This is a genomic window from Variovorax sp. Soil_C_17 (genome assembly GCF_057657265.1).
The window spans coordinates 55790-112338 of record NZ_JBDGIT010000011.1 but is presented as its reverse complement, the minus strand read 5'-3'; the positions used below and the strand labels follow the sequence as shown (position 1 = coordinate 112338).

Below are 56549 nucleotides of genomic sequence, written 5' to 3'. Positions count from 1 at the left end.
GCGAACTCGCCATCAGGCGGCAACGCCTGGTCGGCACCGTCGCCGGCGGGCGCGGCCGCCGGCGCCACGGTGCGCGCGGGGGCGCGCTGGCGTGTCCGCTTGTGCTGCTCGTCGCGCACCTGGTCCAGCAGGTCCTGGCGGCGCACCTCGTCGGAGGTGCTGCTGAACTCCTGCCACCACTCGGCGATTGCCTCGCTCACCTCGCCGACGTCGGCGCGCAGGCGCATGAAGTCGAAGGCCGCGCGGAAGCGCGCCTGCTCGACCAGGCTATAGGGCGTGGCGCCGCTGCGTTTGTCGAAGCGCGGCTGCATCATCCAGATCTCGCGCATGTCGGCTGCCAGCTTGCCGCGCCCGGAGACATCGCCGATGCGCGCGTTGAAGACGTCGTCGATGGCGTCCTGCAAGGCCGGGAAAGAAGCCTGTGGGCGCTGGCCGTGGCGCCCCTCGCTGCGCTGCGCCCAGCCGTCGCGCACGTCGGCCCACAGCACGCAGGCCAGCAGGAAGCTCGGCGCCACCGGCTTGCCTTCGCCGACGCGGCGGTCGGTGTCCTGCAGCGCGGCCTTGACGAAGGGCTGGTCGGCCCGTTCGACGATCACGTCGAGCAGCGGGTAGATGCCGGTCGACAGGCCCAGCTTTCGCAACTGCGCGACGGTGGCCACCGCGTGGCCGGTCTGCAGCAGCTTGAGCATCTCGTCGAAGAGGCGGCTCTGCGGCACGTCGGCCAGCAGCTTGCTGCAATCGACCAGCGGCGCCAGCGTCTTGGGCTCCATCGAGAAGCCCAGCGCCGCGAGCTTGGCCGAGAAGCGGATCGCACGGATGATGCGCACCGGGTCCTCGCGGTAGCGCGTGCTTGGGTCGCCGATCATGCGCAGCGTGAGCTTCTTGGCGTCCTTGATGCCGTTGTGGTAGTCGACCACGATCTGGCTCGCCGGGTCGTAGTACATCGCGTTGATGGTGAAGTCGCGCCGCGCGGCATCTTCTTCCTGCGGGCCCCAGACGTTGTCGCGCAGCACGCGGCCGCTCGCGTCCACCGCATGCTTCATGCCGGCGAGCTCGCCCTTGCTGGTGCGCTCGTTGCCGGCCACCTGCTCGGCACCGGTGCTGTCCATGTAGGCGCGGAAGGTCGAGACCTCGATCACCTCGTGCTCGCGCCCGCGGCCGTAGACCACGTGAACGATGCGAAAGCGCCGGCCGATGATGAAGGCGCGCCGGAACAGGCTCTTGACCTGCTCGGGCGTGGCGTTGGTGGCCACGTCGAAGTCCTTGGGGCGCAGGCCCAGCAGCAGATCGCGCACCGCGCCGCCGACCACGTAGGCTTCGAAGCCGGCGCCCTGCAGCGTGGTGACCACGTTCCTGGCGCGCTCGTCCACCAGCTGGGGATCGATGCCGTGCACCGTGGCCTGCACCTCCTGGCGCTTGCCGAAGCGGTTCTTGCCGCCGGGGCCTGTGACGCCGGACTTGCCCAGGAGTTTGTCGATGAATTTCTTGATCATTGGAAAGCTTCGGCGCGGGACGCGCCCTCATTCATTTTCAAGCATGGACCGGATCAGCGGGATCGTGATCGCACGCTGGGTCTGCAAGGCATAGCCGTCGAGCTGCACGAGCAACTCCATCAGGCTGCCCAGATCGCGGCTGAAGCGGTGCAGCATGTAGTCGAGCACCTCGTCGGTCAGCATCACGCCGCGGCTGTCCGCGGCTTGCCGCAGCACCGCGCGCCGTTCCGATTCGCTCAACACCTGCAAGTGGAACACATGGCCCCAGCCCAGGCGCGTGCGCAGGTCCTCGCGCAGCGGCAGGTCGGCCGGCGGCACTGCGCCGGCCGCCACCACGCCGCGCTGCAGGCTCTGCGCATTGACGAACCAGTTGAAGGCCGCGTGCTGCTGGACCGCGGTGTAGAGATGAACGTCGTCGAGCAGTACGGCGCCCCAGCGCTCGTCGAAGTCGGGCGGGTCCGAGAGCCCCGCGTGCAGCCAGCCCACGCCCGCCCCCTGCTCGCGCAGCGCGCTTCGCACCGCCTCCAGCAGATGCGTCTTGCCGCTGGCGCTCTCGCCCCACAGGTAGGTCGGCACCGGCGAATGCAGCGTGCTGGAACGCGCATCGCCGACCCACAGCCGCAGATGGCGCAACGCCGGCTCGTTGGGCCCGGCGAAGAAGCCGGCCAGCGTCGGACCGGAGGCGAGGCCGATATCGAGCGCGAGCTGCTTCATGCCAGGGCCGCGAGAGGCGGCTGGTAGGGCGCGGATGACGCGGTATGAAGATTCATGGGACAGGCGGGAGCGCCGAACGACGAGCCGAAGGCGCGGGGCAGCGGGGCAATGGGGCCCTTAAAATCGTGCGGAATTCTATCGGCCCGACCGCCTCGGTTGCCGGCGCCATTGTCCTCCTCTCTTCGACTCCTCCCCTTTTTCGTTCGGCCCGCTCATGAACTCCACCCCGCCCACCCCGCTCAGCTACAAGGATGCCGGCGTCGACATCGATGCCGGTGACGCGCTGGTCGACCGCATCAAGCCGCTGGCCAAGAAGACGATGCGCGAGGGCGTGCTGGCCGGCATCGGCGGCTTCGGCGCCCTCTTCGAGGTGCCCAAGCGCTACAAGGAGCCGGTGCTGGTGAGCGGCACCGACGGCGTGGGGACCAAGCTCAAGCTGGCCTTCGAGTGGAACATGCACGACACCGTGGGCATCGACCTGGTGGCCATGAGCGTCAACGACGTGCTGGTGCAGGGTGCCGAGCCGCTCTTCTTCCTCGACTACTTCGCCTGCGGCAAGCTCGACGTGGACACGGCCGCGGCGGTGGTCGGCGGCATCGCCCGCGGCTGCGAGCTGAGCGGCTGCGCGCTGATCGGCGGCGAGACGGCCGAGATGCCCGGCATGTACCCGGCCGGCGAATATGACCTGGCCGGCTTCGCGGTCGGCGCGGTCGAAAAGTCCAAGATCCTCACGGGCCGGGACGTCAAGCCCGGCGACGTGGTACTCGGCCTGGCCTCGGCGGGCGTGCACTCCAACGGCTTCAGCCTGGTGCGCAAGGTGATCGAGCGTGCCGGCGACCAGCTGCCCGCCTCGCTGGACGGCCAGCCCTTCCGCACGGCCGTGATGGCCCCGACCCGGCTCTACGTCAAGCCGGTGCTGTCGGCCCTGGCGAAGCACCCGATCAAGGCGCTGGCCCACATCACCGGCGGCGGGCTGCTGGAGAACATCCCGCGCGTGCTGCCCGAGGGCACGGCGGCCCACTTGAAGAAGGGCAGCTGGCCGCAAAGCGAGCTCTTCGCCTGGCTGCAGAAGGTGGCCGGCATCGACGACCTGGAAATGAACCGCACCTTCAACAACGGCATCGGCATGGTCGTCGTGATCGACGCGGCCGAGGCCGCCGCCTGCGCGGCCACGCTGCGCGCGGAGGGCGAGACGGTGCACGAGATCGGCGTCATCGCGCAGCGCGGCGCCGGCGCGGCCGTGGTCGTGGCCTGAAACGCGGTGAATCGCCGTGAATGAAGCCGCGCCGTGAGCGTTGTCGCTCCTCTTCCGTCGCGCAAGCTGGTCACGGCGAGCTATCTGCTCATCGCCGGCGCCCTGCTGCTGATCATGTGGCAGGGCCTGCTGCCCGGCCTGCTGTGCGTCTGCATCGGGTTTCTCGGCACGCGCTGGTTCGCGCGCCTGTTCGACGCGGGCCTGGTCCGGCTGCTGCCCGCGAGGTCGCGGCCGGACGTCGCCGATCCGCCATCGTCCTGGTCGCGCATCGTCGCCGCGACGCTGGTGTCGCTGGCGCCGATCGGACTGGGCATTCTGGCCTTCTCGGAAGCGCGCGAGTTCGTGCTCAACGCGCCGGAGCAGTACCAGGAGCTGCTCGACTACATCGCCCGCACGGTGCTGGAGCTGCGGCTCAAGCTGCCGCCCGACATCGGCGCCTACCTGCCTGAGGGCACGGCCGAGGTGCAACGCGTCATCGCAGGCTACCTGCGCGCCCAGGCCGGCGCACTCGCGCTGACCGGTCGCGCCTGGCTGGGCGGCCTGCTGTTCGCCTACGTCGGCCTGATCGTCGGCGCCCTGGCCGCCGTGGCCCGGCATGCCTCCGGCGGCCGCCCGCTGGCCGAGTTGCTCAAGCAGCGCATCACCCTGTTCGGCGAGGCCTTCGGCCAGATCGTGGCGGCACAGTTCTGGATCGCGGCCTTCAACACCCTGCTCACCGCGATCTTCCTGCTGTTCGTGCTGCCGCACTGGGAGCTGTACCTGCCCTACACGCCGGCGCTGATCACCCTGACCTTCGTTGCCGGCCTGGTGCCGATCGTGGGCAACCTGCTGTGCAACACGGTGATCACGCTGGTGGGGCTGTCGGTCTCGCCGATCACCGCGCTGGCCTGCCTGGCCTTTCTGATCCTGATCCACAAGGCCGAGTACTTCATCAATGCCAAGGTGGTGGGGGCCCGCACGCAAATGGGCGTCTGGGAGCTGCTGGCCGTGATGTTCGTGGCCGAGGCGGTGTTCGGCCCGGCGGGCCTGGTGGCGGCGCCGCTGTTCTACGCCTACCTCAAGAAGGAGCTGCAGGCAGCCCGGCTGGTGTGAAGCCCGGCATGTCTTGATTTGATCGATTCTTGTCCCGGACGAAGCGGACGGCACGCAAGCAGGTGGCAAAAATAAGGCACAACATCCACCCCGACCCAGGAGATTGCCGCCATGAAATCTTGTCTGATAGTGATCGACGCCCAGGAATCCTTCCGCCATCGCCCCTATTTCACATCGCGCGACCTCGCCCACTACGCGGCGGCGCAGAACGCGTTGATCGAGGGCTGCGCGGCGGCGGGTATCCCGATCGTGCGCATCTTCCACGTCGACGGTCCGGCCCGCGCCGACAACCCCTTCGCCCTGGAGTCCGGCCACGTGCGACCGCTGGCCGAGCTGGCGCCCTTCGAGGCGGCCGCCACCTACACCAAGCGTAGGCACAGCGCCCTGGTCGGCACGGGGCTCGACGTATGGCTGACGGAGAACGGCATCGGCCGACTGATCGTGAGCGGCATCCGCACCGAGCAATGCTGCGAGACCACGACCCGCCATGCTTCCGACCTGGGCTGGTCGGTCGATTTCGTGACCGATGCGACGCTGACTTTCGATATGACCCAGCCCGACGGCCGCCCGCTGCCGGCGTCCGACATCAAGGCCCGAACCGCGACCGTGCTCGAAGGCCGTTTCGCCAAGCTCTGCAGCGTCGAGCAGGCCCTGCAGCGGGCGGGCGCGCTGGCCATGGCCTGAAGGCGCAGGCGGGATGAGCAGCGCGCCGTCCATCCGGGTCGTGTTCGTGCTCCTGCCGAACAGCCTGGTGCTGGACTGGGCCGGCCCGGCCGAAGCGCTGCGCATCGCCAACCAGCAGTTGCGCGCCGCGGGGCAGGCCGAGCGCTTCGCAATCGAATTCGTTTCCCCGAGCCCGGCCTCGACCGGCTCGATCGGCGTGACGCTCAGCGGCCTGGCGCCGCTGCCGCCGCATTGGGACGAGCGCCCTGCCTGGATCGTGCTGGTGGGCATGCCGGGCCACACGGTCTCGACCGACGGCGCGGACACCCAGGCGCTGCTGCAATGGCTGCGCGGCCAACACCTGGAGCGCGGCCGGCTCGAGCTGGTGACCATCTGCGCCGGTGCCCTGCTGGCCGCGCATGCCGGCGTCCTGCCGGGACGGCGCGTCACCACGCACCACCATCACCTCGACGAACTGCGGCGGGTCGAGCCGCGCTGCGAGGTGGTGGCCAATCGCGTGTTCGTGATCGATCCACCGCTCCACAGCAGCGCCGGCGTGACGACGGGCATCGACCTGATGCTGCATCGCATTGCCGACGTCTGCGGCGAAGCGCTGGCGGCCCAGGTCGCGCAGACCATGGTGGTGGCGCTGCGGCGTGGACCGCACGACCCGGAGCTCTCGCCCTTCCTGGCCTACCGCAACCACCTTCATCCCGCGCTCCACCGCGTGCAGGACGCGGTCAGCGAGGCGCCGCAGGGCGACTGGAGCGTCCCGCGCATGGCGCAGGTGGCCCATACCTCTTCGCGCCATCTCACCCGCCTCTTCGTCGAGCATGCGGGCGTGGCACCGCTCGAGTACCTGCGACGCCTGCGCTTGGCGACCGCGCGGCTGGCGCTCGACTCCGGCGCCAACGTCACCCGCGCGGCCGAGCTGGCGGGCTTCGCTTCCGATACCCAACTGCGCCGCGCCTGGCGGCAGTTCGGTGCCGAGGGATCGCCCTCGCGCCGGCGGCTCGGTCCCCGCGCCTGAGCGGGCGGCAGATGCCGCAAACCTCCTTGTGCGATTCGTCCTATCCAAAAATCGCCATCTTCCGGCCCGGCACGTCTGCGCCGGATGCTCTTCTAGCGTTTTTCAAAGCTCGCGCAAAGGGAGCAAGAGGCCATGAAGATCGCCCAGATCGCACCGATGTACGAATCCGTGCCACCCCTTCTCTATGGCGGAACGGAGCGGGTCGTCGCCCACCTTTGCAATGCCTTGGTGAGCCAGGGTCACGACGTCACGTTGTTCGCTTCGGCAGACGCGCGAACGCGGGCGCGCTTGCTTTCCATGCGGGAACGGGCACTGCGGCTGGATCCGGCGCCGCTCAAATCAGACCTGGCCAGCCATATGGTCTTGCTTCAGGAGGTCCGACGGCACGCCGACGACTTCGACGTGCTGCATTTCCACATCGACCTGCTGCACTTTCCCTTTTTTGCGGACATGGCCGAGCGCACGCTCACCACGCTTCATGGCCGGCTCGACCTGAAGGATCTGCCTGAAGCTTATGCCCAGTGGCCGCAGTTTCCGTTGGCTTCCATCTCCAGGCATCAGCGCACCCCGCTGCCCTTCGCCCGCTGGCACGGCACCGTCTACCACGGGCTCGACCCGACGCTCTATCCCTTCCAGCCACAAGCGACCGGCGGCTATCTCGCCTTCCTCGGCCGGATCTCGCCGGAAAAAAGACCCGACCGCGCCATTTCGATCGCCACGCGCGCGGGCGTCCCGCTGAAGATTGCCGCCAAGGTCGATGCCGTGGACAGGGAGTACTTCCGGGAGCACATCCAACCGCTGCTCGATCATCCACTGGTCGAATTCATCGGCGAGATCGGGGATGACGAAAAGCCTGCCTTCCTCGGCGCTGCGCGTGCCCTGCTGTTCCCCATCGATTGGCCGGAACCCTTCGGGCTGGTTTTGATCGAGGCGATGGCCTGCGGAACGCCGGTCATCGCCTGGCGCTGCGGCGCCGTGCCCGAGGTGGTGGATCACGGCGTCAGCGGCCTGATCGTCGACGACGAGGAGGAAGCGATCGCCGCCATCCATGAAATCGGCGCTTTGGACCGCGCCGAGGTCCGCGCCACTTTCGAGCGGCGTTTTTCTGCCGCCACCATGGCCAAGACCTACGTCGAGTTGTATCGTCGGCTTCCTGCGCACGACGAGGACGGCACTTCCTATCCCAAGGCAGCTTGAGCATGAGCCAAGGCATGACAACCGAACCGCCGCTCGCGGAACTCGACGTCGAGGCGGTCCTCGAACGAAATCCGCAGCGGCTCTTCGTCCTGAAGGAGGGCGACACCTTCCTGGTGGCCGATGTCTACGGCGACATCACGGGAGAAGCGGACGGACTGTTCCACAACGACACGCGCATGCTGTCGACCTTCCTCCTGCGGCTGGCCGGCCGAAGGCCTTCGCTGCTGTCGGGGGCCGTGAGCCAGGACAACCTGTTCTTCACGGCCAACATGACCAACCACCCGCTGCCCCTGCTCGGCAATCCGGCCACGGTGGAAGGCGTGATCCACCTGGAGCGCAAGCGCTTCATCTGGAACGACCGCATCTTCGAGCGCATCAGCGTGCTGAACTATGGCGACCAGCGGGTGCAGGCGCCGCTGACGCTGCACTTCGCGGCCGATTTCCACGACATGTTCGAGGTGCGCGGCCAACAGCGGCTGCAGCGTGGCGCCCGCGAGCCGTCGCTGTTGAAGGAGCGCGGCGTGGAGCTGCGCTACCAGGGGCTCGATGGCCTGCTGCGCAGCATGTGCATCGAGTTCTCCGAGAGCCCCGAGCGCGTGGACGAACGGCACGCGGCCTTCATCGTGCAACTCGATCCGCAGCAGTGCTGGACCCTGTATGCAGAGGTCGGCCCCTCTGCTTCCGACCCCGGCTGCTCGCGCTACCGGCAAGCCGCTGCCGCGGCCCGCCGAAGCATGCGCGCACGCCAGCGGCGCGGCGCGCGCGTACTGGCCTCGGGCCGCCTGTTCCAGTCGTGGCTGGACAAATCGCGCGCCGACCTGGCGTTGCTGACCACCGACCTGCCGACCGGGCCGTATCCCTATGCCGGCATTCCCTGGTTCTCGACCCCGTTCGGACGCGATGCCATCGTGACGGCACTCCAGACGCTGTGGCTCGATCCGGGCCTCGCGCACGGCGTGCTGTCCTTCCTGGCGCACAACCAGGCGCAGCAGACTTCGACCTTCCGCGACTCCGAGCCGGGCAAGATCATGCACGAGACGCGCAAGGGCGAGATGGCGGCGGTGAACGAGCTGCCCTTCGCCAAGTACTACGGCGGAGTCGACACGACGCCGCTGTTCGTCATGCTGGCGGGTGCCTACGCGGAGCGGATGGGCGATCCCCATGTGCTGGACGCCTTCTGGCCGGCATTGGAGGCCGCCGCGCGCTGGATCGAACGCAGCGCGGCCAGCCATCCGACGGGCTTCCTGAGCTATGCGCGCGGCGAGGTGACCGGGCTGGCCAATCAGGGCTGGAAAGACAGCAACGACTCGGTGTTCCACGCCGACGGGAGCACGCCGGAAGGGCCGATCGCGTTGATCGAAGTCCAGGGCTACGCCTACCGCGCCTACGCAGCGATGGCCGAGCTGTCGCGCCTGCGCGGCGACGCGGACGCCGCCCGCCACTGGCAGCAGAGCGCCGTGGCGCTGCAGGCCTCGGTGGAACGGCACTTCTGGCTGGGAGACATGCAGTTCTATGCGCTCGCGCTCGACGGCCACGGGCAGCCTTGCCGGGTGCGAGCGTCGAACGTGGGGCATCTGCTTTACACCGGGCTTCCGCGCGGCGAGCGCGGGCGGGCAGCCGCCGAGCAGTTGCTGTCGCGCGCCTTCAACTCCGGCTGGGGCATTCGCACGCTGCCGACCGAGACGCCGCGCTTCAACCCGATGTCCTACCACAACGGCTCGGTCTGGCCGCACGATGTGGTGCTGTGCGGCGCCGGGGTGGCTCGCTATGGCGAGCGCGACGGGCTGGTGCGGCTGCTGAACGGCCTGTTCGAGGCTGCCACGCATTTCGGCATGCGGCTGCCCGAGCTGTTCTGCGGCTTCGAGCGCGCCCCGGGCGAAGCGCCGATCGCCTACCCGGTCGCCTGCCTGCCGCAGGCCTGGGCGGCGGGCTCGGTCTTCATGCTGCTGCAGGCCTGCCTGGGCCTGCACCTCGATGCCCATCGCGGACTGGTGCGCGTCGAAGACCCGCGGCTGCCGGACGGCATCGACCATCTGCAAGTGAAGCACCTGACGCTCGGCAAGCAGAAGCTCGACCTGAGCTTTCAACGCCTGGGAGAGCGCGTCGTCGCCTTCATCGACGGGCAGGAAGGGCCGGCACCGGTCAAGCTGTCGCTGAAGCTGTGAAGCTTCGAATCGGCGAGAGGCGCTCAGAGATAGCCGCAGAAGCGCAGCACATGCCCATCGGGCTCGCGGATTGCGAACTCGCGCAGCCCCCAGGGCTGCGACATGGGCGGCTCGATCACGTGGACGCCGCGCCTCATGTAAGCCGCATGCAGGCCGTCGACGTCCTGGCCGACGTGGATGACGATCTCGCCGCGCCAGGCCTGGGCCTCGCGCCGGCCGCATTGCCACAGGCGGATGTAGACCGGATCGCCGTAGCTGCGATCGCCCTTCTTGACCCGCGCGTAGCTCGGCGGCTCGCCGGCGATGAAATCGAGCTCGAAGCCCAGCACGTCGCAGAAGTAGCGAGCGGCACGCGCCGCATCGGCCACCGGCAGCACCGGCTGCACGCCGTGGAATTCATGCAGCGTGCCCAGGTCGGCGGCCGCGGCCTTGCTGTCCTGCGCCATCAGTATTCCGCCCGGCGCAAGGCGGCGACACGCTCGGCGATGGCATCGATGTCGAGTGCGTCCTCGGCATGCGCCAGGTAGGTCTCGAGGTCGCGCACCGCGAGCGCGGTGTTGCCCTGCTCCGCATGGGCCAGGCCGCGGTCGCGGTGCTCGCCCCAGGCTTCGGGGAAGAGCGCGACCAGGCGGTCCTGCACGGCAATCGCACGCTGCCAGTCTTCCTGCGCGCGGTGGATCTCCTTCAGGTTGCGCAGCATGCGCCCGATGATCTCGCGCGACGAGGCCGGCTGCAGGTACAACCCCAGCGGCACGTCGAAGTCGCCGACCAGTCCGCTGCTGCGCTTGTAGGGCTCGAGGCGCTCGCTGAGCTCCTCCCGCGAGAGCGACTTGCCGGTGAAGGGATCGATCACCACCTGCCCCTTGGGCAGCGTGACCTTGAGCATGAAGTGCCCCGGAAAACCCACTCCGCGCGCCTGCAGACCCAGGCCCTGCGCCAGCTCCATCCACAGCACGGCCAGCGAGATCGGGATGCCGCGGCGCGTGCGCAGCACGGCGTTGAGGTAGCTGTTGTCCGGGTCGTAGTAGTCGTTGACGTTGCCGCCGAAGTTCAGGTCGTGAAAGAAGAACTGGTTGAGGGCGCGCAGCCGCTGCAGCGGCGCGGCATCGGCGGGCAGGCGGCGCTTGAGGCGCGCGAGCAGCTGGTCGACATCGCCCAGCACCTGCTGCACATCGAGCTCGGGGTATTCGTCCTGGGCGAGGCTGGCGGCGGCTTCGAGCAAGGGGAAGTGGTCATCGCTCTTGACAAGCGACCCGAAGTACTCGAGGGCGGTGGGCGCCTGGAAGCTGAACGTCATGTGTCTTTGTAGAGGAGGCCGCGCCGAGCGTCAAGGCGGGGCATGCAACCCGGATCAGCGACGCACCAGGCTGCGCAGCTTGACGCCCACGAGCGCCAGCACCGCGAAGTACAGCAGTGCCGCGCCCGCCACGAACGCCGCCAGCAGGCCGATGCGATGCAGGCGCTGCGCCTGAAGGCCGATCCAGTCGAAGTGCTGGTTGCCCCAGACCAGCAGGGCCGTGAGTGCCGCGGTGCCCGCCAGCACCTGCAGCAGGAAGCGGCCCCAGCCCGGCTCGGGCTGGTAGCTGCCGCGGCGCAGGAGGCCCACGAGCAGCCAGAGCGCGTTGATCATCGCGCCGATCGCGATGGTCAGCGTGAGCGCCGCATGCTGCAAGAGCGGCACCAAGGCGACGTTGAGCAGCTGCGTGAGCACCAGCACCACCACCGCGATCAGCATCGGCGTGCGCGTGTCGTGCCTGGCGTAGTAACCCGGCGCCAGCACCTTGACGGCCACCAGGCCGACCAGCCCGATGCCGTAGCCGACCAGGGCCAGCGTGGTGCGCTGCACGTCGAACTCGCTGAAGGCGCCGTTGTGGAACAGCACCGCGACCAGCGGTCGCGAAAAGACCAGCAGCGCCAGCGCGCAGGGCACCGACAGCAGCACCACCAGGCGCAGGCCCCAGTCGAGCATCGCCGAATAACGGGCGTCGTCCTTCGCCGCGCGCGCGGCCGCGAGCTGGGGCATCAGCACCACGCCCAGCGCCACACCCAGCAGCGCGGTCGGGAATTCCATCAGCCGGTCGGCGTTGGTGATCCAGCTCACGCTGCCGGTCGCGAGGTGGGAGGCGATCTGCGTGTTGATGAGCAGCGAGATCTGCGCCACGCTGACGCCGATCAGCGCCGGCAGCATCAGCCGCGCGACCCGGCGCGTGTCCGGGTTGGCCCAGGCGGTGCGGATCGCGCCGAGGCGAAGCCCGATGCGCGGCATCATGCCGAGCGCCCGCAGCGCGGGGATCTGCAGCGCCAGCTGGAGCAGGCCGCCCACCATCACGCCGGCGCACTGCGCATAGATCGGCTCGATGCCCAGCCGCCGGAACCAGGGCGCGCCGACGACGATGGAGAGGATCAGCGCCACGTTCAGCAGCACCGGCGCCGCCGCCGGCACGGCGAACTTGCGCCAGGTGTTGAGGACGCCGCCGGCCAGCGCCACCAGCGACATGAAGCCGATGTAGGGGAACATCCAGCGCGTCATGGCGACCGCCGCCTCGAAGCTGTCGGGGTTCTTCTGCAGCCCGCTGGCCATGGCCCAGACCATCACCGGGGCGCCGATGACGCCCGCCACGCAGAACAGCACCAGCGTCCAGGTCAGCAGGGTTCCTACGTGGTCCACGAGCGCCTTGGCGCCCGGCTCGCCGCGCTCGGTCCTGCTGGCCGCCAGCACCGGCACGAAGGCCTGGCTGAAGGCGCCCTCGCCGAACACGCGCCGGAACAGGTTGGGGATGCGGAAGGCGACGTAGAAGGCATCGGTCATCGCGCTGACGCCGAACACCGAAGTCATGAGCACGTCTCGCACGAGCCCCGTGATGCGGGAAGCGAGCGTGAGCAAGGAGACGGTGGAGGCGGATTTGAAGAGCGACACGGCCGGAAGTGTATGTGCCTGTGACTGCGCTCCCCGGCCGGCGCGACGGGCGGGCGTGCGTCGCCTATAATGGAGGGCTTTGCCGCATCATCCGCAGACACTGTAAGGAACACCAGCCATGGCATCCACCAAGCCCAAGAAAAAGAACCCGCGCCTCGCGTCGGGCCGCAAGCGCGTCCGCCAGGACACCAAGCTCAACGCCGCGAACACCTCGCTGCGCTCCAAGTACCGCACCGCCGTGAAGAATGTCGAGAAGGCGGTCGTCGCCGGCGACAAGACCAAGGCGGCTGAACTCTTCGCGAAGGCTCAGAGCATCGTCGATACCATCGCCGACAAGGGCATCTTCCACAAGAACAAGGCCGCTCGCGACAAGAGCCGCCTGGCAGCCAAGGTCAAGAACCTGGCCCTCGCCGAGAAGGCCGCCGCCTGACGTCATCAGGCAAGCCCGGACCGGCTTTCCGCCAGTCCGCCGTTTGATCTGGGTGCGCTGCAGCAAAGTGAAAAACCGCCTTCGGGCGGTTTTTTCATGGGCGGGAGTTTTTACTTCCGGCTGCCTGCAGGGGGTGCCGCATCGGGCACCAGGCAGGCCTCGGCCACCTGCAGGTTGTTGTCCCGGGCGAAGTTCATCACGAAGTCCCAGGCCATCACCTCGGCATCGCGCAGCTCGGCCCTCACCACCACGCATTTGATGCCGTTGATCACCGTCGGCACGCACCAGGGCGAATAGCTCAGATGGCTGCCGGGCTGCGGCCCGCCCGGGCGGAACGAGCACATCACGCCCGCCAGCCGCTCTGCCCAGTCGCTCGGGCGAAAGGTCCGGCCGTCATGGGTGATGCCCTGGATGAAGAGTTCTTTGGGGATGGGGGAAACCATGGATTGCGCGAGGGGCACAGGCAGGTGCTGCGCCGCACAATGGATTCTATCCGGGCGGGTCTCAGGGCCGTCACGAAAGGCGCACATTGCTGTGATGCGCAATCCTCAACGACGCTGTCAAAACGCACACCTAGAATCCCTTTTCCCTTTTTCGGAGATCGTATGAGCGCCACTGCCGCCCCCTCCTCGCCCCATGTCATGAACACCTATGGCCGCCTGCCGATCGCGCTGTCGCATGGCCAGGGCTGCCGAGTCTGGGACACCGAGGGCCGAGCCTACCTGGACGGGCTGGGCGGCATCGCAGTCAACACCCTGGGCCACAACCATCCGGAGCTGGTGCCCGCGCTGCAGGAACAGATCGCCAAGCTCATTCACAGCTCCAACTACTACCACGTGCCGGGCCAGGAGCAGCTCGCGGCCAAGCTCACCGAGCTCTCGGGCCTCACCAACGTCTTCTTCTGTTGCACCGGCCTGGAAGCCAACGAGGCCGCGCTCAAGCTGGCGCGCAAGTTCGGCCACGACAAGGGCATCGAGCGCCCGGAGATCGTGGTCTACGAAGCGGCCTTCCACGGACGCAGCATCGCCACCCTGTCGGCCACCGGCAACCCCAAGGTGCAGCAGGGCTTCGGCCCGCTGGTCGAGGGCTTCATCCGCGTGCCGCTCAACGACATCGAGGCGCTGAAGAAGGCGACCGAAGGCAACCCGAACGTGGTGGCCGTGTTCTTCGAGACCATCCAGGGCGAAGGCGGCATCCACCCGATGCGCTGGGAGTACCTGCGCCAGGTGCGCCAGCTGTGCGACGAGCGCGACTGGTTGATGATGATCGACGAGGTGCAGTGCGGCATGGGCCGCACCGGCAAGTGGTTCGCGCACCAATGGGCCGGCATCAAGCCGGACGTGATGCCGCTGGCCAAGGGGCTGGGCTCGGGCGTGCCGATCGGGGCCGTGGTAGCCGGCCCGCGTGCCGCCAACCTCTTCGCACCCGGCAATCACGGCACCACCTTCGGGGGCAATCCGCTGGCCATGCGCGCCGGCATCGAGACCATTCGCATCATGGAAGAGCACAAGCTGCTCGACAACGCCGCCGACGTCGGCGCGCACCTCAAGGGCGCACTGGAGCGCGAGCTGGGCGGCCTGGCCGGCGTGAAGGAGATCCGCGGCCAGGGCCTGATGCTGGGCATCGAGCTCGACCGCCCCTGCGGCGTGATCCTCAACCGCGCGTGCGAGGCCGGCCTGCTGCTGAGCGTGACCGCCGACAGCGTGATCCGCCTGGTGCCGCCGCTGATCCTCAGCGTGGCCGAGGCGGACGAGATCGTCGCCATCCTCGCGCCGATCGTGAAGACCTTCCTGGCGGAGCCGACACCATGACGACCGCTCCGGCCCTGCGCCACTACCTCCAGTTCTCCGACTTCAGCGCCGACGAATACGCCTATGTCTTCGAGCGCGCCGCGCTCATCAAGAAGAAGTTCAAGGCCTACGAGAAGCACCAGCCGCTCACCGACCGCACCCTGGCCATGATCTTCGAGAAGGCCTCGACGCGCACCCGCGTGAGCTTCGAGGCCGGCATGTACCAGCTGGGCGGCAGCGTGGTGCACCTGACCACCGGCGACAGCCAGTTGGGCCGCGCCGAGCCCATCGAGGACAGCGCCAAGGTGATCAGCCGCATGGTCGACCTGGTGATGATCCGCACCTTCGAGCAGACCAAGATCGAGGCCTTCGCGGCGCACTCGCGCGTGCCGGTGATCAACGGCCTGACCAACGAGTTCCACCCCTGCCAGATCCTGGCCGACATCTTCACTTACATCGAGCACCGCGGCTCGATCAGCGGCAAGACCGTGGCCTGGGTCGGGGACGGCAACAACATGGCCAACACCTGGCTGCAGGCCAGCGAGATCCTGGGCTTCAAGGTGCACGTGAGCACGCCCACCGGCTACGAGGTCGACCAGTCGATTGCCGGCATCCGCTCGGCCGACAGCTACCAGGTCTTCAAGGACCCGATGGAAGCCTGCCGCGGCGCCGACCTGGTGACCACCGACGTCTGGACCAGCATGGGCTACGAGGCCGAGAACGAGGCCCGCCGTGCCGCCTTCGCCGACTGGTGCGTGGACGAGGAGATGATGCGCACGGCGCAACCCGATGCCCTCTTCATGCACTGCCTGCCCGCGCACCGCGGCGAGGAGGTGCAGGCCGAGGTGATCGACGGCCCGCAGTCGGTGGTGTGGGACGAGGCCGAGAACCGGATGCACGCGCAGAAGGCGCTGATGGAGTTCCTGCTGCTCGGCCGCCAGGCCGGCTGACCGGCTGATCGGCGCCTCGCCGATGTTTGCGTTCTGTTGGAAATAACCGACACCACGACCTTGTTCACGGCGCTAACTTCGCGCCATGAACCAACGCATCTGGGATATCTCGCCGCCGGTGCATGAGGGCGCGCCGGTCTTTCCCGGCGACACGCCCTACCGCCAGCGCTGGGCCGCAACCATTGCGCCGGGTTGCCCGGTCAACGTCAGCGAGATCACGCTGTCGCCGCACGTCGGCGCGCATGCCGACGCACCGCTGCACTACGACCCCGAGGGCGCGACCATCGGCGCAGTGGACCTTTCCCCCTACCTGGGCCGCTGCCGCGTGATCCACGCGATCGCGCGGGGGCCGCTGGTCGAATGGGCGCACATCGCGCATGCCGTCGAGGGGCTGCCGCCACGCGTGCTGGTGCGAACCTACGAGCGCGCCCCCGTCGATCGCTGGGACGCCGCCCTCGCCGCCTATGCGCCCGCCACCGTCGAGCGGCTCGCGGCGCTGGGCGTGAAGCTGATCGGCATCGACACCGCCAGCATCGACCCGGCCGACAGCAAGGCGCTGGACAGTCACCAGGTGATCCGCCGCCTGGGCCTGCGCGTGCTGGAGAACCTCGTCCTCGACGAGGTACCCGAGGGCGACTACGAACTTATCGCGCTGCCGCTCAAGCTGGTGACGGCCGACGCCTCCCCCGTTCGCGCGGTCCTGCGCGAACTCACCACCCCATGACCATGACCCTCGACGACTGCCGGCGCCTCGACGCCCAAGACCCTCTCGCCGCCCTGCGCGATCAATTCATCCTGCCCGAAGGCGTGATCTACCTCGACGGCAACTCGCTCGGCGTGCTGCCGAGTGCCGCACCTGCGCGCATCGCCGAAGTGGTGAGGCAGGAGTGGGGCGAAGGCCTGATCCGTTCCTGGAACAGCGCGCGCTGGATCGACCTGCCGCAGCGCCTGGGCGACAAGGTGGCCCGCCTGATCGGCGCCGCGCCGGGCGAGGTGGTGTGCACCGACGGCACCTCGGTCAATCTCTACAAGGTCTTGTTCGCCGCGCTCTCGCAGATGGCGCCGACCGGCCGCCGGATCGTGGTCAGCGAGCGCAGCAACTTCCCGACCGACCTCTACATCGCCGAGTCGCTGTGCCGCGACCGCGGCTTCACGCTGAAGCTGATCGACGACAGCGAGCTGCCCGCCGTGCTGGACGAACAGGTTGCCGTGCTAATGCTGACCCACGTCAACTACCGCACGGGCGCCATGCACGACATGAAGGCGCTCACCGCCGCCGCCCATGCCGCGGGCGCGCTCACGGTCTGGGACCTCGCGCACAGCGCGGGCGCGGTGCCGGTCGCGCTCAACGACTGCGAGGCCGATTTCGCGGTCGGCTGCGGCTACAAGTACCTCAATGGCGGCCCGGGCGCACCGGCCTTCGTCTGGGTGCATGAGCGGCACGCCAGCCGCTTCGAGCAGCCGCTGTCGGGCTGGTTCGGCCACGCGGCGCCCTTCGAATTCACGCCGCACTACCGGCCGGCCCCGGGCGTGGCGCGCTACCTCTGCGGGACCCAGCCCATCATCGCGCTGTCTGCGCTTGAATGCGGGATCGACACCCTGCTCGCGGCCGAGCCCTTCAACGGCACGGGCGGCAGCATGGCCGCCCTGCGCACCAAGTCGCTGGCGCTCACCGATGCCTTCATCGCCCTGGTGGAGGAACGCTGCCCCGGCCGCTTCACGCTGGTCACGCCGCGCGAGCACGAAAGGCGCGGCTCGCAGGTCTGCCTCGCGCTCGCCGACAACGGCCCGGGTGCTTACGCGATCGTGCAGGCGCTCATCGCGCGCGGCGTGATCGGCGACTTCCGCGCGGCCCATTCGCCGCTTCGACAAGCTCAGGACAGGCCAAGCTCAGGGCGATCGGAGGACAGCGACATCCTGCGCTTCGGCTTCACGCCCCTGTACCTCGGCTTCGAGGATGTCTGGAACGCCGTCGAGCACCTGGTGCAGGTGCTGGAGCACGAGGAATGGAAACGCCCCGAGTTCAACCAGAAGCTCGCCGTGACCTGAAGGAAGCCACCCTTGAACTGCACGGCCGCTCCGAACGTTCATAGCACCGCAGCCCACAGGGCGGAGGTTTTGCAATGAGCACCGAAAAAATCGTCCACGAAGAAAAGGCGCAGCTCGACTTCAGCGCCTCGATGAGCTACAGCGACTACCTGAGCCTGGATGCCATCCTCAACGCCCAGCATCCGCGCTCGCCCGCGCACGACGAGATGCTCTTCATCGTGCAGCACCAGACCAGCGAGTTGTGGATGAAGCTGATGCTGCACGAGCTGCGCGCCGCCATCCGCTGCGTGGCCGAGGACGAGCTCGCCAGCGCCTTCAAGATGCTGGCGCGCGTCTCGCGCATCATGGAGCAGCTGGTGCATGCCTGGGACGTGCTGGCCACGATGACGCCGCCCGAGTACAGCGCGATGCGCCCCTATCTCGGCAGCTCCAGCGGCTTCCAGAGCTGGCAGTACCGCTGCATCGAGTTCGCGCTCGGCAACAAGAACGCCGCCATGCTCAAGCCCCATGCGCACAGGCCGGAGCTGCTGGCCGAGGTCGATGCGGCCTGGCGCGCTCCCTCGCTTTACGACGAGGCGCTGCGCCTGCTGGCGCGCCGGGGCTTCGCCATCCCGGCCGATCATGTCGAGCGCGACTGGACGCGGCCTTACGAATCCAGCGACGGCGTCGAGCAGGCCTGGCTCTCCATTTATCGCGACCCGAAGCAGCACTGGGAGCTCTACCAGCTGGGCGAGGAGCTGACCGACCTGGAAGACGCCTTCCGCCTCTGGCGCTTCCGCCACGTGACCACCGTGGAGCGCGTCATCGGCTTCAAGCGTGGCACGGGCGGCACGGGCGGCGTAAGCTACCTGCGCAAGATGCTCGATGTGGTGCTTTTTCCGGAGATCTGGAAGCTGCGCACCGATCTGTAGCCGCAAGGTTCGACAACGACAAGGAGCCGACGATGACCGACCACTTTGCCGACGACGAGTTGAGCCTTTTGCGCGAGCATGGCATCGTGCTCTTCGCCGAGCGCGTGATCTTCGACGCACAGCCACCGATGACGGCCGAGCAGATCGCCGCGGTGCAGGCGCTCTGCGCCGGGCCGATACCGCCTGAACTGGTCGCGCTGTGGCAGCGCACCGCGGGCGGGCGCATCGACTATGACCTGCATCTGCGCATGAACGGCTACGAGGAAGCCATCAGCTGGACCGATCTGTTCTTCAACGGCAGCGGCAGCGAGGCAGGCCACGACCTCCAGGGCTGGATCGCCCACGAGCAGCAAGGCGCGCAGGAAGCCGCCGCCGCGCAAGGCCGGCCTTGGGACGGCCGGCTCACAGCCCTGCCCTTCGGCGGCTTCGAGGACAGCGACCGCATCTACGCCGTGGTCGAAAGCGGCGCCGACTACGGCCACATCCTGGCCTGGAAGCAGGGCCTGCCCGAAGCCTGGGCGCACGCGATGCACGAAGACGGCATGACCACCATCGCGCACGACCTGCCCGCGGCCTTCGCGGCGCTGCACCTCGAGGAGGACCCGCTGGAGCCCGCGGCCGACTACTTCACAGGCCAGGCGCTGCTCGCGTACCTGGACGATCGGCACCAGACGCACGGCCTCGCGCTCGAGCTGATGGACAAGCTGGTGGCCTTCTACCGCCGCGCCATGGTCGACTGGCGCACGCCGCTCTCCGAGGGCACGCTGGACCGCGATGGACGGCTGTCCCGCATCGCGCTGCGGCACGCGGTCGCGACCGACGATCCGGCACTCGTCGCCAAGCTGGCCGCCGCCGGGGTGTCGTTCGACGGCCCTCTGCACGGCAGCGCCAAGGCCACCGACCTGGCGCTCGCGCACGGCGCGCATCATGCGGCGGAAGCATTGGCGCGAGCGGGAGCGCCTGTGTCGCCGGACGCGCTCGATGCCATCGACAGCGCGGTCTCGCCCGAGCTGGCGGCGCTGCTGCTGGCGCGTGGCGCCCAGCCCAGCGCGACCGCCGTCGCCGAATGCGTGGCCTGCGGCGCGCCCGCCGCGGCGCGGGTGATCGCCGACGCTTATCAAAAGCAACGCGGGGACCTGCCGGCGGCATTCGAGGCGGCGCGCAACAGCTTGCTCGCCGAGCTCGAGAAATCGCTGGCCGAGGTGCGCACCGGCAAAGTCAGCCACTATCTCGGCGCCGAGGGCCTGGCCGAGCGCGTCGACCACTTGCAGAGCTTCAGGCTCTGAGCCTTCAGGCGCCGTAGAGCCAGGGCACGTCGAGCAGCCGCGGCCCCAGCATTCGCAAGGCCGCGTCGCGGCCCAGCCGGAGCAGGCCGGTCGCGTGAAAGATCTCGCCGTTGCGGCGCGCCCGCGCCTGGACCTGCGCATTGCGTTCCCAGCGCCCATCCGCATAGTGCGCGAGACGCCGCGGCACCTCCTCCGCGCCGCAGCCGTCGAGCGCCTCGGCCAGCGCCACGCCGTCCTCGATCGCCATGCCGGCCCCCTGGGCCAGGTAGGGCAGCATCGGATGCGCGGCGTCGCCGACCAGGGCCACGCGCTCGCCGGCCATCTGCTCGGGACCGCTGAGCGGCGGCCGGTCGCAGAGCGTCCAGGCGCGCCAGGCGGGCATGGCCTCCAGCAGCGCCTGCAGGCCGGCGTCGGTGCGGCCGGTGGCGGCCTGCAGCGTGGCCAGGCTGCTGGCCTGGTCCCAGTCGCGCGCATCCCCTGCCGGCGCCGCCTCGGCCAGCACCACCACGTTGAGCGCCTCGCCGCGGCGCACCGGATACGCCACCGCATGCAGGCGGGGACCGAGCCAGACGCTGATCTGCGTGCTGCGCAGCGCCGCCGGCAGTGCCGATTGCCTGACCAGGGCGCGCCAGGCGGTATGACCCGTCGCGCAGGGCGGGGACGCATCCTCCACCACGCGCGCGCGCACCGTGCTCCAGAGGCCATCGGCACCGATCAGCGCGTCGCCCTCCCAGGCCCGGGTGCCGATGCTCGAGACGCAGACGGCGCCGGACCGGGCCACGGCTTCGGTGATCCGCGTCCCGGTGTTGACGGTGACTGCGCCGCTGCCGCGCACGGCCGCCAGGAGCAGCCCATGCAGGTCGGCGCGGTGCGCACAAAGGTAGGGTGCGCCGTAACTGCGCAGCATCGCGTTGCCGAGCGGCAGGCGCGCGATCTCCCCGCCATGAACCGCACTGCGCACGACCAGCGCATCGGGCTTGGCGGCGACGCGCATCAGCGGCTCCCACACGCCGAGCGCCTGCAGGCGGCGCGCGACATTGGGGCCGAGCTGGATGCCCGCGCCGACCTCGGCGAAGGCCACGGCCTGTTCGAACAGGTCGACCCGATGGCGGCGGCGGGCCAGGGCGAGGGCGCTGGCCAGGCCCGCAATGCCGCCGCCCGCGACCAGGATATGAGCGGCAGTCATCGGATCACCTTCGCGCTGCGCGCTGCGGTATTTGCCTTCGGAGCGGCCGTGCGGCTCATGCCGCTCAATGCGAGCGGGTGTTGTGCGTGGCTTGGGCCGAGGAATCGGCCGGGGTGCTGCAACTGCCGCAGCTGTCGCACGCGCCGCAGCCCGAGCTCTTGGCCAGCGAAGCGGCCAGCTCCTGCGCGCGCTGCGCGTCGACCAGCCCCGCACGCTGCGAGCCCGCAGCGAGCCGGTCCGCCGCGGCGCGGCGCCAGCCCGCTGGCATCCAGCGCCAGACCGCGTAGAACGCGGCCAATGCGACGATCAGCCCGACGATGATCTGTTGCGTCATCTCATCCTCCTGTGAGTGCTAGGGCCACACGATAGGTGATCCAGCACGCCATGTAGGCGAGGGCAAACAAGTAGGCCGCCATGATCCACACATAGCGCCAGGAGCCGGTTTCGCGCTTGACCGCGGCCAGCGTGGAGATGCACTGCGGCGCGAAGACGTACCAGACCAGCAGCGACAGCGCCGTGGCGAGCGACCAGCTGCCGGCGATCAGCGGCTCCAGCTGGCCCGCGACATCGTCTCCGGTGGCGGAGAGCGCATACACCGTGCCGAGGGCACCCACCGCCACCTCGCGCGCCGCCATGCCGGGCACCAGCGCGATCGAGATCTGCCAGTTGAAACCGATGGGCGCAAAGATGTGCTCCAGGCCGCGGCCGATGATGCCCGCCAGGCTGTACTGGATCGCCGGGCCGGTCGCGCCCTCGGGCGGCGACGGGAAGGTGGACAGGAACCACAGCAGGATCGTCAGCGTCAGGATGATGGTGCCCACCCGCTGGATGAAGATCCATGCGCGTTCGTACAGGCCCAGCGCGAGGTTGCGCAGGTTGGGCCAGCGGTAGGCCGGCAGCTCCATCATCAGCGGCGAGCGCTGCTGGCTGCCGCGGAAGCGCTTCATGACCCAGGCCACGGCCATGGCCGAGACGATGCCGAAGACGTACAGCGCGAACAGCACGATGCCCTGCAGGTTGAGCACGCCGCCCACGGTGCGCGCCGGGATGAAGGCCGCGATCAGCAGCGCATAGACGGGCAGCCGCGCCGAGCAGGTCATCAGCGGCGCGATCATGATGGTGGTGAGCCGGTCGCGCCAGTTGCTGATGGTGCGCGTGGCCATCACGCCCGGAATGGCGCAGGCGAAGCTCGACAAGAGCGGAATGAAGGAGCGGCCCGACAGCCCCACCGTGCCCATCACGCGGTCGAGCAGGAAGGCGGCGCGCGGCAGGTAGCCCGAGTCTTCCAGCGCCAGGATGAACAGGAAGAGGATCAGGATCTGCGGCAGGAACACGATCACGCCGCCCACGCCGGCGATGATGCCGTCCACGAGCAGGCTCTGCAGCATGCCCTCGGGCACCATCCGCTTTACCAGCTCGCCGACGGCGGCCGTGCCGTCCTTGATGGCGTCCATCGGCACATTGGCCCAGCTGAACACCGCCTGGAACATCAGGAACAGCGTGACCGCCAGCACCAGCATGCCCCACAGCGGATGCATCACCACGCGGTCGATGCGGTCGCTGGCAGCCAGGCTGCCGGCCGGCTCGCGCACCGCTGCGGCCAGGATGCGGCGCACCTCGCGCTGGGTCGCCAAAACGTTGTCGAGATCCGGCGCCTGCCAGGGCGCGGGCTGGGCGACCGCGACCGGCGCATCGAGCTGCGCCAGCAGGCCCTGGGCCCCGCCGGCGTGCACGCCCACGGTCTCGATCACCGGCACGCCGAGCTCGCGCGCGAGCAGCGGCACGTCGATCGCGATGCCCTGCTTCTTCGCCATGTCGGTCATGTTGAGCGCCACCACCATCGGCAGGCCCAGGCGCTTGGCCTCGAGCACCATCCGCAGGTTGAGCCGCAGGTTGGTGGCGTCGGTGACGCACACCAGCAGGTCGGGCAACGCCTCCTCGCTCTTGCCGGTGACCACGTCGCGCGTGACGGCCTCGTCGGCCGACAGCGCATTCAGGCTGTAGGCGCCCGGCAGATCGAGCACGGCCACGCGCCGTCCCGAGGCGGTGCGCAGCTGGCCTTCCTTGCGCTCGACCGTCACGCCGGCATAGTTGGCCACCTTCTGGCGGCTGCCGGTGAGCAGGTTGAAGAGCGCCGTCTTGCCGCAGTTGGGGTTGCCCAGCAGCGCGATGCGGCCGGGCGGGGCCGACGAAACGGCGGCGCCGGGCCGGAAGTTCAGGGTCGCCTCAACCATGGTGCGCGGCTCCCGGCAAGACGCGAACCAGCGCAGCCTCGTGCCGGCGCAGTGCAAAGGTGGTGTGGCCCAGGCGCACGGCCAGCGGCTCGCGGTTCGGCACGCCGCTGGCGACGATGCGCACCACCTCGCCGGGCACGAAGCCGATCTCGGTCAGTCGAAGCACGAGGTCGCGCGCTTCCGCTTCTTCGGGCCTCGACACATCGAGCACGGTGGCCCATTGGTGGCTGGGAAGCTGGTCGAGGCTGATGGCGGCCGTCGCCGCGCCGTTCATGGAGGTCACCCGCAGATCCAAATCGTCAAAATGAGAATTATTCTCGAAAACCGGGGCCATGGGCGAGTCGCAGCTGAAGTATCCCCGCCGCGCGGGCATGATCGCGACCATGACAGACCTGGCTCCTGAACCATTCGCCGAAGCGTCGGCCGCCCCGCAGAGCCCTCTGCCACCGAGGCTCGGCCTGTGGCGATGGATCGCCGAGGGCTTGCGCGCTTCTATCATGCTGGGGCCGCGTACCGCGGGATCGCCTTCGCCCTGGCAGCTGATCGTCATCGTGCTGATCCCCAGCCTGCTGATGCTCGGCCTGGAGCGCCTGCAGATCGCGGGGCCCGCCAGCTTCGACGCTGCCACCGAGCTCAACACCTACTGGGCCTTCGCCATCACCCTGTGGGTGGGCTGGCTGACGCTGTCGCGCGGCCGCGCGACAGCCACCCTGAGCGGCTGGTTCGCACTGGCGACCTGGGCCGCTGTGCCGTGGAGCCTGCTCATGGGCTGCATGTCGCTGGCCTACTTCCGGGGCTGGCTCCCGGCTGCGCTGAGCACGCCGTCGGCTTTCTGGACGGTCTACGGCGGCCTGCTCGGCATCGCCTTCGTGGCCGGCGTGCGGCTGATGGCGCGCTATGTGCCGCGGCAGGCATGGCTGACGCTTTTCATGCCAGGAATGCTGGCGATCACCGCTCTGGGCATCTGGGACGGGATGCAGGAACAGGAACGGGTCTGGCAGCCGGACACGAGCGCCGTGGCCGCCGCGCCCGAGCGGCCCCGGCTGCACCTGACGCAGGAGATCTTCGAGGCGCAGCAGGCGGTCTGGCAGCGCGCGATCGACGGCATCGCCCCCCGGCATGGCAGCGAGGCGCAGGTCTACGGCCTGGTGTTCGCACCCTACGCCTCCGAGGATGTCTTCCTGCGCGAGAGCGCCATGGTCGCGAGCCTGCTGGAGGAGCGTTTCGACGCCCGCGGGCGCGTGCTGCGCCTGATCAACCACGCGACGACCCCGCAGGAACTGCCCTGGGCGACGCCGCTCAACCTGCGCCGCGCCGTGCAGGCGATGGCCGAGCGCATGGACCGCGAGCAGGACGTGCTGGTGATCTACATGACCTCGCACGGCGCCAACGACTTCAGGCTGGCCTCTTTCCATGGGCCGCTCACCGTGCCCTGGCTGACGCCGAAGGAGCTGCGCGAGGCGCTGGACGCGGCCGGCATCCGGCACCGCGTGATCGCGATCTCGGCCTGCTATTCAGGCGGCTGGATCGAGCCCTTGGCCACCGAGCACAGCCTGGTCATGACCGCCGCCGATGCACAGCACACCTCTTACGGCTGCGGCCACCGCTCGGAGCTCACCTTCTTCGGCCGCGCGGTGTTCGACGAGGCGCTGCGCAAGACGCACTCTTTCGAAGCGGCCTTCGCCGAGGCGGTGCCGGTGATCAAGCAGCGCGAGATCGAGGCCGGCAAGGAAGACGGCTTTTCGAACCCGCAGATCCACGTGGGCGCGGGCATCCGGCCGGTGCTGGACCAGTTGTCACAGCGGCTCGGCAAGAACTGAAGGAAAAACGGCACGCCAAGCGCGTGCTGTCCCCGAACAAGCCGAGCGCTGCAGGCTCAGGCCGCGAGCAGCTGCCGCAGCACGAACGGGAGAATGCCCCCGTGCTTGTAGTAGTCGACCTCGATCGGCGTGTCGATGCGCAGGCGCACCGTCACCTCCTGGTGCGTGCCGTCGGCGCGGTGCACGACGATCTTCACGTCCATCTGCGGCTTGAGCTCGCCGCCGATCACCACGTCGATCCTCTCCTCTCCGGTGAGGCCCAGGCTTTCCCATGAATCGGCGCCGCGGAACTGCAGCGGCAGCACCCCCATGCCGACCAGGTTGGCGCGGTGGATGCGCTCGAAGCTGCGCGCCACCACCGCCTTGATGCCCAGGAGCTGCGTGCCCTTGGCCGCCCAGTCGCGAGAGGAGCCGGTGCCGTATTCCTCGCCGCCGAAGATCACCGTGGGCACGCCCTGTTCGATGTACTTCATCGCCGCGTCGTAGATGAACATCTTCTCGCCGCCGGGCTGGAACAGCGTCACGCCGCCCTCCTCGCGCGAGCCGTCCGGGCCCGCCGGGATCATGAGGTTCTTGATGCGCACGTTGGCGAAGGTGCCGCGCATCATCACGTCGTGGTTGCCGCGGCGCGAGCCGTAGCTGTTGAAGTCGGCCTTGGAGACGCCATGGGCCTTCAGCCAGATGCCGGCCGGCGAGCTTTCCTTGATCGCACCGGCCGGCGAGATGTGGTCGGTGGTGATCGAGTCGCCGAAGAGCGCCATGACGCGCGCGCCGGTGAAACCCGCGTCGGATGCGTGCGGCTCCATCTTGAAGCCCTCGAAGAAGGGCGGCTCGGCGATGTAGGTGGACTCCGGCCAGTCGTAGACCTGGCCGGTGGTGCCCTTGATGCTGCTCCACAGCTTGCCCGGGTTGTCCTGGATCTGCTCGTAGTTCTTGCGAAATGCCTTGGCGTTCATCGCATAGCGCAGGTTTTCGTCGATCTCCTTCGCGCTGGGCCAGATGTCGCCGAGGTAGACGTCCTTGCCCTTCCTGCCCTTGCCCACCGGCTGGGTCATGAGGTCGACCATCACGTTGCCGGCGATTGCATAGGCCACCACCAGCGGCGGCGAAGCCAGGAAGTTGGCCTTGATGTTGGGATGGATGCGGGCCTCGAAGTTGCGGTTGCCCGAAAGCACGGCCGCGCCCACCAGGTTGTTCCTGGTGATCGCCTCGTTGATCTCGGGCGCCAGGTCGCCGGCATTGCCGATGCAGGTCGTGCAGCCGTAGCCTGCGAGGTAGAAGCCGAGCTTTTCGAGGTACTTCAGAAGGTCCGCCTTCTGGAGGTACTCGGTCACGATGCGCGAGCCCGGCGCGAGCGAGGTCTTGATGTGCGGCTTGACGCGCAGCCCGGCCTCCACCGCCTTCTTGGCGAGCAGGCCGGCGGCCAGCAGCACGCTGGGGTTGGAGGTGTTGGTGCAGGAGGTGATGGCGGCGATCAATACATCGCCATTGCCGATGGTCACGGCGTCCGCCGTCGCATGGGCAGCCGTGTCGCCGACATGGGCGGCCTCCGCGGTCGGCTTGTTGTCGGCCATCTCGACCACCGGCATCGGCGCGCCCGGCTTCGGGTCGGGCGGCGGCTGCTCGCCCGACTCGCCGTTGTGCGGCAGCGGATAGCGTTGCTTGAGCTTGTCGGCAGGCTGGTTGAAGCCGTTGGCCTCGATCGGCTTGCTGTAGAGCTCGGCAAACTTGGTCGCCAGGTGGCCGAGATCGATGCGGTCCTGCGGGCGCTTGGGGCCGGCCACGCTGGGCGTGACGGTGCCGAGGTCCAGCTTGACGACCTTCGTGTAGTTGAGCTCCCCCGGCGCCGGCATGCCGAAGAGGCCCTGGGCCTTGTAATAGGCCTCGAAGCGCTCGATCTCCTTGTCGGTGCGGCCGGTGCCCCTGAAATACTCGACGGTCCTCTCGTCGACGGGGAAGAAGCCCATGGTCGCGCCGTACTCGGGCGCCATGTTGCCGATGGTGGCGCGGTCGGGCACGGGGATGGAGGCGGCGCCGGGTCCGAAGAACTCGACGAACTTGCCCACCACCTTCTCGCTGCGCAGGATGTTCGTGACGTAGAGCACCAGGTCGGTGGCGGTGACGCCCTCGCGCAGCTTGCCGCCGAGCTCGAAGCCCACCACGTCGGGCGTGAGCATGTAGACCGGCTGGCCCAGCATCGCGGCCTCGGCCTCGATCCCGCCCACGCCCCAGCCCACCACGCCGATGCCGTTGATCATGGTCGTGTGGCTGTCGGTGCCCACCAGCGAGTCGGGGTAGTAGACGGGGCCGGATTTGTCGTCCTGGGCTTGGCCGTTCGGGCTGGTGTAGACGCCGCGCGCGAAGTACTCGAGGTTCACCTGGTGCACGATGCCGAAGCCGGGCGGCACCACGCCGAAGGTGTCGAAGGCCTGCATGCCCCACTTCATGAACTGGTAGCGCTCGTTGTTGCGCTGGAACTCCAGCTTCATATTCAGGTCGAGCGCCTTCGGCGTGCCGTAGTGGTCCACCATGACCGAATGGTCGACCACCAGGTCCACCGGCACCAGCGGCTCGATGGTCTTGGGCGACTTGCCCAGCTTTTGCGCCACGCTGCGCATCGCGGCCAGGTCGGCCAGCAGAGGCACGCCGGTGAAGTCCTGCAGCACGACGCGCGTCACGACGAAGGGGATCTCGTCGGTGCGCTCGGCATTCGGCTGCCAGTTGGCCAGCTGCTCGACATGCTCGGCCGTGACCTTCTTGCCGTCGCAGTTGCGCAGCACCGACTCCAGCACGATGCGAATCGAGACCGGCAGCTTGTCGACGTTGGGGTATTGCTTCGCGAGTTCCTTGAGGGACCAGTATTTGCCGGCTTTGCCCGATGCGGTCTTGAAGGTCTTCAGCGTGGGGGCAAATGCGTGCGCCGGTTCTCGGGCCATGAGGAACTCCTTGTATTCGTGGAAGCACCTCAAAGATAGCAGGGTTCGATGACATGGTGAGGCCCGGAGGGCGCATCCCTGAGCGCATCCTTCGGTGTTTCAGACTGCTACCGCGCCGAGGTGCTCCGGCCGCGCGGCCGCCGGTCGATGACCTGGGAGGTGATGGTTGCCGCGCGCCGGTTCACTAGGATGGCGGCCATGAGCACCCCTTCCACGCCGCCGCCCACCGCCGCCGATTCCTTCGGCACCCACCTGCGCCACTGGCGCCAGCGCCGCCGGCTGAGCCAGCTCGACCTGGCGCACGAGGCGCAGGTCTCGACCCGCCACCTGAGCTATGTCGAGACCGGCCGCGCCGAGCCCAGCCGGGAGATGGTGCTGCGGCTGGCCGAGCGGCTGGAGGTACCACTGCGCGAGCGCAATACGCTGCTGGTGGCGGCCGGCTACGCGCCGATGTACCGGCAGCGCTCGCTCGACGATCCGGCGATGGCGCCCGCCCGGCAGGCGGTGGAGCTGGTGCTCAAGGGGCACGAGCCCTTCCCTGCCCTGGCGGTGGATCGTCACTGGAACCTGGTGGCGCATAACGCGCTGGTGCCCCTGCTGATGGACGGCGCGGCGCCCGAACTGCTGCAGCCGCCGGTCAACGTGCTTCGGCTCAGCCTGCATCCCGAAGGCGTGGCGCCGCGCATCGCGAACCTGGCGCAGTGGCGCGCCCATCTGCTGGAGCGGCTGCAGCAACAGATCGCGGCCACGGGAGACGCGGCGCTGGCCGCGCTGCACGACGAGCTCGCGGCCTACCCCGCGCCGCAGGTCGGCCACGACACGCCGGCCAACAACAGCGAACTGGCCGGTGTGGCCGTGCCCTTCCAGTACGTGACGCCGCACGGCGTGCTGAGCTTCATCAGCACGACCACCATCTTCGGCACGCCGGTCGATGTCACGCTGCAGGAGCTGGCGGTGGAGTCCTTTTTTCCTGCGGATGCGCAGACCGCAGCTGCGCTGGCGGCCATGCGCGAGGGCCAGGCCCAGGTCGAAAAAGCCCGTTGAACATCAAGAAAAAAGCCCGCCTGGAGGCGGGCTTTTCCTTGTGCGCCTAAAGCGGCGATCAGGCGGGAACCTTGGCCGCGACCTCGGTGTAATCCTCGATCTTGTCGAAGTTCAGGTACTGGTAGATCTGGTCGCTCGCCGCCTCGAGCACGCCGACGCTGGCCATGTACTCCTCCCTGGTCGGAATGCGGCCCAGGCGCGAGCAGATGGCGGCCAGCTCGGCGCTGCCCAGGTACACGTTGGTGTTCTTGCCCAGGCGGTTGGGGAAGTTGCGCGTGCTGGTCGACATCACGGTCGCGCCTTCGCGCACCTGCGCCTGGTTGCCCATGCACAGCGAGCAGCCCGGCATCTCGGTGCGCGCGCCGGCGTTGCCGAACACGCCGTAGTGGCCTTCCTCGGTGAGCTGGTGCGCGTCCATCTTCGTCGGCGGGGCGATCCACAGCTTGACCGGGATGTCGCGCTTGCCTTCGAGCAGCTTGGAAGCGGCACGGAAGTGGCCGATATTGGTCATGCACGAACCGATGAAGACCTCGTCGATCTGGGCGCCGGCCACATCCGACAGCGTCTTCACGTCGTCGGGGTCGTTGGGGCAGGCCACGATGGGCTCGTGGATGTCGGCCAGGTCGATCTCGATCACGGCAGCGTACTCGGCGTCGGCATCGCCCTCGAGCAGTTGCGGGTCCTTCAACCAGGCTTCCTGCGCGGCGATGCGGCGGCCCAGCGTGCGGGCATCGGCATAGCCCTCGGCGATCATCCAGCGCATCAGCGTGATGTTGCTGTTGATGTACTCGGCGATGGGCTCCTTGTTCAGGTGCACCGTGCAGCCGGCGGCCGAGCGCTCGGCCGAGGCGTCGCTCAGTTCGAAGGCCTGTTCCACCTTCAGGTCCGGCAGGCCCTCGATCTCCAGGATGCGGCCCGAGAAGATGTTCTTCTTGCCCTTCTTCTCGACCGTCAACAGGCCCTGCTTGATGGCGTAGAGCGGAATCGCGTTGACCAGGTCGCGCAGGGTCACGCCGGGCTGCATCTTGCCCTTGAAACGCACCAGCACGGATTCGGGCATGTCCAGCGGCATCACGCCCGTTGCGGCCGCGAAGGCGACCAGGCCGGAGCCGGCGGGAAAGCTGATGCCGATGGGGAAGCGGGTGTGGCTGTCGCCGCCGGTCCCGACGGTGTCGGGCGTCAGCAGGCGGTTGAGCCAGCTGTGGATCACGCCGTCGCCGGGGCGCAGCGAGACGCCGCCGCGGGTGGCCATGAAGTCCGGCAGCTCGTGGTGCATCTTGACGTCCACCTTCTTCGGGTAGGCGGCCGTGTGGCAGAAGGACTGCATCACCAGGTCGGCGCTGAAGCCCAGGCAGGCCAGGTCCTTGAGCTCGTCGCGCGTCATCGGGCCGGTGGTGTCCTGGCTGCCGACGGAGGTCATCTTGGGCTCGCAGTAGGTGCCGGGACGCACCCCCTGGCCTTCCGGCAGGCCGCAGGCACGGCCGACCATCTTCTGGGCCAGCGAAAAGCCCTTCTTGGTGTCGACCGGGCTCACCGGCAGACGGAACAGCGTCGAAGCCGGCAGGCCCAGGGCTTCGCGCGCCTTGGCCGTCAAGCCGCGGCCGATGATCAGCGGAATGCGGCCGCCGGCACGCACCTCGTCGAACAGCACCTCGCTCTTGACCTTGAACTCGGCGATGACCTTGCCGTCCTTCAGCGCCTTGCCCTCGTAGGGGCGCAGCTCGATCACGTCGCCCATCTCCATCTGGCTCACGTCGAGCTCGATGGGCAGCGCACCGGCGTCTTCCATCGTGTTGTAGAAGATCGGCGCGATCTTGGTGCCCAGGCAGACGCCGCCGAAGCGCTTGTTGGGGATGAAGGGAATGTCCTGGCCGGTGAACCAGAGCACCGAATTGGTGGCGCTCTTGCGCGACGAACCGGTGCCGACCACGTCGCCCACGTAGGCGACCAGGTGGCCCTTCTCCTTCAGCGACTCGATGAACTTGACCGGGCCGCGCTTGCCGTCCTCTTCGGGCGTGATGCCGGGGCGGGCGTTCTTCAGCATCGCCAGCGCATGCATCGGGATGTCGGGCCGCGTGGTGGCGTCGGGCGCGGGCGAGAGGTCGTCGGTGTTGGTCTCGCCGCTCACCTTGAACACCGTGATGGTGAGGCTCTGCGGCACTTCGGGCCGGCTGGTGAACCACTCGGCATCGGCCCAGCTCTGCAGCACGGCCCGGGCGTTGGCATTGCCCTGGTCCGCCTTTTCCTTGACGTCGTGAAACTGGTCGAACATCAGCAGCGTCTTCTTCAGCCCCTCGGCTGCGACGCCGCCCACTTCGGCGTCGTCCAGCAGGTCGATCAACGGGCTGATGTTGTAGCCGCCGAGCATGGTGCCCAGCAGCTCGGTGGCGTGGGCGCGCGAGAGAAGCAGGCTCTTTTCGGTGCCATGCGCCACCGCCGCCAGGTAGCTCGCCTTGACCTTGGCCGCATCGTCCACGCCGGCCGGGACGCGGTGCGTGAGCAGGTTCAGCAGGAACTCGCCGTCCTTGGCGGTGGCGGTCTTCATCAGTTCGATGACTTCGCTGGTCTGCTTGGCCGACAAGGGCAGCGGCGGGATGCCAAGCGCGGCGCGCTCGGCGACATGGTCAACGTAGGCTTGCAACATTTTTCTCTTCTCCGAGATCGGGAACCGTGGCGGCCAAGCAAAAGGCGGGCCGCCTGCGCCTTGAATTACTTCTTGGGAGCGTCCGCGCCGTCGAACAGGCTCTTGGGCGGGTTCTTCTTCATGTCTTCCGCCACCGTCGCCTGCTCGTTGGCCTGGCATTCATCGGCCAGGCGCAGGCCCTGCTTCTGGCTCATCAGCATGGACTTGTTGCCCAGCTGCAGCCACATGGCCTCGGCCTTCGGGTCCTCCAGGCGGATCGCGCCGGTGCGGCTGTTGACGGGGTGCATGAAGTACTTGGTGCTGCCGTGCGTCAGGACGAAGAAGCCGGTCTTCTTCTGGCTGGGCTCGATCGCCACGCTGGCGCCGAGCTCGCACTTGATGGTGCCGGTGAGCACGCGCTTGGAGACCTCCAGGTCTTCGGGCGAGAGGACGACGTCGGAATCTTCGCTGATGGGCTTGGCTTCCTCGATCTTCTTGATGACGCGCTTGGGCACGACCTTCTGCGTCGCCTTCTTGGCGGTGTTCGCGGCGCGCTCCTTGAGCGGCGGCTTGGCCGCGGAATCCTGGGCCAGGGCCGACAGCGGCAGAGCGAGCGCGACAGCGGCGATCAGGGCAATTTTCTTCATGGGTGTCTGTTCCTTCGAGGAGGTGTGTGTGGTTTCAGGAGGACGCCGCCGCAAACCATGCTTGGGCCTCCGGCGGCAGCGCACGGCCGGTGGCGTGCGCCCGCGAAAGCACCTGCCAGAAATGACGATAGCTTGCGCGGTCGTGCAATGTGCCATCAAAACTGACGGGCGCCCAATTGGCGGCAACCGCCGACGCTATGATTTTTGTAGCCATTTGAATCTGCCGTTCGTCGGGCGCAAAGGCCTCGAGGATGGGGCGGATCTGGTTGGGGTGGATGCTCCACATGCGCGTGTAGCCGAATTCGCCGGCCGCCTTCTTCGCGGCGGCGCGCATCGCATCGGCGTCGTTGAACTCGGTGACCACGCAGTGCGAAGGCACCTTCCCGTGCGCGTGCGCGGCCGAGGCGATCTCGAGCTTGGCGCGCACCACCAACGGATGGGTGAACTGGCCCGCGGCGCCCATGCCCTCGGCGGGGATCGCCCCGCCATGGGCCGAGACGAAGTCCATCAGGCCGAAGCTGAGCGACTGCACCCGCGGATGGGCGGCGATCTCGAAGGCGTTGTGCACGGCGAAGGGCGACTCGATCAGCACATGCAGCGGCAGGGCCTCGGCGCCTGCGGCATTGAGCGCATCGACTGCTTCGCGCACATCCTCGGCGGACTCGACCTTGGGCACCATCAGGTGGCTCAGGCGATGGCCGGCACGCCCCGCGATGGTGACCACGTCGCCGGCGAAGGCCGGATGGTCGACCGGATGCACCCGCACGCCCACGCGCATGCCGGGTGCGGCGGCCAAGGCGAGCTCGGTGACAAGTGCCGCGTGCTCGGCCTCGCCCCCCACCGGAGCGCCGTCCTCGCAATCGAGGGTGACGTCGAACACGCAGGCGCCGAACTCCTGGGCCATCTCGGCCTGCAGCGCGAGGCTCTTGCGCATGCGGGCCTCGACGCCGCTGTAGTGGTCGCAGACCGGCAGCACCACGGCCCCGGCTTGCGCGCCGAGCAGGACTTCCTGAGGATGGACGACGGATTCGCTCATGGCTTGCGCTGCGCGACGATGAACATGCGCGGGAAGGCCAGCAGCCGCTTGCCGTCCGTGCGGGCGGGGTAGGCGCGATCGACGCGCCTTTCGTACTCGGCCAGGTAGCTCGCCTGCAAGTCGGGCGTCAGCCGGTCGACGAAGGGTTTGAGCCCGGTGCCGCGCACCCATTCGACGATGGCGGCGGACGAAGCCATGGGATGCTGGTAGGCGGTGCGCCAGACGTCGACCTGTGCCGCTTCGGCGGCCAGCAGGTCGTAGTAGCCGGCCAGCGGCAGCAGCATCGTGCGCAGCCGGTCGGCATCGCCGATGGGCTCGGCCCACGGCGCCTCGGCCGCGACTTCACGCATCAGCCGGTGCGTGGGCTCCTCGCGGTTGTCGGGCATCTGGACGGCGAGCACCCCGCCAGGCGCCAGGGCGGCGAACAGGCGCGGAATCAGCGTCTCGTGATCGGGCACCCATTGCAGCGAGGCATTGGCGTAGATGAGATCGGGCGGCGACGCGGGCTGCCAGCTCGCGATGTCGCTGAGTTCGAAGTGCGCGGCCGGCAGGCGCTCGCGCGCGCTCCTGAGCATCGCTTCGGAGTTGTCGGTGCCGATCACCTCGGCACCGGGGAATCGCTGCATCAGCAGCTCGGTGGAATTGCCGGGCCCGCAGCCCAGGTCGATCGCGCGGGCCGCCGCGGACAGCGGAACCCGCGCCAGCAGTTCCTGCGCGGGGCGGGTGCGCTCGTCCTCGTAGCGGCGGTAGAGCGCAGGGTTCCAGTCGAGCATGCCGGTGACTGACGGTGAACTTAGAGCAGGTGGGCGACGCCGGCCTGTTCGTCCTGCAGTTCCTTCAGGGTCTTGTCGATGCGTTCCTGGCTGAACTTGTCGATCTCCAGGCCTTCGACCAGCTTGTATTCGCCGTTCTCGGTGGTGACCGGGAAGCCGAAGATCACGTCCTTCGGAATGCCGTACTGGCCATCCGACGGGATGCCCATCGTGACCCACTTGCCGTTCGAACCCAGGGCCCAGTCGCGCATGTGATCGATGGCGGCGTTGGCGGCCGATGCGGCCGACGAGAGGCCGCGCGCCTCGATGATGGCGGCGCCGCGCTTGCCCACGGTGGGCAGGAAGACGTCGGCATTCCACACCTGGTCGTTGATGAGGTCCTTGACGCTCTTGCCGCCCACGGTGGCGAAGCGGTAGTCGGCGTACATCGTGGGCGAGTGGTTGCCCCACACGGTGAGCTTCTCGATATCGCCCACGGCGGTGCCGGTCTTGGCGGCGATCTGGCTGGCGGCGCGGTTGTGGTCCAGGCGCAGCATGGCGGTGAAGTTCTTGCGCGGCAGGCTGGGCGCGCTCTTCATGGCGATGTAGGCGTTGGTGTTTGCCGGATTGCCGACCACCAGCACCTTGACGTTGCGGCTGGCGACCTGGTCGAGGGCCTTGCCCTGGGCGGTGAAGATCTGGGCGTTGGCGGCCAGCAGATCGGCGCGCTCCATGCCCGGGCCGCGTGGGCGGGCGCCGACGAGCAGCGCATAGTCGGCATCCTTGAAGGCGACCAGCGGATCGCCGGTGGGGATCACGCCGGCCAGCAGCGGAAAGGCGCAGTCCTCGAGCTCCATGATCACGCCCTTGAGCGCCTTCTGCGCTTTCTCGTCCGGGATCTCGAGCAGTTGCAGGATGACCGGCTGGTCCTTGCCGAGCATCTCGCCGGAGGCGATACGGAACAGCAGGGCGTAACCGATTTGGCCGGCGGCGCCGGTGACGGCAACGCGAACAGGCTTTTTGCTCATGGGAAAACTCCAGGAAAGGTGAAAACGGTGCGCGGTCGCGGTTGCGGCCGCGGAGGTAGGGCCGGGCGATGCGCCCGGTCGCATAGGCCGGCTCGGATTTTATGCCGATTTGCACTTTCGATGGCGCCAGTCTTGTGTCTTATATAAGATGTCGGCCGGAACGCGCCGCGATTGCGCGCTCAGCCCTGCCATGACCACCACCATCACCGCTCTTGCCGAGCCGGCGACGCCCTCGTTCAGCCCGCTCTACCAGCAGATCAAGTCCTTGATCCTGCAGAGTCTGCACGCGGGCGAATGGAAGCCGGGCGAGCCGATCCCGAGCGAGTTCGAGCTGGCCGCGCGCTTTCGCGTGAGCCAGGGCACGGTCCGCAAGGCGATCGACGAGCTGGCGGCCGAGAACCTGGTGGTGCGCCGCCAGGGCAAGGGCACCTTCGTCGCCACCCATGCCGAGCAGCACGTGCAGTACCGCTTCCTGAAGCTGGTGCCCGACAGCGGCGACGCCGACAGCGAGGGGCCGGCCGAGCGCGAGATCGTCGACTGCAAGCGGCTGCGCGCCAGCGCCGACATCGCGCGCCTGCTCGCGCTGCGCACCGGCGACGCGGTGCTGCAGGTGCGGCGCGTGCTCGCCTATCGCGGCACGCCCACCATCCTGGAAGACCTCTGGCTGCCCGGCACGCCCTTCAAGGGATTGACGGCCGAGCGCCTGAACGCCTGGCACGGCCCGATGTACGCCATGTTCGAGACCGAGTTCGGCGTGCGCATGGTGCGCGCCGAAGAGAAGATCCGCGCCGTGCTGCCCGACGAAGCGCAGGCGGCACTTCTGGCGGTGACGACCGCCACCCCTTTGCTGAGCGTGGAGCGCGTCGCTCACACCTACCACGACACCCCGATGGAGCTGCGCCGCGGCCTCTACCGCACCGACACACACCACTACCGCAATGAACTCGGCTGAGCGCGCCCGCGCCGCAGCCCCATCGCGGCCCCATCACGGCCGCATCTCGATAGCATCCGAGCGCAAGGCTGCGTTGACATTTCGGCGTCAGCGGCCCGATGGTGCGTTGCAATAGAATTTTGAGTTGTTTGCATTTCCGCCAAAGAGCAAGCCGCCCCTCTAATAATTCTGAAAGTCCCCATGACAGAGCTGGCCACACCACCCCGACCACAGCGGCGCGAGTTCCGCAACATCAATGCCTTCACCGATCTGACCACCTACCGGCTTCCACCGGCCGGCCTCGTGTCGATCCTGCACCGGGTGAGCGGCGCGCTGATGTTCCTGCTGATGCCCTTCGTGATCTGGATGTTCGACACTTCCGTGTCCTCCGAGTACTCCTATGCCCGCTTCAAGGCCGCCTTCAACAGCGGCCTTGGTTTCGTTCCGGGCTGGTTCCTCAAGCTGGTGGCGCTGGCGCTGATCTGGGCCTACCTGCACCACTTCATCGCCGGCCTGCGCCATCTCTGGATGGACGTGAGCCACGCCGCGGTGAGCAAGGAATTCGGCCACAGCTCGGCCATCGCCACGCTGGCCCTCAGCATCCTGCTGACGCTCGTGCTCGGCGCAAAGCTTTTTGGTCTGTACTGAGAGGGAGCACGAGATGTCTGTGAACTACGGCTCCAAGCGCATCGTCGTCGGCGCGCACTACGGTCTGCGCGACTGGCTCAGCCAGCGCATCACCGGCGCCCTGATGGCGCTCTTCACCGTCGTCCTGCTGGCGCAGCTGCTCTTCACGCGCGGGCCGGTCGGCTATGACGTGTGGGCCGGCATCTTCGCCTCGCAGTGGATGAAGGTACTCACCTTCGTGGTGATCGCCTCGCTGCTCTATCACGTGTGGGTCGGCATGCGCGACATCTGGATGGACTACGTCCAGCCGGTCGGCATCCGTCTCGTCTTGCAGGTTTTCACGATCGTCTGGCTTGTGGCGTGCGCGGGTTGGGCCATTCAAGTGCTCTGGAGAATTTGAAGAATATGAATCCCCACGCTCATCACTCCGTGTATTCGCTGCCCACTGACGGGGCGCAGGTCTCCCTTGAGGCGACTCGGCAGGAGACCTGAATGTCCTATACCAAAGAACAAATCACCAAGCGCAAGTTCGACGTCGTCATCGTCGGCGCCGGCGGCTCCGGCATGCGCGCTTCGCTGCAACTGGCGCGTGCGGGCCTCAACGTGGCCGTGCTGTCGAAGGTCTTCCCCACCCGCTCGCACACCGTCGCCGCGCAGGGCGGCGTGGGCGCCTCGCTCGGCAACATGAGCGAGGACAACTGGCACTACCACTTCTACGACACGATCAAGGGCTCCGACTGGCTCGGCGACCAGGACGCGATCGAGTTCATGTGCCGCGAGGCCCCGAAGGTGGTCTACGAGCTCGAGCACTTCGGCATGCCTTTCGACCGCAACCCGGACGGCACCATCTACCAGCGGCCGTTCGGCGGCCACACGGCCAACTACGGCGAGAAGCCGGTGCAGCGTGCCTGCGCGGCGGCCGACCGCACCGGTCACGCGATGCTGCACACGCTCTACCAAAAGAACGTGGAAGCACGCACGCAGTTCTTCGTCGAGTGGATGGCGCTCGACCTGATCCGCGACGCCGATGGCGACGTGGTCGGCGTGACGGCGCTCGAGATGGAAACCGGCGACCTGCACATCCTGCAGGCCAAGACCGTGCTGCTGGCGACCGGCGGCGCGGGCCGCATCTTCGGCGCATCGACCAATGCCTTCATCAACACCGGCGACGGCCTGGGCATGGCGGCACGCTCGGGCATTCCGCTGCAGGACATGGAGTTCTGGCAGTTCCACCCGACCGGCGTGGCCGGTGCAGGCGTGCTGCTGACCGAAGGCTGCCGCGGCGAAGGCGCAATCCTGATCAACAGCAACGGCGAGCGCTTCATGGAGCGCTACGCACCGACGCTGAAGGACCTTGCGCCGCGCGACTTCGTCTCGCGCTCGATGGACCAGGAGATCAAGGAAGGCCGCGGCTGCGGCCCGAACAAGGACTACGTGCTGCTCAAGATGGACCATCTGGGCGCAGAAACCATCCACAAGCGCCTGCCTTCGGTGTACGAGATCGGCGTCAATTTCGCCAACGTCGACATCACCAAGGAGCCGATTCCGGTGGTGCCCACCATCCACTATCAGATGGGCGGCATTCCGACCAACATCCACGGTCAGGTCGTGGTGCAGAAGGGCGAGGACAACAGCGCCGTCATCAACGGCCTCTATGCGGTGGGCGAATGCTCCTGCGTGAGCGTGCATGGCGCGAATCGCCTGGGCACCAACTCGCTGCTCGACCTGCTGGTGTTCGGCCGCGCGGCGGGCAACCACATCGTCGAGTTCAACGACAAGAACCGCGAGCACAAGCCGCTGCCGGCCGACGCTGCCGACCGCACGCTCGAGCGCCTGAACCAGCTCGAAGCCTCGACCTCCGGCGAGTACGCGCAGGACGTGGCGGGCGAGATCCGCTCGACGATGCAGAAGCACGCCGCCGTCTTCCGCACCCAGGCCTCGATGGACGAGGGCGTGGTCAAGATTGCCGCGGTGCGCGAGCGCGTCGCCAACGTCACGCTCAAGGACAAGTCGCGCGTCTTCAACACCGCGCGCATCGAGGCGCTGGAGGTCGACAACCTGATCGAGGTGGCGCAGGCCACGATGGTCTCGGCCGCCGCGCGCAAGGAATGCCGCGGCGCCCACACGGTCGAGGACTACGAGCGCCCGTCCGATGACCCGGTCGCGCCGCTGGGCCGCGACGACGCGAACTGGATGAAGCACACGCTGTGGTACAGCGAGGGCAACCGCCTGTCGTACAAGCCCGTCAAGCTCAAGCCGCTGACGGTCGATTCGGTCCCGCCCAAGGTCCGTACGTTCTAAGAACACACCACAAGGTTTTCACGATGAAGCGCACATTCCAGATCTACCGTTACGACCCGGACAAGGACGCCAAGCCCTACATGCAAACGGTGGAGGTCGAGCTCGACGGCCACGAGCGCATGCTGCTCGACGCCCTGATGAAGCTCAAGGCGCAGGACCCGTCGCTGTCCTTCCGCCGCTCCTGCCGCGAAGGCGTCTGCGGCTCGGACGCGATGAACATCAACGGCAAGAACGGCCTGGCCTGCCTGACCAACATGAACACGCTCAAGGGCACGGTGGTGTTGAAGCCCCTGCCCGGCCTGCCGGTCATCCGCGACCTGATCGTGGACATGACGCAGTTCTTCAAGCAGTACAACTCGATCAAGCCCTACCTCCAGAACGACACGGTGCCGCCGGAGAAGGAGCGCCTGCAGTCGCCCGAAGAGCGCGACGAGCTCAACGGCCTGTACGAGTGCATTCTGTGCGCGAGCTGCTCGACCAGCTGCCCGAGTTTCTGGTGGAACCCCGACAAGTTCGTCGGCCCGGCCGGCCTGCTGCAGGCCTACCGCTTCATTGCCGACAGCCGCGACGAAGCCACGGCCGAGCGCCTGGACAACCTCGAAGACCCGTACCGCCTGTTCCGCTGCCACACCATCATGAACTGCGTGGACGTGTGCCCGAAGAGCCTGAACCCGACCAAGGCCATCGGCAAGATCAAGGAATTGATGGTGCGCCGCGCCATCTAGTCAACGGGTGACCCGATGCAATCCGCCGCCGACCCGAGCCAGCCGATCAGCGAACGCGCGCTGAGCAAGCTCAAGTGGCGCTGCCGGCGCGGCTTGCTCGAAAACGACCTGTTCATCGCCCGGTTCTTCGAGCGGCATGAGCAAGGTCTGACCTGCGGACAGGCGCAGGCATTGGAGACATTGATGGACCTGTCGGACAACGATCTGCTCGACCTCTTGCTTCGAAGGAAGGAGCCCGAGCCCGACTGGGCCGGCGCCGAAGTGATTGAGCTGTTGCAGCTGATGCGCACCGAGGGCGCGCAATCCCTCTCTTCCTGATTTATTTTTTGAAAGACCTCGCAATGAAAGCATCCGACACCAAAGCCACCCTGTCGTTCAGCAACGGCGGACAGAACGTCGAGCTGCCGATCTACAAGGGCACCATGGGCCCGGACGTGATCGACATCCGCAAGCTCTATGCGCAGACCGGCATGTTCACCTACGACCCGGGCTTCATGTCGACCGCCTCATGCGAGTCGGCCATCACCTACATCGACGGCGACAAGGGTGAGCTGCTTTACCGCGGCTACCCGATCGAGCAGCTCGCGACCAACTGCGACTTCCTCGAGACCTGCCACCTGCTGCTGTACGGCGAGCTGCCGAACGAAGGCGAAAAGGCCGGCTTCACCAAGCTCGTGAGCAACCACACCATGGTCAACGAGCAGATGCAGTTCTTCCTGCGGGGCTTCCGCCGCGACGCGCATCCGATGGCCATCATGACGGGTCTGGTCGGTGCGCTGTCGGCCTTCTATCACGACAGCACGGACATCACGAATCCGAAGCACCGCGAAATCGCGGCGATTCGCCTGATCGCGAAAATGCCGACGCTGGTGGCCATGGCTTACAAGTACACCATCGGCCAGCCGTACATGTACCCGAAGAACAATCTGAGCTATGCGGGCAATTTCCTGCACATGATGTTCGCGACGCCGTGCGAGGAGTACAAGGTCAGCCCGGTGCTGGAGCGCGCGCTCGACCGAATCTTCATCCTGCACGCCGACCACGAGCAGAACGCCTCGACCTCGACCGTGCGCCTGTGCGGCTCCTCGGGCACCAACCCCTTCGCGGCGATTGCGGCCGGCGTGGCCTGCCTCTGGGGCCCGGCCCACGGCGGCGCCAACGAGGCGGCGCTCAACATGCTCTACGACATCCAGAAGGCCGGTGGCGTCGACAAGATCGGCGAGTTCATCAAGCAGGTCAAGGACAAGAACTCCAACGTCAAGCTGATGGGCTTCGGGCACCGCGTCTACAAAAACTACGACCCGCGCGCCAAGCTGATGCAGGAAACCTGCCGCGAGGTGCTGGGCGAGCTGGGGCTGGAGAGCGATCCACTGTTCAAGCTGGCCATGGCGCTCGAGAAGATCGCCCTCGAGGACGAGTACTTCGTCTCGCGCAAGCTCTACCCGAACGTGGACTTCTACTCGGGCATCGTGCAGCGCGCGATCGGCATTCCGGTGCCGCTGTTCACCGCCATCTTCGCGCTGGCGCGGACGGTGGGCTGGATCGCGCAGCTCAACGAGATGATCGGCGACCCGGAGTACAAGATCGGCCGCCCGCGCCAGCTCTTCGAGGGCTCGCCCAAGCGCGACGTGCAACCCATCGCCAAGCGCTGATCGCTTGCGGCGCTCACAGCGGAAAGCTGCCCTCGGGCAGCTTTTCTGCGTTTTGGCTGACACACACGGACAAGTGGCAGGCGCACGCTGCGTAGCACTTTTAAACGAAGGAGTACGTTATGAAGAGGCTTGCCGCATTGATCGCCGTTGCTTTCACCCTCGCTGTTCCGCTGCATGGCTGCAACACGTGGAAGGGTGCGGGCCAGGACGTGCAGAAGGCGGGTGAAAAGATGGAAGACGCGGGCAAGAAGCGGCAATAAGAGCCCCGTACGACCATCGCACACCGGCAATCATGTCATCGCAGTTCGCGATGACTCACCGTTAAAAACAGAGGGACAATAGGGGCCTCCATCTCCATATGAGATGCCAGAGCCCCTCATGTCCTCATCCGATCGCAGCTTCGCCCGCCGCATCGACCTGACGTCGCTGCAGTTGTTCGTGGCCGTTTGCGAGCTTGGCAGCATCGGCCGCGCGGCAGAGCGCGAATTCATTGCCGCATCCGCCATCAGCAAGCGGCTGTCGGACCTGGAAGCCACCCTCGGCACCCCCCTGCTCTACCGCCACGCGCGGGGCGTCGACCTGACGCCGGCGGGCGAAAGCCTGTTGCACCACGCGCGCTCGGTGCTCTACAGCCTCGAGAAGATGCAGGGCGAGCTCAGCGAGTACGCCGAAGGCATCCGCGGCCATGTGCGCGTGCATGCCAACATCTCGGCCATCGTCCAGTTCCTGCCCGAGGACCTGGGCGCTTTCACGCGCGAGCACGACGCGGTCAAGATCGACCTCGAGGAGCACCTGAGCAGCGAGGTGGTCCGCGCAGTGCACGAGGGCGCGGCCGACCTGGGCATCTGCCATATGCCCGAAGGTGCGAACGAACTTCAAAGCCTGCTCTATCGCCACGACACGCTGGTGCTGATCGCGCCGGCCGGCCATCCGCTCACGAAGCGCCGCGGGATCGACTTTGCGGACTCGCTCGCCTTCGACCACGTCGGCCTCCACACCAACAGCTCGATCTATGTCGCGATGCACCAGGCGGCGCTGAGGGCCGGCCGCAGCATCAAGCTGCGCATCCACGTGACCGGCCTGGATGCCATGTGCCGCATGATCGAGAACGGCCTGGGCATCGGCGTGATGCCGTTGCGCGCGTTCGAGCTGATGCAGGGCGGCATCGGCCGCGGCCTGCGCAGCATTGCGCTCCTCGATGCCTGGGCCGCGCGCGAGATCCGGCTGGTGGCGCGCGACTTCTCCACGCTGCCGGTCGCGGCGCGCATGCTGGTCAAGCACCTGCAGGCGCCGGACTCGGCCGCCGATCCGCTGGCCGCCTGAGGCCCGGGTCGGCAGACAATTTCCCTCCCCACGAAAGAGACCATCACCATGGCACGCACGCTCTACGACAAGCTCTGGGACGAACATGTCGTCCACACCGAGGAAGACGGCACCTCGATCCTGTACATCGACCGCCACCTGGTCCACGAGGTGACCAGCCCCCAGGCCTTCGAGGGGCTGCGCGAGGCGGGTCGCAAGCTGTGGCGCATCAGCTCGGTGGTCGCGACCGCCGACCACAACACGCCTACCACCCACTGGGAGCGCGGCTACGAGGGCATCGAGGATCCGATCAGCAAGGAACAGATCACCACGCTGGACAGCAACATCGAGGAGTTCGGCGCCGCCGCCTTCTTCCCCTTCCTGAGCAAGCGCCAGGGCATCGTGCACGTGATCGGGCCCGAGTCGGGCGCCACGCTGCCGGGCATGACGGTGGTCTGCGGCGATTCGCACACCTCCACGCACGGCGCCTTCGGCGCGCTCGCGCATGGCATCGGCACCAGCGAGGTCGAGCATGTGATGGCCACGCAAACGCTCCTGGCCAAGAAGGCGAAGAACCTGCTCGTGAAGGTCGATGGCACGCTCGCCCCCGGCTGCACCGCCAAGGACATCGTGCTGGCCATCATCGGCCGGATCGGCACCGCCGGCGGCACCGGCTACACCATCGAGTTCGCCGGCTCGGCCATCCGCGACCTCAGCATGGAAGGGCGCATGACCGTGTGCAACATGGCGATCGAGGCCGGGGCACGGGCCGGGCTGGTGGCTGTGGACGAGAAGACCATCGCCTATGTCAAGGGCCGGCCGCTGGCGCCCACCGGCGTCGAGTGGGATCAGGCCGTCGAGTACTGGAAGACGCTGCAGTCCGACCCGGGCGCGCATTTCGACACGGTCGTCGAGCTGGATGCCGCGCAGATCAAGCCGCAAGTCACCTGGGGCACTTCGCCCGAGATGGTGCTGCCGGTGGACGGGCGCGTGCCGGACCCCGACAAGGAGAAGGACGCCAACAAGCGCGGTGCCATCGAGCGCGCCCTGAGCTACATGGGCCTGGAGCCGAACAAGCCGCTGAACGACATCTTCGTCGACAAGGTGTTCATCGGCTCGTGCACCAACAGCCGCATCGAGGACATGCGCGAGGCCGCCGCAATGGTCAGGAAGCTGGGCCGGAAGGTCGCGAAGAACGTCAAGCTGGCGATGGTCGTGCCCGGCTCCGGCATGGTGAAGGAACAGGCCGAGCGCGAAGGCCTCGACCAGATCTTCAAGGCCGCGGGCTTCGAGTGGCGCGAGCCCGGCTGCTCGATGTGCCTGGCGATGAACGCCGACCGGCTGGAGCCCGGCGAACGCTGCGCCTCGACCAGCAACCGCAACTTCGAAGGACGGCAAGGCGCCGGCGGCCGCACCCACCTGGTGAGCCCGGCGATGGCCGCGGCCGCCGCGGTGCACGGCCATTTCGTCGACGTCCGCCAATTCGCCTGAACGCCAAGGAGACATCACCATGCAGAAGTTCACCGTGCACAAGGGCCTCGTGGCGCCCATGGACCGCGAGAACGTCGACACCGACGCCATCATTCCCAAGCAGTTCCTGAAGTCGATCAGGAAGACCGGATTCGGCCCCAACCTGTTCGATGCGTGGCGCTACCTCGATCCGGGCGAGCCCGGCCAGGATCCGGCCTCGCGCAAGCCCAATCCCGACTTCGTCCTCAACCAGCCGCGCTATGCGGGCGCCTCCATCCTGCTGGCGCGCCAGAACTTCGGCTGCGGCTCCTCGCGCGAGCACGCGCCCTGGGCGCTCGACCAGTACGGCTTTCGCGCCATCATTGCGCCGAGCTACGCCGACATCTTCTTCAACAACAGTTTCAAGAACGGTCTGCTGCCGATCGTGCTGTCCGAATCGCAGGTGGCCCAGCTCTTCGACGAGACCTTCGCCTTTCCGGGCTACAGCCTGACCGTCGACCTCGAGCGCCAGGTCGTGGTCAAGCCCGACGGCAGCGAGATCGCCTTCGAGGTGCAGGCTTTTCGCAAGTACTGCCTGATCAACGGGCTGGACGACATCGGCCTGACACTGCGGCACAAGGACAAGATCCAGGCCTTCGAGGCCGAGCGCCTGGCCAAGAAGCCCTGGCTGGCACACCAGCTGATCGCCTGACTTTTTTCTTCATCTCTTCAGAACGACCTCATGAAAATCGCAGTTCTTCCCGGTGACGGCATCGGCACCGAAATCGTCGCCGAGGCCATTCGCGTGCTCGACGTCCTCGAGCTCTCGTACGAGATGGAATCGGCCCTGGTCGGCGGCGCGGCCTACGAGGCGCACGGCCATCCGCTGCCCGACACCACGCTCAAGCTGGCGAAGGAGGCCGACGCGGTGCTGTTCGGCGCCGTGGGCGACTGGAAATACGACCGCCTGGAGCGCTCGCTGCGGCCTGAACAGGCCATCCTGGGCCTGCGCAAGAACCTGGGCCTTTTCGCCAACTTCCGTCCGGCCATCTGCTACGAGCAGCTGGTCGGCGCCTCCAGTCTCAAGCCCGAGCTGATCTCGGGCCTGGACATCCTGATCATCCGCGAGCTCACCGGCGACATCTACTTCGGCCAGCCGCGCGGCCGCCGCACGGCATCCGACGGCCATTTCCCGGGCGCCGAGGAAGCCTTCGACACCATGCGCTACTCGCGCCCCGAAATCGAGCGCATCGCCCATGTCGCCTTCCAGGCCGCGCGCAAGCGCAGCAAGCGGGTGACCAGCGTGGACAAAGCCAACGTGCTCGAGACCTTCCAGCTCTGGAAGGACGTGGTGACCGAAGTGGGCAAGGAATACCCCGACGTCGAACTCGACCATATGTATGTGGACAACGCCGCGATGCAGCTGGTCAAGGCGCCCAAAAAGTTCGACGTGGTGGTCACCGGCAACATGTTCGGCGACATCCTCTCCGACGAGGCGGCCATGCTGACCGGCTCGATCGGCATGCTGCCCTCGGCCTCGCTCAATGCCAGCAACCAGGGCCTGTACGAGCCCAGCCACGGCAGCGCGCCCGACATTGCCGGCAAGGGGGTTGCCAATCCTTTGGCTACAATCCTGTCCGCTGCCATGATGCTCCGCTTCTCCCTGAACCAAGCCGAGGCTGCCGACCGGATCGAGTCGGCGGTCAAGCACGTGCTGGCGCGGGGCCTGCGGACGGCAGACATCTGGTCGGAGGGCACGACCCGGGTCGGCACGCGCGAGATGGGCGACGCCGTGGTGGCAGCCATCACCAAAAAGACGATTACCGGCTAACCGCAGCCCGTTTCGTCACGCCCTTCCCCGGCTCGACGAGCCGGGCGCAAGAAAAGACGACTTTCTTTTTTTCACAAGGGCAAACTGAAAATGGCGAACGCAACTCAACCTCTGGTCGGCCTCGTCGGCTGGCGCGGCATGGTCGGCTCGGTCCTGATGGACCGCATGCAGGCCGAAGGCGACTTCCAACTGATCGAGCCGCTGTTCTTCTCCACCTCCAACGCCGGCGGCAAGGCTCCGGCCATGGCGAAGAACGAGACCGCCCTGAAGGACGCGCACGACATCGAAGCGCTCAAGAAGTGCGACATCGTCGTCACCGCCCAGGGCGGCGACTACACCTCGGCCGTGTTCGCCAAGCTGCGCGCCGCCGGCTGGAACGGCCACTGGATCGACGCTGCTTCCACCCTGCGCATGAACGATGACGCGATCATCGTGCTCGACCCGGTCAACCTGCCGGTGATCCAGAAGGCGCTCGCCAAGGGCGGCAAGAACTGGATCGGCGGCAACTGCACCGTCAGCTGCATGCTGATGGGCGTGGGCGCCCTCTACAAGGCCGGCCTGGTCGAGTGGATGACCAGCATGACCTACCAGGCTGCCTCCGGCGGCGGTGCGCAGCACATGCGCGAGCTGCTCACGCAGTTCGGCAGCCTGAACGCCGAAGTGCGCGCCCTGCTGGACGACCCGAAGTCGGCCATCCTCGAGATCGACCGCAAGGTGCTGGCCCGCCAGCAGTCCTTGAGCGCCGCCGAGACCGCCAACTTCGGCGTTCCGCTGGGCGGCAGCCTGATTCCCTGGATCGACAAGGACCTGGGCGACGGTACAAGCAAGGAAGAGTGGAAGGCCGGCGCCGAGACCAACAAGATTCTCGGCCAGGGCGCCGCCTTCGGCACCGCTGCCACGCCGGTCGATGGCTTCTGCGTGCGCGTCGGCGCAATGCGCTGCCACAGCCAGGCGCTGACCTTCAAGCTCAAGAAGGACGTGCCGCTGGCGGACATCGAGGCGCTGATCGCCGCCGACAACGCCTGGGCCAAGGTCGTGCCGAACACCCGCGAAGCCACGCTGCAGGACCTGACGCCGGTCGCGGTGACCGGCACCATGAACATCCCGGTCGGCCGCTTGCGCAAGCTGGCGATGGGCCCGGAATACGTCGGCGCCTTCACCATCGGCGACCAGTTGCTCTGGGGAGCCGCAGAGCCGCTGCGGCGCATGCTGCGCATCCTGCTGGAGGCCTGATGCGGCGTCGGGCGCTCTCCGGACGCTCGACGTTGCGATGCCGCAACGCAGAAATGGCGCCGAAGTTGGCACGCACTGGGTAGATAAGGCCTGTCGCCTTGTCAGTGCGGGGCGATGATGTTAACGTCCTCTTACACTTTCGGGCCCCAATTGCCCTCTACCAGCATGACACGACATCCGTTGCCTGCGGCCCGACTCTCGGCCATTTGCCCGACCTCGCGCCTTCCCGCCCGCGGTCAACTCTCTCTTCTCAGCACGGCGGTAGCTTTGGCCCTGGGATTGGTGAGCTTCGACGCCGCGGCGCTGGCCCTCGGCCGGCTCAACGTGCAATCGGCGCTGGGCGAGCCTTTGCGGGCCGAAATCGAGGTCACGGAAATCGCGCCGGCCGAAGCCGATGGCCTGAAGGTCAACATTGCACGGGTCGATGCCTTCAATGCGGCCGGCGTCCCTTACAACGCGGTTCTGGCCGACGTGCGGACCAGCCTGCAGCGCCGCGCCGACGGCCGCTACGTGGTGCGGCTGACCAGCAATCGCTCGCTCAGCGAGCCTTTCATCGACCTGCTGGTCGAGGCCAACTGGAACTCCGGCCGTGTCGTGCGCGACTACACGGTGCTGCTGGACCCGCCAAGGAGCCGCACGGCCACGGCGGCTGCGCCGATCGCCCCCACCGCCCCACAAATCAGCGCCGCCCCTGAGCCGCGCAGTGCCCCGGCCGTCACGCCGACGCCCTCGCGCCGCGGGACTGCGCCAGCCGTTTCGGCTGCCCCGGCCGACCCGGCGGCGAGCGAACGCAGCGTGCGCACGGGTTCGGGGTCAGGGTCTGGCGAGCAACAGGTCACGGTTCAGCCTGGCGATACCGCAAGCAAGATCGCAGGCGCCTACAAATCTGCCGATGTGTCCCTCGACCAGATGCTGGTGGCCCTGCTGCGCGCCAATCCCAACGCTTTCATCGGCGGCAACGTCAACCGCATCAAGGCAGGCGCCGTCGTCGATGTGCCGAACGCGTCGCAGGCCGCAGCCATCCCGAGCGAAGAGGCAAAGCGCACCGTCACGGCGCAGAGTCGGGATTTCGGCGACTACCGCCGCCGCCTGGCCGAGAACGCACCTGCCTCGCAGGTCGCCAATGCCGACCGTCAGGCCAAGGGCAAGCTGCAGGCCAACGTCGAGGATCGCAACGCCGCCAACGCTGCGGCCGACAAGCTGCGCGTCACCCAAGGGGGTGCGGGCCGGACCGAGGAGCAGTTGGCTCGAAGCCGACAGGCCCAGGAAAGCAGCACGCGCGTTGCCGAACTGTCGAAGAACATCGATGAACTGAACAAGCTGCAAGCCGCGAGCGGCAGCCCGCCGGCGACCGGCGCCGGAAGCACGGCACCGGCAGCAGTTGCAGCCCCGGCCAGTCCGGCGCCCACCCCAGCAGGCAGCACCGCGGCACCCGCCGCAGCGCCGGCAGCGAATCCCGCTGCACCAGCCCTTCCCGCAGCGATGGCACCAGCAGCCACCGCGGCTGCCGATGCACCCGCAGCGGCTGGCGCTGCGCCGACGTCCGCGCCCGAAGCAGTTGCCGCCGCACCGGCCGCGGCGCCTGCACCAGCCCCGGCCGCAGCGGCCAAAGCTCCCGCTCCCGTGCCTGCCCCGGCACCCGGCTTCTTCGACGAACTGCTCGCCAACCCGCTGATCCTCGGCGGGGCCGCGCTGATCGCGCTGCTGGTCGGCTTCCTGCTCTACCGCGTCCTGGGCCGCAAGCGCCGCGACGCCGGCGAGAGCGTGTTCCTTGAAAGCCGCATCCCCAAGGACTCCTTCTTCGGCGCCAGTGGCGGCGAGTCGGTGGACACCAAGAACCGCGGCAATTCGATCGTTTCCTCGCTGTCCTACTCGCCGAGCCAGCTCGACGCCGGCGATGTCGACCCGGTGGCTGAGGCCGATGTCTACCTGGCCTACGGCCGCGACCTGCAGGCCGAGGAAATCCTGCGCGAGGCGCTGCGCGTCAACCCTGAACGCACCGCCATCCACCTCAAGCTGCTCGAAATCCACGCCAAGCGGCGCGATCTTCGCGCCTACGAGGCGCTGGCATCGGACGTGCACAAGCTGACCGGTGGCACCGGAGCCGACTGGAACCGCGTGGTGGAGATGGGCAAGGACCTGGACCCCGGCAATCCGCTGTACGAGTCGAACGGCCGGAACGTGACGCCCGCGGAAGCTGCAGCCTTTGCCGGCACCCTGGCTGCCGCGACGGCAGCGACGCCAGCGCCGGCGGTGGCTGCCCCAAAGCCCGCCCCGGTGGTGGCCGCACCGCCGCCGGCCTTCGTGCCCTCGGTTGCCCCGCTGGACTTCGACCTTGACCTCAGCAAGCCGGCACCGCTCGCGCCCGCCAACGTCGGCGCCAGCCTGCCGCCGACGCAAATCCAGGTACCCGCGCCTGCCCAGCCGCAGCCACGCGTGGCGCACACGAACGGAAGCCATTCGGGCCCCACCGCTCCGTCCGCCAAGCTCGACCTGCACAACGATTTCGACACCGCTCCGGGCGCCCTCGAGCCGACCACGGTGCGTGCACCGCTGGTCTCGGACGAAGACATGGCGCAGCCGGCCACGTTGCGCGCCGGCCTGCCGGGCGACTCCGGCTTCATCGAGTTCGACATGAGCTCGATGGCCGGGTTGCGCGCCCCCGCCGACACGGAGCGCGGCCGCTTGGAGCCGCAGGCCGAGGAAAGCGGCGAAAGCCCCCACGCCGTCAAGCTGTCGCTGGCGCGCGAGCTGAAGGCGCTGGGCGATGTCGAAGGCGCCCGCTCGCTGGTCGAGGAAGTGGCCGCCGAAGCTTCGGACGAGGTCAAGGCCGAAGCCAAGCAGCTGCTCGTCGAGCTGCGCTGAGCGGCCATTCGTCGCCGATCTCCCGGTGAGGCTGGCCCTCGGCGTTCGCTATCACGGCCAAGCCTACGACGGCTGGCAGAGCCAGCTCTCGGGCCGCACCGTGCAGGACAAGCTGGAGGACGCTCTCGGCCGTTTCGCCGACCAGCCCATCTCCACCCTTTGCGCAGGCCGCACCGATGCCGGCGTGCACGCGGTGATGCAGGTGGTGCACTTCGATACCTCGGTCGAGCGCGAGCCTTTCTCGTGGGTGCGCGGCACCAACCGCTACCTGCCGGACGACATCGCGGTGCAATGGGCACAGCCCGTGCCCGACCAGTTCCACTGCCGCGCCAGCGCATTGACGCGGCGCTATCTCTACGTGCTGTCGCAGTCGCCGGTGCGCCCGAGCCTGGACGCGGGCCGGGTCGGCTGGTCCATCCACCCGCTCGACGGCGACGCGATGCGGACGGCCGCCGCCATGCTGCTGGGCCGGCACGACTTCAGCTCCTTCCGGGCCTCGGCTTGCCAGGCGCTGTCGCCGGTCAAGGACCTGCGGCGCATCGAGATCACGCGCCGGGGCGAGAACGATCGCTGCCGCTGGCACTTCGAATTCGAGGCCGATGCCTTCCTGCACCACATGATCCGCAACATCATGGGCTGCCTGGTGCGCATCGGTCATGGCAAGGCACCGCCGGCATGGATGCAGGAAGTGCTGGAGGCCCGCAGCCGGCTGGTGGCGGCGCCCACCTTCTCGCCCAACGGCCTCTACTTCCTGGGACCGCTCTACGACGCCGGATGGGGTCTTCCGCCGGAAGCCACCTTGCAGGCCGGAGGCGCTGCGTATGATGGCCCGCCATGACTGCCGCGCCCTCCAACGCACGCACACGCATCAAGATCTGCGGGCTCACGCGCGAGCAGGACGTGGATGCCGCGGTCGAAGCCGGTGCGGACGCGGTGGGCTTCGTGCTCTATCCGGCCAGCCCGCGTGCCGTGACCGCGGAACGCGCACGCGAGCTGGCCTCGCGCCTGCCGCCTTTCATCACACCGGTCCTGCTGTTCGTCAATGAGCCGCCGGCCGCAGCCCTGGCGGCGTTGCAAGGCGTGCCCGGCGCCATCGCCCAGTTTCACGGCGACGAATCGCCCGAGCAATGCTGGGAAGCGAGCGGCAGGGGCGCCCACCGCTACATGCGTGCAGCCCGCATTCCACTCGGTGCAGCCGGGGCCGGCTTCGACCTCGTAAAATATGCCTCCGATTACTCTCGCGCCCAGGCCATCCTGCTCGACGCCCACGTCGAAGCCTATGGCGGTGGCGGCAAGGCATTCGATTGGTCACTTCTTCCACACGGCGTCGACGCTCACCTCGTCTTGAGTGGTGGGCTCGCACCTGCAAACGTGGGCGATGGCATTCGCCGGTTGCGCACGGCCGCGAAATCGCTGGCCGTTGACGTGAGCTCCGGCGTCGAGGCCGCCAAAGGCATCAAGGACGCCGCGAAGATCCGCGAATTCGTGGCCGCCGTGCGGGCGGCCGATGCATTGACATAGCGCGCCGCCCGGTTCGATCGTCCGGGCGGCCCGCCCATCGATCGAGACCATGAACAGCTACAACCAACCCGACGCCAGCGGCCATTTCGGCATCTATGGCGGCACCTTCGCCAGCGAGACGCTGACCCACGCGATCAACGAATTGCGCGAGGCCTATGCGAAATACAAGGACGACCCCGAGTTCCAGGCCGAATTCCGCTACGAGCTCGCCCATTTCGTGGGCCGCCCCTCGCCGATCTATCACGCCGCGCGCACCAGCCGCGAAATGGGCGGTGCCCAGATCTACCTGAAGCGCGAGGACCTGAACCACACGGGTGCGCACAAAGTCAACAACACCATCGGCCAGGCAATGCTGGCCCGGCGCATGGGCAAGCCGCGCGTGATCGCCGAAACCGGGGCTGGCCAGCATGGCGTGGCCACCGCCACCATCTGCGCGCGCTACGGACTCGAATGCGTGGTCTACATGGGCAGCCAGGACGTGAAGCGCCAGAGCCCCAACGTCTACCGCATGAACCTGCTGGGCGCGACCGTGGTCCCGGTGGAATCGGGCAGCAAGACGCTGAAGGATGCGCTCAACGAGGCGATGCGCGACTGGGTCACCAATGTCGAGAACACCTTCTACATCATCGGCACGGTCGCGGGTCCGCACCCTTATCCGATGATGGTGCGCGACTTCCAGCGTGTGATCGGCGACGAGTGCATCGCGCAGATGCCGGCCATGTTGGCGGCGCAGGGGATCACCGGCGAGGCGGAAGGCCGGCAGCCGGACGTGGTGGTGGCCTGCGTGGGCGGCGGCAGCAACGCGATGGGCATCTTTCATCCCTACATCCCCTTCGCCCGCACGCGGCTCGTCGGCGTCGAAGCAGCCGGCGAAGGATTGGACAGCGGCAAGCACGCAGCTTCGATCCTGCGTGGGAGCCCCGGCGTGTTGCATGGCAACCGCACGTACTTGCTGCAGAACGAGGACGGACAGCTGACCGAGACGCACAGCATCAGCGCCGGCCTCGACTATCCCGGCGTGGGACCCGAGCACGCCTACCTGGCCGACATCGGCCGCGCAGAATACGTGGGCGTCACCGACGCCGAGGCGCTGGAGGCCTTTCACTACCTGTGCCGCGCCGAGGGCATCATCCCCGCGCTCGAATCCAGCCATGCTGTGGCCTATGCGATGAAGCTCGCGAAAACCATGCGCCCCGACCAGTCGATCCTGGTCAACCTCTCGGGCCGCGGCGACAAGGACATCGGCACCGTGGCCGACCTGTCGGGCGTGGACTTCTACGACCGGCCGTCGATGCGCGGCCTCAGCGTGAAAGGAGGCCGGGCATGAGCCGCCAGGCCGCTCCCAAGGCGAAAAGCACCGTAGCCGAAGGCGAAGGTACTCCAGTGAGCCGCACGGCCGCTCCGAAGGCTCATGGCACCGCAGCCGAAGGCGCAGGTCCAGCAAGCCGCATCGCCGCCACCTTCGAGCGCCTTCGCGAGCACGGCCGCAGGGCGCTGATTCCCTACGTGACGGCCGGCTTCCCCTACGCCGACATCACGCCCGAGCTGATGCACGGCATGGTGGAAGCGGGTGCCGACGTGATCGAGCTCGGCGTGCCCTTCTCCGACCCCATGGCCGACGGCCCCGTGATCCAGGCCGCCGGCGAAGCGGCACTGGCGCTTGGCATCGGCATGAAGCAGGTGCTGGCCATGGTGAGCACCTTCCGCCGCACGGACGACGCGACCCCGGTCGTGCTCATGGGCTACGCCAACCCGATCGAGCGCTACGACGGCGTGCACGGCAAGGGCAGCTTCATCCGCGACGCGGCCGCCGCGGGCGTCGACGGGCTCTTGGTGGTCGACTATCCGCCCGAGGAATGCGAGGACTTCGCCGCCGGCTTGCAGGCGCACGGCATCGACCTGATCTTTCTGCTGGCCCCCACCAGCACCGCAGAGCGCATGGCGCAGGTGGGCCGCATCGCCACGGGCTACGTCTACTACGTCTCGCTCAAGGGCGTGACTGGCGCCGGGCACCTCGACACCGAGGCCGTCGGCCGGATGGTCCCGCGCATCCGCGAGCACGTGAAGCTGCCCGTGGGCGTGGGCTTCGGCATTCGCGATGCGCGCAGCGCGCAGGCGGTGGGCTCGACGGCCGACGCCGTCGTGATCGGCACCCGCATCATCCAGCTGATCGACGCGCAGCCGCGTGAGCAAGTGGTGCCGCTGGTGCGCGAATTCCTGGCCGAGATTCGGGAAGCCCTGGATGCGCTGCCGGCCGCGACCGCCAAGAACGCGGCTGGTCGATAATCAGCCGGTTTGCCCTCACAACCCCTCTCCCGCGGGCGGGAGAGGGGAGCTACCCGCCGCGAAGGCCTCCTTCGCGAGAACTTCGAACTGGAGCCCCCATGAGCTGGCTTGAAAAACTGCTTCCGCCCAAGATTGCGCCCACCGACCCGAGCGAGCGCCGCCAGATGCCCGAGGGCCTCTGGATCAAGTGCCCAAGCTGCGACACCGTGCTCTACAAGACCGACCTGGAGCACAACCAGAACGTGTGCCCGAGCTGCGGCCACCACCACCGCATCGGCGCGCGAGCGCGAATCGACGCCTTCCTGGACCCCGAGGGCCGCTACGAAGTGGGTCAGGAAGTCCTGCCGGTCGACGCCCTCAAGTTCAAGGACAGCCGCAAGTACCCCGAGCGGCTCAAGGAGGCACTGGAGAATACCGGCGAGACCGACGCGCTGGTGGTGGTGGGCGGCTCGGTCCACAGCATCAACGTCGTGGTGGCCTGCTTCGAATTCGACTTCATGGGCGGCAGCATGGGCAGCGTGGTCGGCGAGCGCTTCGTGCGCGGCGTCGAGACCGCGATCGAGCAGAAGGTGCCTTTCATCTGCTTCACCGCCACCGGCGGCGCGCGCATGCAGGAAGGCCTGCTGTCGCTGATGCAGATGGCCAAGACCAACGCCGCGCTCACGCGCCTGGCCAAGAAGGGCCTGCCCTACATCAGCGTGCTGACCGACCCGACCATGGGCGGCGTGAGCGCCGGCTTCGCCTTCGTGGGTGACGTGGTGATCGCCGAGCCCAAGGCGCTGATCGGCTTCGCCGGCCCGCGCGTGATCGAATCGACCGTGCGCGTGACCCTGCCCGAGGGCTTCCAGCGCGCCGAGTTCCTCCAGACCAAGGGCGCGATCGACTTCATCTGTGATCGTCGCGAGCTGCGCAAGACGGTCGCCAACACGCTGGCGATGCTGCTGCGTCAGCCGGCAGACGCGGTCATCTGAAGCGCGCAGGCCGCAACTAGCGGCCCAATCCGAACACCGTTGCCATCACGCTGCCCAGCACGATGGCGCCCACCTGCAGCAGCACGATGGCGGCGAGCGGCGACAGGTCCACGCCGCCCACCAGCGGGATGAAGCGACGCAGCGGCCGCACCAGCGGCTCGGCCAGGCGCGCAATCAGGTCGTGGAGCATCGACGACGCATTCGGCACCCACGAAAGAATGGCGTAGACGATCAGCAGCGCCGTGAGGCCCGACACCGTCAGCTGCAGCAGGCCGATGAGCGACACCAGCGGCAGGATGGCCCAGCGCTCGAGCGCCCCCATCAGCGCCCACAGCACCAGGAACTTGAGCATGACCAGCAGCCAGGCGGCGACGGCGCTCGCCAGGTCCCAGCGCTTGACCGAGGGCACGATCCGCCGCAGCGGCAGCACGATCCAGTCGGTGATTGCGAACACGAAGCGCCCCAGCGGGTTGCCGAAGGGCACGCGGTGGTACTGCATGTACAGGCGCAGCAGGCATGCCCCGCCGACGAGGCCGACGATCACGTCGAGGAGAAACGAAGGGATCTGGTAGAACATGGCGCGCTGTCGTGGACGGAATGCGATGATAGCCACGCAAGGTTCCTCGATGACGACACAACCCCTCCCGCAGCCCCTGCCTCTCTTCCCGCTGGGCACCGTGCTCTTCCCCGGCGGCTTCCTGCCCCTGCGCATCTTCGAAGTGCGCTACCTCGACATGATCGGCAAATGCCACAAGACCGGCACGCCCTTCGGTGTCGTCAGCCTGACCCAAGGCACGGAAGTCCGGCGCCCGGGCGGGGAGGCGGAGCGCTTCGCCGAGGTCGGCACGCTCGCCGAGATCCGCGAGTTCGATGTGCCGCAGGTCGGGCTGATGCAGATCGCCTGTCTCGGCACGCAGCGCTTCCGCCTGCGCTCCAGCGAGTTGCAAAAGCATGGGCTGTGGACCGCAGAGGCCGACGCCTTGCCCGATGACGTTGCGCTCGAGGTGCCCGATGATCTGCGAGCCGTTTCCGATGCCCTGCGCCGCCTGGTGGACACTCTTGAAGAACGCCGCCGCATGGAAGGCGGCGAGCAGATTCGACTGCCGGTCCAGGCGCCCTTCCGCTTCGACGACTGCGGCTGGGTGGCCAATCGCTGGTGCGAGCTGTTGCCTGTGCCGGTGGAACTCAAGCAGCGGCTCATGGAGCTCGAAAGCCCTTTGATGCGCCTGGAGCTGGTGGGCGACCTGCTCGCGCGCACCGGCATCACCAAGTAGCCCACAGGGGACTCGAGAGCACCGCCGGCTAAAATCGCGGGTTGCGCGCGATTCGCCTGTGCCCCAACTTCTCCCCTCATGTCCGACGCTCTCCCCTCCCACGCTCCCGCTCCCGACGACAACCAGCTCATCGCCGAACGGCGCGAAAAGCTGAAGACGCTACGCGCCGCGCAGGCCGAGGGCAAGGGCGTCGCCTTCCCGAACGACTTCAAGCCCGCCGACCGCGCGGCAGCGCTGCTCGCCGCTCACGGCGAAACGGAACCCGATGCACTGGAAGCCACGCCGATCGCCGTCAGCGTAGCCGGGCGCATGATGCTCAAGCGTGTCATGGGC

The 56549-nt window shown here is 67.8% G+C and carries 53 protein-coding genes (2 of these 53 running past the window's edge); 36 read left to right on the top strand and 17 right to left on the bottom strand.

Annotated features, from left to right (window positions below; translation table 11 throughout):
• Positions 1-1493, bottom strand: partial view of a polynucleotide adenylyltransferase PcnB gene (pcnB, locus tag AC3A6Y_RS30470; protein WP_487871953.1) — the 5' portion only. Its footprint begins 82 nt before the window's first position; only the first 1493 of its 1575 coding nucleotides appear in the window; its start codon is at positions 1491-1493; the stop codon falls past the left edge of the window.
• Positions 1494-1520: 27 nt separating this feature from the next.
• Positions 1521-2207 carry a DnaA regulatory inactivator Hda gene (gene hda / locus AC3A6Y_RS30465; RefSeq protein ID WP_487871952.1) on the bottom strand — a complete coding sequence of 229 codons (687 nt, stop codon included), beginning with the start codon at positions 2205-2207 and terminating at the stop codon, positions 1521-1523.
• Positions 2208-2421: 214 nt separating this feature from the next.
• Between hda and purM the strand changes: the two genes are divergently transcribed.
• The 6 genes from purM to AC3A6Y_RS30435 all read left to right on the top strand — a co-directional run bounded on the left by purM (position 2422) and on the right by AC3A6Y_RS30435 (position 9609).
• Positions 2422-3462, top strand: coding sequence for a phosphoribosylformylglycinamidine cyclo-ligase (purM, locus tag AC3A6Y_RS30460; RefSeq protein WP_487871951.1), 1041 nt, complete (start codon positions 2422-2424; stop codon positions 3460-3462).
• Between the two features lie 33 nt (positions 3463-3495).
• Complete coding sequence (locus AC3A6Y_RS30455; protein ID WP_487871950.1) at positions 3496-4554, top strand: AI-2E family transporter; 1059 nt, start codon at positions 3496-3498, stop codon at positions 4552-4554.
• 111 nt (positions 4555-4665) lie between these two features.
• Entirely contained in the window at positions 4666-5238 is a 573-nt protein-coding gene (locus AC3A6Y_RS30450) for an isochorismatase family protein (protein ID WP_487871949.1), read from the top strand.
• Between the two features lie 13 nt (positions 5239-5251).
• A complete protein-coding gene (locus tag AC3A6Y_RS30445; RefSeq protein WP_487871948.1) occupies positions 5252-6247 on the top strand; it encodes a GlxA family transcriptional regulator in 996 nt (331 codons plus the stop codon).
• A gap of 132 nt (positions 6248-6379) precedes the next feature.
• Positions 6380-7444 (top strand): glycosyltransferase family 4 protein, encoded by a 1065-nt coding sequence (locus AC3A6Y_RS30440; RefSeq protein ID WP_487871947.1) that lies wholly within the window; start codon positions 6380-6382, stop codon positions 7442-7444.
• A 14-nt stretch (positions 7445-7458) separates the two neighbouring features.
• The gene (locus tag AC3A6Y_RS30435) at positions 7459-9609 is read left to right on the top strand and encodes an amylo-alpha-1,6-glucosidase (protein ID WP_487871946.1); all 2151 of its coding nucleotides are present in this window, start codon (positions 7459-7461) and stop codon (positions 9607-9609) included.
• A gap of 23 nt (positions 9610-9632) precedes the next feature.
• Here AC3A6Y_RS30435 and AC3A6Y_RS30430 read toward each other — a convergent pair whose 3' ends face one another.
• Genes AC3A6Y_RS30430 through murJ form a run of 3 tightly spaced genes read right to left on the bottom strand, consistent with a single transcriptional unit; the run spans position 9633 to position 12526 of the window.
• On the bottom strand, positions 9633-10055 hold the full coding sequence (locus AC3A6Y_RS30430) for a bleomycin resistance protein (protein WP_487871945.1): 423 nt from the start codon (positions 10053-10055) through the stop codon (positions 9633-9635).
• Entirely contained in the window at positions 10055-10906 is an 852-nt protein-coding gene (locus AC3A6Y_RS30425) for a SirB1 family protein (RefSeq protein WP_487871944.1), read from the bottom strand. Before AC3A6Y_RS30425 ends, AC3A6Y_RS30430 begins: the two co-directional genes overlap by 1 nt.
• A gap of 54 nt (positions 10907-10960) precedes the next feature.
• The gene (gene murJ, locus AC3A6Y_RS30420) at positions 10961-12526 is read right to left on the bottom strand and encodes a murein biosynthesis integral membrane protein MurJ (RefSeq protein ID WP_487871943.1); all 1566 of its coding nucleotides are present in this window, start codon (positions 12524-12526) and stop codon (positions 10961-10963) included.
• 118 nt (positions 12527-12644) lie between these two features.
• On the opposite strand from murJ, the gene rpsT reads away from it, so the two are divergent.
• Entirely contained in the window at positions 12645-12956 is a 312-nt protein-coding gene (gene rpsT, locus AC3A6Y_RS30415; protein ID WP_309972560.1) for a 30S ribosomal protein S20, read from the top strand.
• Between the two features lie 110 nt (positions 12957-13066).
• Here rpsT and AC3A6Y_RS30410 read toward each other — a convergent pair whose 3' ends face one another.
• Positions 13067-13399, bottom strand: a complete 333-nt coding sequence (locus AC3A6Y_RS30410) for a DUF3579 domain-containing protein (RefSeq protein ID WP_487871942.1) — start codon at positions 13397-13399, stop codon at positions 13067-13069.
• 162 nt (positions 13400-13561) lie between these two features.
• On the opposite strand from AC3A6Y_RS30410, the gene AC3A6Y_RS30405 reads away from it, so the two are divergent.
• The 6 genes from AC3A6Y_RS30405 (at position 13562) to AC3A6Y_RS30380 (ending at position 19942) form a co-directional block, all read left to right on the top strand.
• Positions 13562-14767 (top strand): acetylornithine/succinylornithine family transaminase, encoded by a 1206-nt coding sequence (locus AC3A6Y_RS30405; protein WP_487871941.1) that lies wholly within the window; start codon positions 13562-13564, stop codon positions 14765-14767.
• A complete protein-coding gene (argF, locus tag AC3A6Y_RS30400; protein ID WP_487871940.1) occupies positions 14764-15696 on the top strand; it encodes an ornithine carbamoyltransferase in 933 nt (310 codons plus the stop codon). Before AC3A6Y_RS30405 ends, argF begins: the two co-directional genes overlap by 4 nt.
• A gap of 85 nt (positions 15697-15781) precedes the next feature.
• Entirely contained in the window at positions 15782-16420 is a 639-nt protein-coding gene (gene kynB, locus AC3A6Y_RS30395) for an arylformamidase (protein ID WP_487871939.1), read from the top strand.
• Complete coding sequence (gene kynU, locus AC3A6Y_RS30390) at positions 16417-17745, top strand: kynureninase (RefSeq protein ID WP_487871938.1); 1329 nt, start codon at positions 16417-16419, stop codon at positions 17743-17745. Before kynB ends, kynU begins: the two co-directional genes overlap by 4 nt.
• A gap of 74 nt (positions 17746-17819) precedes the next feature.
• Complete coding sequence (kynA, locus tag AC3A6Y_RS30385; protein WP_487871937.1) at positions 17820-18656, top strand: tryptophan 2,3-dioxygenase; 837 nt, start codon at positions 17820-17822, stop codon at positions 18654-18656.
• A gap of 32 nt (positions 18657-18688) precedes the next feature.
• Positions 18689-19942: an SMI1/KNR4 family protein gene (locus AC3A6Y_RS30380; protein WP_487871936.1), complete on the top strand. Its 1254-nt coding sequence runs from the start codon at positions 18689-18691 to the stop codon at positions 19940-19942.
• A gap of 4 nt (positions 19943-19946) precedes the next feature.
• On the opposite strand, the gene AC3A6Y_RS30375 is transcribed toward AC3A6Y_RS30380, so the two are convergent.
• The 4 genes from AC3A6Y_RS30375 to AC3A6Y_RS30360 form a co-directional block, all read right to left on the bottom strand.
• Positions 19947-21128, bottom strand: a complete 1182-nt coding sequence (locus AC3A6Y_RS30375; RefSeq protein ID WP_487871935.1) for an FAD-dependent monooxygenase — start codon at positions 21126-21128, stop codon at positions 19947-19949.
• Between the two features lie 64 nt (positions 21129-21192).
• Positions 21193-21462, bottom strand: coding sequence for a DUF6587 family protein (locus tag AC3A6Y_RS30370; RefSeq protein ID WP_487871934.1), 270 nt, complete (start codon positions 21460-21462; stop codon positions 21193-21195).
• Between the two features lies 1 nt (position 21463).
• Positions 21464-23362: a ferrous iron transporter B gene (feoB, locus tag AC3A6Y_RS30365; RefSeq protein ID WP_487871933.1), complete on the bottom strand. Its 1899-nt coding sequence runs from the start codon at positions 23360-23362 to the stop codon at positions 21464-21466.
• The gene (locus AC3A6Y_RS30360) at positions 23355-23636 is read right to left on the bottom strand and encodes a FeoA family protein (protein ID WP_106555306.1); all 282 of its coding nucleotides are present in this window, start codon (positions 23634-23636) and stop codon (positions 23355-23357) included. Before AC3A6Y_RS30360 ends, feoB begins: the two co-directional genes overlap by 8 nt.
• A gap of 208 nt (positions 23637-23844) precedes the next feature.
• On the opposite strand from AC3A6Y_RS30360, the gene AC3A6Y_RS30355 reads away from it, so the two are divergent.
• Entirely contained in the window at positions 23845-25182 is a 1338-nt protein-coding gene (locus AC3A6Y_RS30355; protein WP_487871932.1) for a C13 family peptidase, read from the top strand.
• 56 nt (positions 25183-25238) lie between these two features.
• Here the strand turns inward: AC3A6Y_RS30355 and AC3A6Y_RS30350 are convergent, their stop codons facing one another.
• Positions 25239-28118: an aconitate hydratase gene (locus tag AC3A6Y_RS30350; protein WP_487871931.1), complete on the bottom strand. Its 2880-nt coding sequence runs from the start codon at positions 28116-28118 to the stop codon at positions 25239-25241.
• Between the two features lie 189 nt (positions 28119-28307).
• Here AC3A6Y_RS30350 and AC3A6Y_RS30345 point away from each other — a divergent pair, with 189 nt between their 5' ends.
• Positions 28308-29162: a helix-turn-helix domain-containing protein gene (locus tag AC3A6Y_RS30345; protein WP_487871930.1), complete on the top strand. Its 855-nt coding sequence runs from the start codon at positions 28308-28310 to the stop codon at positions 29160-29162.
• Positions 29163-29220: 58 nt separating this feature from the next.
• On the opposite strand, the gene acnB is transcribed toward AC3A6Y_RS30345, so the two are convergent.
• From acnB to AC3A6Y_RS30320, 5 genes are all read right to left on the bottom strand, one after another.
• Positions 29221-31806 (bottom strand): bifunctional aconitate hydratase 2/2-methylisocitrate dehydratase, encoded by a 2586-nt coding sequence (acnB, locus tag AC3A6Y_RS30340; protein WP_487871929.1) that lies wholly within the window; start codon positions 31804-31806, stop codon positions 29221-29223.
• 65 nt (positions 31807-31871) lie between these two features.
• Positions 31872-32432: a hypothetical protein gene (locus AC3A6Y_RS30335; RefSeq protein ID WP_487871928.1), complete on the bottom strand. Its 561-nt coding sequence runs from the start codon at positions 32430-32432 to the stop codon at positions 31872-31874.
• A gap of 34 nt (positions 32433-32466) precedes the next feature.
• Complete coding sequence (locus tag AC3A6Y_RS30330) at positions 32467-33468, bottom strand: HpcH/HpaI aldolase/citrate lyase family protein (RefSeq protein WP_487871927.1); 1002 nt, start codon at positions 33466-33468, stop codon at positions 32467-32469.
• Positions 33465-34241 (bottom strand): trans-aconitate 2-methyltransferase, encoded by a 777-nt coding sequence (tam, locus tag AC3A6Y_RS30325; protein ID WP_487871926.1) that lies wholly within the window; start codon positions 34239-34241, stop codon positions 33465-33467. The genes AC3A6Y_RS30330 and tam overlap by 4 nt, the downstream gene beginning before the upstream one ends.
• A 20-nt stretch (positions 34242-34261) precedes the next feature.
• On the bottom strand, positions 34262-35248 hold the full coding sequence (locus tag AC3A6Y_RS30320) for a malate dehydrogenase (protein WP_487871925.1): 987 nt from the start codon (positions 35246-35248) through the stop codon (positions 34262-34264).
• A 190-nt stretch (positions 35249-35438) separates the two neighbouring features.
• On the opposite strand from AC3A6Y_RS30320, the gene AC3A6Y_RS30315 reads away from it, so the two are divergent.
• The 19 genes from AC3A6Y_RS30315 (at position 35439) to accD (ending at position 54942) form a co-directional block, all read left to right on the top strand.
• On the top strand, positions 35439-36200 hold the full coding sequence (locus AC3A6Y_RS30315; protein WP_487871924.1) for a GntR family transcriptional regulator: 762 nt from the start codon (positions 35439-35441) through the stop codon (positions 36198-36200).
• A 180-nt stretch (positions 36201-36380) separates the two neighbouring features.
• Entirely contained in the window at positions 36381-36827 is a 447-nt protein-coding gene (gene sdhC, locus AC3A6Y_RS30310; RefSeq protein WP_487871923.1) for a succinate dehydrogenase, cytochrome b556 subunit, read from the top strand.
• Between the two features lie 13 nt (positions 36828-36840).
• Positions 36841-37206 carry a succinate dehydrogenase, hydrophobic membrane anchor protein gene (gene sdhD, locus AC3A6Y_RS30305; protein WP_487871922.1) on the top strand — a complete coding sequence of 122 codons (366 nt, stop codon included), beginning with the start codon at positions 36841-36843 and terminating at the stop codon, positions 37204-37206.
• A 92-nt stretch (positions 37207-37298) separates the two neighbouring features.
• Positions 37299-39107, top strand: coding sequence for a succinate dehydrogenase flavoprotein subunit (gene sdhA, locus AC3A6Y_RS30300; protein WP_487871921.1), 1809 nt, complete (start codon positions 37299-37301; stop codon positions 39105-39107).
• 23 nt (positions 39108-39130) lie between these two features.
• The gene (locus AC3A6Y_RS30295; protein ID WP_106555149.1) at positions 39131-39832 is read left to right on the top strand and encodes a succinate dehydrogenase iron-sulfur subunit; all 702 of its coding nucleotides are present in this window, start codon (positions 39131-39133) and stop codon (positions 39830-39832) included.
• 15 nt (positions 39833-39847) lie between these two features.
• Complete coding sequence (locus tag AC3A6Y_RS30290; protein WP_487871920.1) at positions 39848-40150, top strand: FAD assembly factor SdhE; 303 nt, start codon at positions 39848-39850, stop codon at positions 40148-40150.
• Positions 40151-40173: 23 nt separating this feature from the next.
• A complete protein-coding gene (gene gltA, locus AC3A6Y_RS30285) occupies positions 40174-41484 on the top strand; it encodes a citrate synthase (RefSeq protein WP_487871919.1) in 1311 nt (436 codons plus the stop codon).
• A gap of 119 nt (positions 41485-41603) precedes the next feature.
• Positions 41604-41744, top strand: a complete 141-nt coding sequence (locus AC3A6Y_RS30280) for an entericidin A/B family lipoprotein (protein WP_106555146.1) — start codon at positions 41604-41606, stop codon at positions 41742-41744.
• Between the two features lie 118 nt (positions 41745-41862).
• Positions 41863-42807 (top strand): LysR family transcriptional regulator, encoded by a 945-nt coding sequence (locus AC3A6Y_RS30275; RefSeq protein WP_487871918.1) that lies wholly within the window; start codon positions 41863-41865, stop codon positions 42805-42807.
• A 48-nt stretch (positions 42808-42855) separates the two neighbouring features.
• Entirely contained in the window at positions 42856-44277 is a 1422-nt protein-coding gene (gene leuC / locus AC3A6Y_RS30270) for a 3-isopropylmalate dehydratase large subunit (RefSeq protein WP_487871917.1), read from the top strand.
• Positions 44278-44296: 19 nt separating this feature from the next.
• Positions 44297-44947: a 3-isopropylmalate dehydratase small subunit gene (gene leuD / locus AC3A6Y_RS30265; protein WP_487871916.1), complete on the top strand. Its 651-nt coding sequence runs from the start codon at positions 44297-44299 to the stop codon at positions 44945-44947.
• 30 nt (positions 44948-44977) lie between these two features.
• Complete coding sequence (gene leuB / locus AC3A6Y_RS30260) at positions 44978-46066, top strand: 3-isopropylmalate dehydrogenase (RefSeq protein WP_487871915.1); 1089 nt, start codon at positions 44978-44980, stop codon at positions 46064-46066.
• A 90-nt stretch (positions 46067-46156) separates the two neighbouring features.
• Positions 46157-47299 (top strand): aspartate-semialdehyde dehydrogenase, encoded by a 1143-nt coding sequence (asd, locus tag AC3A6Y_RS30255; RefSeq protein ID WP_487871914.1) that lies wholly within the window; start codon positions 46157-46159, stop codon positions 47297-47299.
• 267 nt (positions 47300-47566) lie between these two features.
• The gene (locus AC3A6Y_RS30250; protein ID WP_487871913.1) at positions 47567-50164 is read left to right on the top strand and encodes a FimV/HubP family polar landmark protein; all 2598 of its coding nucleotides are present in this window, start codon (positions 47567-47569) and stop codon (positions 50162-50164) included.
• Positions 50165-50189: 25 nt separating this feature from the next.
• Positions 50190-51002, top strand: a complete 813-nt coding sequence (gene truA / locus AC3A6Y_RS30245; protein ID WP_487871912.1) for a tRNA pseudouridine(38-40) synthase TruA — start codon at positions 50190-50192, stop codon at positions 51000-51002.
• Positions 50999-51685: a phosphoribosylanthranilate isomerase gene (locus tag AC3A6Y_RS30240; RefSeq protein WP_487871911.1), complete on the top strand. Its 687-nt coding sequence runs from the start codon at positions 50999-51001 to the stop codon at positions 51683-51685. The genes truA and AC3A6Y_RS30240 overlap by 4 nt, the downstream gene beginning before the upstream one ends.
• A gap of 49 nt (positions 51686-51734) precedes the next feature.
• On the top strand, positions 51735-53012 hold the full coding sequence (trpB, locus tag AC3A6Y_RS30235; RefSeq protein WP_487871910.1) for a tryptophan synthase subunit beta: 1278 nt from the start codon (positions 51735-51737) through the stop codon (positions 53010-53012).
• Positions 53009-53971 carry a tryptophan synthase subunit alpha gene (gene trpA / locus AC3A6Y_RS30230; RefSeq protein ID WP_487871909.1) on the top strand — a complete coding sequence of 321 codons (963 nt, stop codon included), beginning with the start codon at positions 53009-53011 and terminating at the stop codon, positions 53969-53971. The genes trpB and trpA overlap by 4 nt, the downstream gene beginning before the upstream one ends.
• Positions 53972-54069: 98 nt before the next feature.
• Positions 54070-54942 (top strand): acetyl-CoA carboxylase, carboxyltransferase subunit beta, encoded by an 873-nt coding sequence (gene accD / locus AC3A6Y_RS30225; RefSeq protein ID WP_487871908.1) that lies wholly within the window; start codon positions 54070-54072, stop codon positions 54940-54942.
• A 16-nt stretch (positions 54943-54958) separates the two neighbouring features.
• Here accD and AC3A6Y_RS30220 read toward each other — a convergent pair whose 3' ends face one another.
• The gene (locus tag AC3A6Y_RS30220; RefSeq protein ID WP_487871975.1) at positions 54959-55519 is read right to left on the bottom strand and encodes a YggT family protein; all 561 of its coding nucleotides are present in this window, start codon (positions 55517-55519) and stop codon (positions 54959-54961) included.
• 49 nt (positions 55520-55568) lie between these two features.
• Here AC3A6Y_RS30220 and AC3A6Y_RS30215 point away from each other — a divergent pair, with 49 nt between their 5' ends.
• Positions 55569-56216 (top strand): LON peptidase substrate-binding domain-containing protein, encoded by a 648-nt coding sequence (locus tag AC3A6Y_RS30215; protein WP_487871907.1) that lies wholly within the window; start codon positions 55569-55571, stop codon positions 56214-56216.
• 78 nt (positions 56217-56294) lie between these two features.
• Positions 56295-56549: the start of a lysine--tRNA ligase gene (gene lysS / locus AC3A6Y_RS30210; protein WP_487871906.1), read on the top strand. 1278 nt of this gene lie beyond the right edge of the window; 255 of the gene's 1533 nt are visible here — the first part of the coding sequence; it begins with the start codon at positions 56295-56297; the stop codon falls past the right edge of the window.

Coding starts and splice junctions, on each gene's coding strand:
- hda (WP_487871952.1), bottom strand. CDS start 2,207: ATGAAGCAGCTCGCGCTCGATATCGGCCTCGCCTCCGGTCCGACGCTG.
- purM (WP_487871951.1), top strand. CDS start 2,422: ATGAACTCCACCCCGCCCACCCCGCTCAGCTACAAGGATGCCGGCGTC.
- AC3A6Y_RS30450 (WP_487871949.1), top strand. CDS start 4,666: ATGAAATCTTGTCTGATAGTGATCGACGCCCAGGAATCCTTCCGCCAT.
- AC3A6Y_RS30445 (WP_487871948.1), top strand. CDS start 5,252: ATGAGCAGCGCGCCGTCCATCCGGGTCGTGTTCGTGCTCCTGCCGAAC.
- AC3A6Y_RS30440 (WP_487871947.1), top strand. CDS start 6,380: ATGAAGATCGCCCAGATCGCACCGATGTACGAATCCGTGCCACCCCTT.
- AC3A6Y_RS30435 (WP_487871946.1), top strand. CDS start 7,459: ATGACAACCGAACCGCCGCTCGCGGAACTCGACGTCGAGGCGGTCCTC.
- AC3A6Y_RS30430 (WP_487871945.1), bottom strand. CDS start 10,055: ATGGCGCAGGACAGCAAGGCCGCGGCCGCCGACCTGGGCACGCTGCAT.
- AC3A6Y_RS30425 (WP_487871944.1), bottom strand. CDS start 10,906: ATGACGTTCAGCTTCCAGGCGCCCACCGCCCTCGAGTACTTCGGGTCG.
- rpsT (WP_309972560.1), top strand. CDS start 12,645: ATGGCATCCACCAAGCCCAAGAAAAAGAACCCGCGCCTCGCGTCGGGC.
- AC3A6Y_RS30410 (WP_487871942.1), bottom strand. CDS start 13,399: ATGGTTTCCCCCATCCCCAAAGAACTCTTCATCCAGGGCATCACCCAT.
- AC3A6Y_RS30405 (WP_487871941.1), top strand. CDS start 13,562: ATGAGCGCCACTGCCGCCCCCTCCTCGCCCCATGTCATGAACACCTAT.
- argF (WP_487871940.1), top strand. CDS start 14,764: ATGACGACCGCTCCGGCCCTGCGCCACTACCTCCAGTTCTCCGACTTC.
- kynB (WP_487871939.1), top strand. CDS start 15,782: ATGAACCAACGCATCTGGGATATCTCGCCGCCGGTGCATGAGGGCGCG.
- kynU (WP_487871938.1), top strand. CDS start 16,417: ATGACCATGACCCTCGACGACTGCCGGCGCCTCGACGCCCAAGACCCT.
- kynA (WP_487871937.1), top strand. CDS start 17,820: ATGAGCACCGAAAAAATCGTCCACGAAGAAAAGGCGCAGCTCGACTTC.
- AC3A6Y_RS30380 (WP_487871936.1), top strand. CDS start 18,689: ATGACCGACCACTTTGCCGACGACGAGTTGAGCCTTTTGCGCGAGCAT.
- AC3A6Y_RS30375 (WP_487871935.1), bottom strand. CDS start 21,128: ATGACTGCCGCTCATATCCTGGTCGCGGGCGGCGGCATTGCGGGCCTG.
- AC3A6Y_RS30370 (WP_487871934.1), bottom strand. CDS start 21,462: ATGACGCAACAGATCATCGTCGGGCTGATCGTCGCATTGGCCGCGTTC.
- feoB (WP_487871933.1), bottom strand. CDS start 23,362: ATGGTTGAGGCGACCCTGAACTTCCGGCCCGGCGCCGCCGTTTCGTCG.
- AC3A6Y_RS30360 (WP_106555306.1), bottom strand. CDS start 23,636: ATGAACGGCGCGGCGACGGCCGCCATCAGCCTCGACCAGCTTCCCAGC.
- AC3A6Y_RS30350 (WP_487871931.1), bottom strand. CDS start 28,118: ATGGCCCGAGAACCGGCGCACGCATTTGCCCCCACGCTGAAGACCTTC.
- AC3A6Y_RS30345 (WP_487871930.1), top strand. CDS start 28,308: ATGGCGGCCATGAGCACCCCTTCCACGCCGCCGCCCACCGCCGCCGAT.
- acnB (WP_487871929.1), bottom strand. CDS start 31,806: ATGTTGCAAGCCTACGTTGACCATGTCGCCGAGCGCGCCGCGCTTGGC.
- AC3A6Y_RS30335 (WP_487871928.1), bottom strand. CDS start 32,432: ATGAAGAAAATTGCCCTGATCGCCGCTGTCGCGCTCGCTCTGCCGCTG.
- AC3A6Y_RS30330 (WP_487871927.1), bottom strand. CDS start 33,468: ATGAGCGAATCCGTCGTCCATCCTCAGGAAGTCCTGCTCGGCGCGCAA.
- tam (WP_487871926.1), bottom strand. CDS start 34,241: ATGCTCGACTGGAACCCTGCGCTCTACCGCCGCTACGAGGACGAGCGC.
- AC3A6Y_RS30320 (WP_487871925.1), bottom strand. CDS start 35,248: ATGAGCAAAAAGCCTGTTCGCGTTGCCGTCACCGGCGCCGCCGGCCAA.
- AC3A6Y_RS30315 (WP_487871924.1), top strand. CDS start 35,439: ATGACCACCACCATCACCGCTCTTGCCGAGCCGGCGACGCCCTCGTTC.
- sdhC (WP_487871923.1), top strand. CDS start 36,381: ATGACAGAGCTGGCCACACCACCCCGACCACAGCGGCGCGAGTTCCGC.
- sdhD (WP_487871922.1), top strand. CDS start 36,841: ATGTCTGTGAACTACGGCTCCAAGCGCATCGTCGTCGGCGCGCACTAC.
- sdhA (WP_487871921.1), top strand. CDS start 37,299: ATGTCCTATACCAAAGAACAAATCACCAAGCGCAAGTTCGACGTCGTC.
- AC3A6Y_RS30295 (WP_106555149.1), top strand. CDS start 39,131: ATGAAGCGCACATTCCAGATCTACCGTTACGACCCGGACAAGGACGCC.
- AC3A6Y_RS30290 (WP_487871920.1), top strand. CDS start 39,848: ATGCAATCCGCCGCCGACCCGAGCCAGCCGATCAGCGAACGCGCGCTG.
- gltA (WP_487871919.1), top strand. CDS start 40,174: ATGAAAGCATCCGACACCAAAGCCACCCTGTCGTTCAGCAACGGCGGA.
- AC3A6Y_RS30280 (WP_106555146.1), top strand. CDS start 41,604: ATGAAGAGGCTTGCCGCATTGATCGCCGTTGCTTTCACCCTCGCTGTT.
- AC3A6Y_RS30275 (WP_487871918.1), top strand. CDS start 41,863: ATGTCCTCATCCGATCGCAGCTTCGCCCGCCGCATCGACCTGACGTCG.
- leuC (WP_487871917.1), top strand. CDS start 42,856: ATGGCACGCACGCTCTACGACAAGCTCTGGGACGAACATGTCGTCCAC.
- leuD (WP_487871916.1), top strand. CDS start 44,297: ATGCAGAAGTTCACCGTGCACAAGGGCCTCGTGGCGCCCATGGACCGC.
- leuB (WP_487871915.1), top strand. CDS start 44,978: ATGAAAATCGCAGTTCTTCCCGGTGACGGCATCGGCACCGAAATCGTC.
- asd (WP_487871914.1), top strand. CDS start 46,157: ATGGCGAACGCAACTCAACCTCTGGTCGGCCTCGTCGGCTGGCGCGGC.
- AC3A6Y_RS30240 (WP_487871911.1), top strand. CDS start 50,999: ATGACTGCCGCGCCCTCCAACGCACGCACACGCATCAAGATCTGCGGG.
- trpB (WP_487871910.1), top strand. CDS start 51,735: ATGAACAGCTACAACCAACCCGACGCCAGCGGCCATTTCGGCATCTAT.
- trpA (WP_487871909.1), top strand. CDS start 53,009: ATGAGCCGCCAGGCCGCTCCCAAGGCGAAAAGCACCGTAGCCGAAGGC.
- accD (WP_487871908.1), top strand. CDS start 54,070: ATGAGCTGGCTTGAAAAACTGCTTCCGCCCAAGATTGCGCCCACCGAC.
- AC3A6Y_RS30220 (WP_487871975.1), bottom strand. CDS start 55,519: ATGTTCTACCAGATCCCTTCGTTTCTCCTCGACGTGATCGTCGGCCTC.
- AC3A6Y_RS30215 (WP_487871907.1), top strand. CDS start 55,569: ATGACGACACAACCCCTCCCGCAGCCCCTGCCTCTCTTCCCGCTGGGC.